The sequence below is a fragment of the Streptomyces sp. NPDC005878 genome (assembly GCF_040629815.1).
In the GTDB taxonomy this organism is placed as follows: Bacteria; Actinomycetota; Actinomycetes; order Streptomycetales; family Streptomycetaceae; genus Streptomyces.
Genome location: NZ_JBEXWK010000002.1, coordinates 270,266 through 327,052 on the forward strand (window position 1 = coordinate 270,266; position 56,787 = coordinate 327,052).

Genomic DNA, 56,787 nt, shown 5'->3' on the forward strand with positions numbered 1-56,787 from the left:
CTCCGCCCTGGCGCTGGTCCTCGGCTTCCTGATGGCCTCCTTCCGGGTCTCGCCGGTCGGCTCGTTCCGGGCGCTGGGCACCGTGTGGGTGAACGTGCTGCGCAACACCCCGCTCACGCTGCTCTTCTTCGCCGTGCTGCTCGGGCTGCCGCGCTTCGGCCTGGTGCTGCCCTTCAAGGTGTTCGCGGTGATCGCGCTCGGCTGCTACACCTCCGCATTCATCTGCGAGGCACTGCGCTCGGGCATCAACACCGTCCCCACCGGCCAGGGCGAGGCGGCCCGGAGCCTGGGGATGACGTTCGGCCAGACGCTGTCCGCGGTGGTGCTGCCGCAGGCGTTCCGCTCGGTCATCCCGCCGGTCGGCTCCACCCTCATCGCGCTGGCCAAGAACTCCGCCATCGCGGGCGCGTTCAGCGTCACCGAGCTGCTCGGCACGTACAAGACGCTCAGCGAGCTGGGCTACGACATCGTCTGGACCTTCATCTGGATCGCCGTCGGCTATCTGATCGTCACGCTCACCATCAGCGCCGTCTTCAACCTGATGGAGAAGTACTGGGGAGTCGCCCGATGACCGCTCAGCCGTCCGGACAAGCCACCGCCCTCTACGACATCCCCGGCCCGAACACCCGGCAGCGGCACCTGCTCTACGGGATCGCCTCCACCGTCCTGATCCTCGCCCTGCTCGGCTGGATCGTCTACCTGCTGTTCGACACCGACCAGTTCACCTCCACCAAGTGGTCGCCCTTCGCCTACGAGGGGATCCAGCGGCTGCTGCTGCGCGGGCTCGGCAACACGCTCAAGGCGTTCGGGTTCGCGGCACTGTTCTCGCTGCTCCTCGGCGCTGTCCTGGCCACCGGGCGGCTCTCCGACCACCGGGTGCTGCGCTGGCTGGCCACGCTGCTGGTGGAGTTCTTCCGCGCCATGCCCGTCCTCGTCATGATCTTCTTCATCTTCGTGGCGCTGAAGGTGCAGCCGTTGCCGGCGCTGGTGGCCGGACTGACGCTCTACAACGGCTCGGTGCTCGCCGAGGTGTTCCGTTCCGGCGTCAACTCCGTGGAACGCGGTCAGAAGGAGGCGGCATTCTCGCTCGGGATGCGCAAGACGCAGGTCATGACGTACGTGCTGGTCCCCCAGGGCGTCCGCGCGATGCTGCCGACCATCATCAGCCAGCTGGTGGTAGCCCTGAAGGACACCTCGCTCGGTTTTCTGATCACCTATGAGGAGTTCCTGCACGCGGGGAAGCTCATCGCCTCGAATCTCGACTACGATTTGCCGTTCATCCCCGTGGTGATGGTGATCTCACCGATCTACATCGGGATGTGCATGCTGCTCTCCTGGTTCGCCACCTGGATGGCCAGGAGACAGAAGCGCGATCCCAAGACGGAGGCCGTGGATGTCGCCCCGGCCGAACCAGGGACGCTGCTGCCAGGTGCGCAGTAGCTAGGGGGCAAGGCCCACCCGGCAGCAGCCGGTGATCACTCCTCGCGGAGAGGGACCGTCAGATACGACGGGTCTGACGCGGGCGGGGAGAAGGTCAGCTGCGCGCCGGTCGGGTTGTGCTCGTTGTAGAGCGGGTCGACGGTGTCCATCACCTGTGCCGGGCGTCTTGCCGTGCGAGGTGCGGGGCGTCGCCGACCGGCTTGCCGAGGCCGAGCGGGCCCACGTCGTACAGACGCGACGGGGGTGCCGCTCTCCTTGGTGGGGGTGCGGGGTGTGCGGCGCGGCCGTGCCCCGGACCCGGCGCGGCTCTAGCCGGCCGTGGTGGAGGCGCCGTTCAGAGCGCTCTTGGCCTGCCACTGCTCCCAGCCGAGGTTCCACTCGCCGTAGCCGTTGTTGACCGCCTGGGTGCCCTTGGCGTCGTCGCCGACGATCTCGAACGGGTCGCCGGGCTGCACCATGCCGTACAGCTCCTTGGCGTGGGCGTCGCTCATGCCGATGCAGCCGGAGCTGTGGTTGGTGTTGCCGAAGTACGGGCTGTTCCAGGGGGCGGCGTGGGCGTACATCCCGGACCAGGTCAGACGCATCGAGTAGTCGACCATCTTGTCGTAGGCCTTGCCGAGCCCGACCGTCTCGGAGTTCATGTTGATCGTGCCCTCCTTCGCCATCAGGACGGCCTTCCCGCGCCAGGACGCCTTGTCGCCGCCGGGCGTACCACCCGATATCGGGATGTCCTTCACCACGGCGCCGTCGCGGTACAGCTTCAGGTGGTGGTTGTCGAGGCTGACCTTGACGACCTGGTTCCTGCCGACCGTGAAGCCTGTTCTGTAGTCCTTGACGAACCAGCCGCTGCCCGAGTCGACGCCGTTGAGGTCCGCCTGGAGCGTGACCTTCGTCCCCGCCTTCCAGTACTCCTTGGGCCGCCAGTCCACCCGCGACTTGCCCGAGTAGTCCTCCATCCAGCCCCAGGAGCCCACGGTGTTGTCCGAGGTGGTCACCTTGAGCTGCTTCTCCACCGCCGCCTTGTTCTTCACGGGGTGGTCGAAGACGATCGACAGCGGCTGGGCGACCCCGACCGTGGTGTCCTTGCCGGGCGCCAGCGACAGCTTGTTCACCTTGTCCGCGGCGGCGGTCGCGAAACCGGCCTTGGCGGACGAGCCCTTGTCGTCCTTCGCCTCGACCGCGTACGTGGTGCCGGGCGCCGCGTTGCGGTCCGACGTCCAGGTCCTGCCGTCGGCGGCTATCTTCCCCGCCAGCGTCCCGCCCTTGCCGTCGGTGACCGCGACCTGCTGGAGTCTGCCCTGGGCCAGGGTGACCTTCACCGGAGCGCCCGCCTTCGCCTGCTGCCCCGTCAGGTTGACCGAGATCTCCGCCTTCTTGGCGCCCGAGATGTCGGCGCCGCCCTTGGCGTCGCCCGATCCGCCCGAGCCGCCGGAACAGGCGGTCAGGGCGGCGGCGAGGACCGCGGTTCCGGTGATGACGGCGTTACGGACGCGACGGCGGCCGAGCGGGGTGTGGCGGCGTATGCGGCTCAACTGGAAAACCTCCGTAGCAATGCTTCTCCGTAGGAGAGAGTCGGTCACCCGACTCTAGGTTGCGCAAAGGGCCGGAAATCCACGGAATTCCTTTGTGACAAGGACCGCAGAGGAACGGTCACCGTCCGGTCACATGCGCCGCGCGGACCGGTCATGGACCGCTGTGAGCATCCTGTGCATCCCCGTGGAACCGATGGCGGGGCGTACTTGGGAGGTCACTCACGTGTCCGCACTGCTCGTGACCGGCGACCGTGACCAGGACCTGCGGGTGCGCGGTCTCTCCGTCGCCGAGTACCGGTCCTTTCTGGCGGCCCGCTCCGGCGTGAGCTTTCTCCAGCACCCCTCCTGGGCCGAGGTGAAGGACCAGTGGTCCGCGGAGAGGGTCGGCTGGCACTCCGACAGCGGTGAGCTGAAGGGCGCGGCCCTCGTGCTCTACCGGCAGTTCCCGGGCACCCGGAAACACTTCGCCTACCTCCCCGAGGGGCCGGTCGCGGACTGGGCCGACCCCGAGATCGACCGCTGGCTCCAGCCGTTGCTGCGCCATCTGCGCCGGGCGGGCGCCTTCGCCGTCCGTATCGGGCCCTCGCCCGCGTACCGGCGCTGGGACGCCGCCCTGCTGAAGTCCGCGACCGGCACCGGCCGCCGGGTCGGCGACGTGCTCGCCACCGAGGTCGACTCCCTGGGCAGCGCCGTCGCCGAACGGTTGCGGGCGCGGGGCTGGCGGCGGTGCGGGGACGGCGGAGGCGACGGGGACGCGGACGCCCAGCCCCGCTACGTCTTCCAGGTGCCGCTGGCCGGGCGCACCCCGGAGCAGCTGTGGTCCGGGCTCAACCAGGAGTGGCGGCGCAACGTGCGCACGGCCAAGAAGGCGGGCGTCCAGGTCGTCACCGGAAGCGCGGCCGACCTGCCCGAGTTCTACCGGCTGCTGCGCGTCACCGAGGAGCGCGACGGCTTCCGGCTCGGCCGCTCCCTGGCGTACTACGAGCGCCAGTACGCGGCGCTCAACGCCGAACACCCCGGCCGGATGCGCCTCTACCTCGCCGTGCACGGGGGCGAGGTGCTGGCCGCGCACACCATGATCTCCGCCGGCGGGCGGGTCTGGTACCAGACCGGTGCCTCCGCCGACCACCGCCGCGAGGTCCGGCCCAGCAACGCCCTCCAGTGGCAGATGATGCTCGACGCCCACGCGCTGGGCGCCGAGGTGTACGACATGCGCGGGGTACCCTCCACTCTCGACCCACAGGACCGCCCGTTCGGTCTGCTGCGCTGGAAACTGGGCACCGGCGGGCAGGTGGTCGAGACACTGGGGGAGTGGGAGACACCGATGAGCGGCACCGCCAACCACGCGCTGTACCGCGCGTTCCAGGCCTATCTGGCCCGCCGATGACGGCCCCCGTCAGAACGGCGCCGCGGCACGCCGCCAAGCCGTCCCTGGCCCGCAGCGGCGCGGTGATGGCCGCGGGTTCCGTCGTCTCGCGCGCCACCGGTTTCGCCCGCTCGGCGGTGGTGTCCGCGGCGCTCGGCGTCCAGCTCGTCGGCGACGGCTTCACGGTCGCCAACAACATCCCCACCATCCTCTACACCCTGCTCATCGGCGGCACGCTCAACGCGGTCTTCGTGCCCGAGCTGGTCCGCGCCGCCAAGGAGCACGACGACGGCGGCGCCGCCTACACCGACCGGCTGCTCACCGCGTGCACCGCCGCCCTGCTCGCCCTCACCGCCGTCGCGGTGCTCGCCGCACCCCGCATCGTCGACGTCTACACCGACTACACCGGAGCCCAGCGCGACCTCACCATCGCCTTCGCCCGCTACTGCCTGCCGCAGATCCTCTTCTACGGCCTGTTCACGCTCTTCGGGCAGGTCCTCAACGCGCGCGGCCGGTTCGGCGCGATGATGTGGACGCCCGTCCTCAACAACCTCGTCGTGATCGCGGTGTTCGGCCTGTACCTGGCGACCGCCGGCACCTCCGGCGACACCCTGAGCGCCACCGACACCCGGATCCTGGGCTGGGGCACCACCGCCGGGATAGCCGTCCAGGCGCTCGCGCTGGTCCCGGCGCTGAGCGCGGCCCGGTTCCGCTGGCGGCCGCGGTTCGACTGGCGCGGCAGCGGCATCACCCGCCCGCTGCGCTCGGCGGGCTGGCTGGTGCTCCTGGTCCTGACCAACCAGCTGGCGTACTGGGTGGTGACCCGGCTCTCCACCACCGCCGCCCAGCACGCCAAGGGCGCGGGCTACACCGCGTACACCAACGCGTACATGCTCTGGGTGGTGCCGCACGGCATCGTCACCGTCTCGCTGCTCACCGCGCTGATGCCCCGGATGAGCCGCGCGGCGGCCGACGGGGACCCGGCGGAGGTGCGGCGCGACCTCTCCTACGGGCTGTGCACCAGCGCCGCGCTGATCGTCCCGGCCGCCTGTGCCCTGTTCGCGCTGGCGCCCTGGCTGATGGGCGTGGTCTTCGGGCACGGCAGGACCAGCCCCGCCGAGGTCGACATCATGGCGGGGATGCTGATGGCGTTCGCGCCCGGGCTCATCGCCTTCTCCGGGCAGTACGTGCTCTCGCGCGGCTTCTACGCCCTCGGCGACACCCGCACCCCGTTCCTGCTCAACCTGGTGATCGCCGGGTGCAACGCCGGCCTGTCCGTGCTCGCCTTTGTGCTGCTGCCCGCGCGCTGGGCGGTCACCGGGATGGCCGGGGCGTACTCGCTGGCGCTCTTCGCCGGCTGGGCCCTCACCGCGTACACCCTGCGCCGCAGGCTCGGCGGCGGCGCCGGAGCACTGCGCTCGCCCTCGCTCGCCACCCACGCCCGGCTGCTCCTGGGCTGCGCCCCGGCGGCGCTGCTCGGCTGGGCGGCCGCCCGCGCCGTCGACGGCCTCGGCTACTTCGCCGGAGCCGGGGCCGGAGCCGCCGTGCTGCTCGTGACCGTCGCCCTGCTCGCCCGGCCGCTGCGGCTCGACGGCATCAACGACGTGCTCGGCAGGCTCCGCGGCGGCCGCAAGCGCTGAAAGACCTCATCCGCCCGGGACACACGAGACTGCTGGGATACTGACGCTCATGCCACGCGTGCTGCTCATCGAGGACGACCCCTCCGTACGGGAAGGGGTCGAGCTCGGGCTGCGCAGGCGCGGCCACGAGGTGCGCGCGGCCGAGACCGGGGAGGCGGGCCTCGCGGCGCTCAGCGCCTTCCAGCCCGAGCTGGTCCTGCTGGACCTGATGCTGCCCGGCATCAACGGCGTCCAGGTCTGCCGCCGCATCCGCGAGACCAGCCAGCTGCCGATCATCATGCTCACCGCGCGCGGCGACGACTTCGACGTGGTGGTGGGCCTGGAGGCGGGCGCCGACGACTACATCGTCAAACCCGCCCGTACCGAGGTCATCGAGGCCCGCATCCGGGCCGTGCTGCGCCGCCTCACCGAACCGGGGCGCCCGGGGCTCGAGTTCCACGGCGACCTCACCCTCGACCGGGCCGGACTCACCGCCGCCAAGGCGGGCGAGCGCCTGGCCCTGGCCCCCTCCGAGCTGAAGCTGCTGCTGCACCTGTCGGCCCACCCCGAGCAGGTCTTCAGCCGCCAGCAGCTCCTGGAGTCGGTGTGGGAGCACAGCTACCACGGCGACGCCCGGCTGGTCGACGCCTGCGTCCGGCGGCTGCGGCACAAGATCGAGGACACCGCCGGCAGCCCCCGCTACATCCAGACCGTCCGCGGTTTCGGCTACCGCTTCGGCCCGCTGCGGTGATACGCGCGCGTCTGCGGGCCGGGCGCCTCGGGCTGCGCGCCCGGCTGATCGCCGCCTTCCTCCTGGTCGCCGCCATCGCCGCCGGCACCACCGCCACCCTGATCTACCAGGAGGCGCGCTCGGTCATCCTCCAGCAGGCCCAGGACACCGCCGTCGCCCAGCTCCGCGACCAGATCGGCGCCCAGCCGGTCAAGCTGCCGATGACCCGCGCCTCGCTGCGCGAACTCAGCCTCGCCGTGGGCCGCCAGGGCAAGCCGCACCCCTGGTACGTCTTCGCCGAGTACGGCACGCTGCGCGCCTCCAACGTCAGCCAGACCACCTCCGGCGTCCTCACCGAGGACCTGCGGCGCCGGACCCGCGCCAACCCCCACGGCACCTTCCAGCGGGTGGTGAAGGACGGCCGGCCGTGGCTGACCGTCGGCATGCCCGTGGTGCTCGGCGAGGAAGGGGTGCACCCGGGGCAGCCCTCCGGGCTCACGGTGTTCGCGGTGATGCCGCTGTCCGCCGAGGAGGACAACGTCCAGGCGATGGTCACCGCCGCACGGGACGGCGCGCTGCCCGCGCTCGCCGTCGCCCTGGTGCCCGCGCTGCTCGCCGCCCGCAGCGTGCTGCGCCCCGTCCGCGATCTGCGGCGGGCCGCCAGCAGCATGGGCAAGGGGCGCCTCGACACCCGTATCGAGGTCAAGGGCTCGGACGAACTCGCCGATCTGGCCTGGACGTTCAACGAGTCGGCCGAGGCGCTGGAGCGGTCCGTGGAGGAGCTTCAGAAGGCCGAGGCCCGGGCCCGCAGGTTCGCCTCCGACGTCTCGCACGAGCTGCGCACCCCGCTCGCCGGGATGCTCGCCGTCACCGAGGTCCTCGACGAGGACGCCGGCCGGCTCGACCCCGACACGGCGGCCGCGGTCCGGCTGATCTCCACCGAGACCGACAAGCTCGCCACCCTCGTGGACGACCTGATGGAGATCTCCCGCTTCGACGCCAAAGCCGCCGAGCTCCACCTCGACGAGGTCGACGTGGCCGAGACCATCGCCAAGACCCTCCAGCGCAGGCGCTGGGAGGAGGAGGTGGCCGTCGAGCTGCCCGGGGGGATCCGGGCGATGCTGGACCCCCGGCGCTTCGACGTCGTCGTCGCCAACCTCGTCGGCAACGCGCTGCGCCACGGCACCGCCCCGGTCCGGGTGGTGCTGCGCGCCGACGGCGACCGGCTGATGACCGAGGTGAGCGACGGCGGCCCCGGCATCGACCCGGCCGTCCTGCCGCACATCTTCGACCGGTTCTACAAGGCCGACGCCGCCCGTACCCGCTCGGCGGGCAGCGGTCTCGGGCTCGCCATCACCCTGGAGAACGTCCGGCTGCACGGCGGCACCGTCCGGGCCGCCAACGCGCCCTCGGGCGGCGCGGTGTTCACCGTCGAGCTCCCGCTGCGCCCGCCGGGCGAGGGGAGTCCCTCGTGAAGGCGGTCCGGCTCGCCGCCCTGGGCGCCGTCCTGCTCCTCGCGACCGGCTGCGGCGTCCGCTCCACCGACGTCGTCGAGGTCGGCGACCCGGCGTACGTGCGGCCGACACCCACCGGCCCGGGCAGCGTCACCCTGTACTTCACGGGCCCGGGCGGGCTGCTGCCGGTGGTCCGGTCCGGCGGGCAGGAGGAGCAGTCACCGGGCGGCGCCGTCCTGCTGCTCCTGAGCGGCCCCACCGACGCCGAGAAGGAAGCCGGGCTCAGCAGTGAACTGCCCAACTACTACGGGGTGATCGCCGTGGGCAGGGAGGGCCGGAGCGTGAACATCCGGCTGGAGCGCGCCGTGCGCGACTTCCCGGCGCTCGCCCGGCAGCAGCTGGTGTGCACGGCGGCGCACGCGGTGAGCGGGGAAGTGAGCACCACCCTGACGGTGCGGGTGACCGGGAGCGACGGGGCGCTGGCCCCCGCGTCCTGCCCGTTCTGACGCCCGGAGCCGCCCGCGCCGGGCGCCCTTGCCCACGGCGCCATGCGGCGCCACCGTGGTGCGATGAGTGATCTGCCGGACGTCTTCGACCCGCGCCGGTACGCCGCCGGGCCACCCCACGACGACTACCGGGAGCTGCGCGAGAGGCACCCGGTGGCCTGGCAGGAGGAGTACGAGGTCCTCGGCTGGCCCGCCGGCCCCGGCTTCTGGGCGGTCACCCGCCACGCCGACGTGGTGCGCGTCCTGAAGGACCCGGCCGGCTACTCCTCCGCGCTCGGCGCCACCCAGATCCGCGACCCCGACCCCGAGGACCTGCCGTTCATCCGGCGCATGATGCTCAACCAGGACCCCGCGCCCGGCTCCCCACCGGCGCCCGGCCGCGGCGACCACCACGACCACGGCAGGCTGCGCCGCCTGGTGAGCCGCGCCTTCACCCCGGGCCGCGTCGACCGGTTCGCGGCGGTGGTACGGGACCGGGCGCGCACCCTGCTCGGCGCGGCCCGCGACGGCGCCGAGGGCGGCGTGGTCGACCTGGTCACCGAGGTCACCGACGACTACGCGCTGCTCAACCTCGCGGACCTGCTCGGGGTGCCCGGAAGCGACCGCGGGCTGCTGCTGGAATGGACCGAGCGCGTCATCGGCTACCAGGACCCCGACGAACCCCCGGTGCCCGGCCCCGACGGACGGCCGGTCAATCCCCGCTCGCCCGCGATGCTGCGCGAGATGTTCGCTTACGCCCAGGAGCTCGCCGCGTACAAGCGGCGCGTGCCGGCCGACGACGTGATGACCGCGCTCGCCCACGGCGAACTGACCGACGCCGAACTGGAGATGTTCTTCTTCCTGCTGACGGTCGCGGGCAACGACACCGTACGGGCGGCAGCCCCCGGCGGCTTCCTGGCGCTGGCCGAGCACCCGGCGGCCCAACGCGCCCTGCGCACGGGCGCTGCGGCCGTGGACGAAGCCGTCGAGGAGCTGCTGCGGTGGCATCCGCCGGTGCTCACCTTCCGCCGTACCGCTGTACGGGACACGGTGCTGGCGGGGCAGCGGGTGCGGGCTGGCGAGAAGGTGGTGGTCTTCCACGCCTCGGCCAACCACGACGAGCGCGTCTTCGCCGACCCCCACCGCCTGGACCTCACCCGCGCCCCCAACCCGCACGTCTCCTTCGGTGACGGCCCGCACGTCTGCCTCGGCGCGCACTTCGCCCGCCTCCAGCTGCGGGTGCTGCACGAGGAGGTGCTGCGGCTGCTGCCCGTCCACACGCTCGCCGGGCCGCCGCGCAGGCTGGTGTCGAACTTCGTCAACGGGATCAAGTCGCTGCCGCTGGAGCTGTCGGGGCCGTGAGGGCGGCGCGCGTGACGTCCGCGACGACCTCCACCACGTCCGGGCCGTAGGCGAGGGAGTTGACGACCTTCAGGAGCAGGCAGAACGTGCCGGTGCCGTGCTTGCGGGCCAGTTTCTCGTGGTTGCGGGCGAGATAGCGGGTGGCCGCCTGGTTGGTGATGGCGCGCTGCCCGCAGAAGAGGAAGACGGGCCGCTGCCCCTGGCCGGCGGTGACCCGCGCGAGTATGACGTACTCGGTCACCCCGCCCTCCACCCGGTACTGCTCGCCGCCGATGGTGAACGCGCCCCGCTCCGGGACGGGTTCGCTGTCCACGTTCATCGTGACGCCCGGCAGCAGAGCGGACAGGTGCGCGGCCATCCGGCGGTTGGAGTAGGGGCCGCCCACGCAGAACTCGGTGCGTACGCCGAAGCCCTGCTGGGTCGCGTCGTGCTGGACGATCCGGGCGTGCGCTCCGCAGTCCTTGATGAGCGAGGCGAGTTCGAGGAGCGCGAACACGTCGAACCGGTGCACCGCACCCTCCGCGCCCGCGTCCCGGTTGACGACGAGCAGGCACTCGGAGTGCGTCGGCAGCCCGAAGAAGTCCTGCTGGCGACGGAGCCGCCGCTTCCAGAGATAGGTCCGGGTGAGCCAGCCCAGGGCGGCGCTGATGCCCGCGGCCACCACACCCAGCACGATGTTGCGTACGTCGTCGTTCATGGGCGCGCATGCTAGCGGCCACGCGGCGCGGTGTTCGAGAGGGTCCTGACGCGACGGCGGGAGCGGCGTTACGCTGCGCGGACATTCGCACCCAGGAGGTACGCATGCGTCGCTCCGCCGTCCGCAGTCTCTCGTTACTGGCCGTCGCCGCGGCCGTGGCGACCTCGGTCGCGGCCGCCCCACCGGCAACCGCCCACCCGCCCGTCAAGACACCCGAGGCGGTGGGGTACGGCGGCGCCGTCGCCAGCGTCGACGTGGACGCCTCCGCCGCCGGCATCGACGTGCTCAGACACGGCGGGAACGCGGTGGACGCCGCCGTCGCCACGGCCGCCGCCCTCGGCGTCACCGAGCCGTACTCCTCGGGCATCGGCGGCGGCGGGTACTTCGTCTACTACGACGCCCGGTCCCGCACCGTGCACACCATCGACGGCCGCGAGACCGCGCCCCGCTCGGCCACCCCGTCCCTGTTCCTGGAGAACGGCAAACCCCTGCCGTTCCCGGACGCGGTGACCAGCGGGCTCAGCGTCGGCACCCCCGGCACCCCGGCCACCTGGGACGCGGCCCTGGACGCCTGGGGCTCCAAGCCGCTGAGCAAGCTCCTGCGGCCCGCCGAGCGGCTCGCCCGCGAGGGCTTCACCGTCGACGAGACCTTCCGCCAGCAGACCGCCGACAACCAGGCGCGGTTCGCCGACTTCCCCGACACCGCGAAGCTGTTCCTGCCCGGCGGCCGGCTCCCGGTGGTCGGCTCGACGCTGAAGAACCCCGACCTCGCCCGCACCTACGAGGAGCTGGGGCGCGCGGGCGCGGACGCCGTCTACCGCGGCGACCTGGGCCGCGACATCGTCCGGACGGTCCGCAAGCCCCCCGTGGCGCCCGGCTCCGGCCGCAACGCGCGCCCCGGCGACCTCACCGCGAAGGACCTGCGGTCGTACGCCGTCAAGCACCAGGCCCCGACGAAGGTGGGCTACCGGGGCCTGGACGTCTACGGCATGGCGCCCTCGTCCTCGGGCGGCACCACGGTCGGGGAGGCGCTCAACATCCTGGAGCGCACCGACCTGTCGAAGGCGTCCGAGGCGCAGTATCTGCACCGCTACATCGAGGCGAGCCGGGTGGCGTTCGCGGACCGGGGCCGCTGGGTGGGCGACCCGGCCTTCGAGGACGTCCCCACCAAGGGGCTGCTCTCGCAGCGGTTCGCGGATGCGCGGGCCTGTCTGATCAGTGACACCAAGGCGCTGACCAGCCCGCTCGCGCCCGGCGACCCGCGCCACCCGGCGCCGTGCGCCACCTCCGGCCAGGCCTCGCCCACCACGTACGAGGGGGAGAACACCACGCATCTGACGGTGGCCGACAAGTGGGGCAACATCGTCTCGTACACGCTCACCATCGAGCAGACCGGCGGCAGCGGCATCACGGTGCCGGGCCGGGGCTTCCTGCTCAACAACGAGCTGACGGACTTCTCGTTCGCCCCGGCGAGCCCGGCCGTCCACGACCCGAACCTGCCGGGACCCGGCAAGCGGCCGCGCTCCTCGATGTCCCCGACGATCGTGCTCGACGGGCACGGCCGCCCGGTGATGGCGCTCGGCTCGCCGGGCGGCGCGACCATCATCACCACGGTGCTCCAGTCGCTCGTCGGACACCTGGACCGGGGTCTGCCGCTGGTCGACGCCATCGCCGCACCGCGCGCCAGCCAGCGCAACGCGGCGAAGACGGAGCTGGAGCCCGAGCTCTACAACAGCCCGCTGCGGGCCCGGCTGGAGGCGCTGGGGCAGGCGTTCTCGCTCAACCCGATGATCGGCGCGGCCACCGGTGTGGAACGGCTCGACGACGGCCGCTGGGTGGCGGCGGCCGAGAAGGTCCGGCGCGGCGGCGGCTCCGCGATGGTGGTGCGCCCGGCCGGGTGACACCGCGTCAGAACCCGTCCGCCGGGCGGGTGAAGCGGGCGCGGCCCTCGTCCTCCACGGGACGGGGGCCGCGTTTCATTTTATGTGACCGGCGTTGACGCGCCCATGTAAACGGCTCGCTGTGTTCGCGTCAGGCAAGGAAGCTCTCCTACAGAAGGGTCCCCACGTGCGTACGCGAACGCTCGCCCTCGCCGCCGCCTCCGGCGCGGCCCTGCTCGCCACCGCGGCCCTGCCCGCCACCGCCTCGACCGCGACCCGCCCGGCCGGCGCGCCCACCCGTACCGACGAGGACCCGGTGAGCGCGGCCGACCTGCTCGCCAAGGTGACGTCCTGCTCGCAGATCTCCCGCGGCAAGTACCGGACCGACCGCGAGACCTCCGCGACGGTCCCGGTCTGCGGCAAGAACGGCGCGGTCTTCTGGAAGGCCGATCTCGACATCGACTGCGACGGCCAGACCACCGCCGCCTGCAACCCCGGCACCGACCCCTGGTTCCGGGGCGAGACCGCCTACCGCCAGTCCGACGGCAGACCGCTGAACGCGGAGAAACTGCCGTACGTCGTCGTGCCGGCCTCCAGCTCGATCTGGAACCACGCCTCCGCGGGGACGGGGGGCGGGGGTCTGGCCGCCGTCATCTACCGCGACAGGGTCGAGTACGCGGTGGTCGGCGACACCGGCCCCTCCAGGATCATCGGCGAGGCGTCCTACGCCACCGCCAAGGCGCTCGGGATGAACCCCGACCCCGTCTCCGGGGGCGCCGAGTCCGGCGTGACGTACATCCTCTTCAGGAACTCGCGGGTCGAGCCGATCGAGAGCCACAGTGCGGCGGTCTCGCTCGGCGACGAGCTGGCCCGGCGGTTCATCGCAGCCAACTGACGCGGTGGGCCGTCCGCCCCGCGGCGGGCGGCCCCGTGCGTACCGCTTCGCCGGGCGCTACTTCGGCGGGCACACCTTCCACGAGAAGTGGTAGGTGGTCGTGATGCTCGCGTCGGTGGAGTCCATCGTGATGAAGCTGGTGGTGTTGACCGTGTCGGAGGTGCCGGCCCCGGCCCGCAGCTCGGTGTTGATGTTCAGATAGCGCTCCTCCCCGCAGGGCTTGTAGACGAGGGCGGCGACGTCGGTGGTGTCGTTGGTCTGCCAGTCGTCGGCGAACGGCCCCTTGAACGGGTGCGTGATATAGGCCGTCTGCGACATGCCCTGGAAGTAGTAGTTGGCCCGCTCCTGCGCGGTGGCGCCCTTCTCCAGGTGGGCGAAGCCCCGGTAGTCGGCCGAGGCGACCGCGTAGGTGAAGCCCTGCGGGACGTGGACGTTCAGCGCGAGCTGGCAGTTCTTTCTGAGGTCGGTCGGCTGGGCACCCTTGCCGACCTGGGCCAGGTAGGCGCTGTACGTGACGGTGAACGCGGTGTTGTCGGGGGAGACCGCGACGGCCGCGGTGCCCGCGGGGCAGCCCGAACCGTTGACGGTCACCAGGTCGATCACGATCTTGTCGGGCGGCGGGGTGCCCCAGCCGGGGGTGTGGCCGGAGGTGCTGAGCGGGGCGGCCAGCAGGACGGCCGATGCGCCGCCGATGGCCAGTGCGTTGAACATGACGCTCCCTTCGGTCATGTCGCCAGCCCGGACTCCTGTGGGGGGGTTGGCGGGTCCATGACAGCAGAACGTGACGTTCCGGGACAGGTACGGACCAGCCACGGTGCGCCGTGGGCGGGGCGGATTCCGTGGCCTGTTCCGGGCGTCCGCTTCCGGCCGCCGACGGGCGGGGCGGGGGTGACCCGTGGTCCGCTCCGTGGTCCGCTCAGAGGCGCGTGAGGACGCGGGGGCCCTTCTCCGTCACCGCCACCGTGTGCTCCGCGTGGGCCGCCCGGGTGCCGGTCACCGTCCGCAGGGTCCAGCCGTCGGGCGCCGGAAAATAGTCGTCCGTGCCGTCCGCGATCAGCATCGGCTCGATCGCGAGCACCATGCCGTGCCGCAGGGTCATGCCCCGGCCCGGGCGCCCCTCGTTGGGCACGCCCGGGTCCTCGTGCATGTGGCGGCCGATGCCGTGGCCGCCGAAGCCGTCCGGGATGCCGTAGCCGGCGCTCCGGCACACCGTGCCGATCGCGTGCGCGATGTCCCCGATGCGGTTGCCGACGACCGCCGCGGCGATCCCCGCCTCCAGTGCCTCGTACGCCGTGGAGATCAGCCGGACGTCCTCGGTCCGCGACCGGCCGACCGTGAAGCTGATCGCCGAGTCCCCGGCCCAGCCGTCCAGGACCGCCCCGAAGTCGACGCTGACCAGGTCGCCGTCGCGCAGCCGGTAGCCGTCCGGGATGCCGTGCACGATCGCGTCGTTGACGGACACGCAGGCGACCGCGGGGAACGGGACCGGCGCGAACTCGGGGTGGTAGCCGAGGAAGGGCGAGGAGGCGCCCTCCGCCCGCAGTACCTCGTGGGCCGCCGTGTCGAGGTCCCGCAGGCTGACGCCCACCTCCGCCGCGTCCCGGGCGGCGGCGAGCGCCCGGGCCACCACCCGCCCGGCCTCGCGCATCGCGTCCATCTGTGCGTCCGTCTTGATCGTCACCATTCCAATTACTATACCGGTCGGGGGGAGCGCGTCACCGGTCCCTCCGCACGCTCGGCGGGGGCTGGGTCGGCGTCAGAGCGCTTCCAGGACCGTGGCGTTGGCGAGTCCTCCCGCCTCGCACATGGTCTGGAGGGCGTAGCGCGCTCCGCGCCGGCGCATCGCGTGCACCAGCGTCGTCATCAGCCGGGTGCCGCTGGCGCCCAGCGGGTGGCCGAGCGCGATCGCGCCGCCGTGCACGTTGACCTTCGCGAGATCGGCGCCGGTCTCCTGCTGCCAGGCGAGCACCACGCTGGCGAAGGCCTCGTTGACCTCGAAGAGGTCGATGTCGGCGAGGCCGAGGCCCGCCCTGCGCAGCACCTTCTCGGTGGCCGGGATGACACCCGTGAGCATCAGCACGGGGTCCGAGCCGGTCACCGCGAAGCTGTGCAGCCGGGCGAGCGGGCGCAGCCCGAGCCGCGCGGCGGTCTCGCTGGAGGTGATCAGTACGGCCGAGGCGCCGTCGTTGGTGGGGCTGCTGTTGCCCGCCGTCACCGACCAGTCGATCTGCGGGAAGCGCTCGGCGAAGTGCGGGTCCGCGAACGACGGCTTCAGCCCGGCCAGGATCTCCGGGGTCGTCGCGGGGCGCACCGACTCGTCCCGGGTCAGCCCGGCGATCGGCGCGGTCTCGGCGTCGAACAGCCCGGCGTCCCAGGCCGCGGCCGCCTTCCGGTGCGAGGCGGTGGCGAACTCGTCCATCGCCTGCCGCCCGATCGACCACTTCGCGGCGATCAGCTCGGCGCTGATGCCCTGCGGGACGAGGCCCTCGGGGAAGCGGGCGGCGACCCCGGGTCCGAACGGGTCCGCGCCCGCGGGCACGTTGGACCACATCGGCACCCGGCTCATCGATTCCACCCCGCACGCCACGACCAGGTCGTACGCCCCCGACAGCACCCCCTGGGCGGCGAAGTGGACCGCCTGCTGCGAGGAGCCGCACTGACGGTCCACGGTGGTGGCGGGGACGCTGTCCGGGAACCCGGCGGAGAGCCAGGCGTACCGGGTGGTGTTCATGACCTGCTCGCCGACCTGGTCGACGGTGCCGCCGATCACATCGTCGACCAGCGCCGGGTCGACTCCGCTGCGCTCGACGAGGGCGCGCAGGGTGTGGGCGAGCAGTTCGACGGGGTGCGTCTGCGAGAGCGCCCCGCCCGGCTTCCCCTTTCCTATCGGGGTACGGACAGCTTCCACGATCACGGCGTCACGCATCGCGTGCTCCTCGGTGTGTTCGGTGTGTTCGGTGTGCTCGGTTTGCTGGTTTGCTCGGGTGCTGCTCGGGTGCTGCTCGGGCCACTCGCTACCCACGAGTAGGTTGGAAAACTGGATTCACTGTAGCTCTGTGGGTTGGAAAATCCAATGCACTGCTGTTCCTGGCTTACCGTGGAGCCATGACGACATCGCAGAAGAACTCCCGGCCCTGCTCGATCGCCGACGCGCTCGGGGTCGTGGGGGAGAAGTACGCGCTGCTCGTCCTGCGCGAGGTCTTCTTCGGCGTGCACCGCTTCGACGCGATCGCCCGCAACGTGGGTGCCCCGCGCGACATCCTCACCGCCCGGCTGCGCAGGCTCGTGGACGCGGGGGTCCTGGAGAAGGTGCTCTACAACGAGCGGCCCGCGCGGTACGAGTACCGGGCCACCGAGGCCGGGCAGGAGCTGCGGCCGGTGCTGCTGACGCTGATGCGGTGGGGCGACCGGCACCTCGCGGACGTACCGCCCACGGTGTGGCAGCACACCTGCGGGGCCGACCTGGACCCGATGATCGCGTGCCGGTCCTGCGGCGAGGAGGTCCGTCGGCGCGATGTGACGCCGCGGTTCCAGGTGGAGGGGTGGGGGGCGGAGGGGGTTGTGGGGGGTTGAGTCCGGGGTGGCCGGTCGGGGCCGGTGGTTCCGGGGTGCCCGTGCCTGGTCCGTCCCCGGTCCGTGCCCGGCCCGTCCCGCGTCCGCTCCCGGTCCGTCCCCGGTCTGTTTCGGTCGGTGTCGGACTAGACTCGGGCCCATGGTTCGCACCCCTCTCACCCCCGAAGAGCGCGAGCGCGGCGAACGGCTGGGCAAGTTGCTGCGGGCCGCGCGGGGCGGGCGCAGCATGAGCGAGGTCGCCGCGGCGGCCGGGCTCTCCGCGGAGACCCTCCGGAAGATCGAGACCGGCCGGGCGCCGACGCCGGCGTTCTTCACCGTGGCCGCGCTGGCGGGCGTGCTGGGGCTTTCGCTCGACGAGGTCGCGGGGAGTTGCAGTCTGCTGCCTGCGTGAGGGCTGTGCGGGGCGTGGTGGGCCGCGCGGGGCGGCCTTGTTTTCGGGTGCGGGTCGGTGGGTGGTTGCTCGCGCAGTTCCCCGCGCCCCTGGTGGGGCCGGCCTTGTTGTTTGACCGCGGGTGGTCTTGGGTTGCTCGCGCAGTTCCCCGCGCCCCTGGTGGGGCTGGGCTGGTGGTGTGAGTGCGGGTGGTCTTTGGGCTGCTCGCGTAGTTCCTCGCGCCCCTGGGGTCCGCGTCCGGCCGGGGCGGCTGACCTGGTCGTCGCCCGGGGGAGCGGGGCTTGCGGGGGCGCGCTGTGGGGGCGTGCGTCTTTTGGGATCACCTCGCTGTTCGGCGCGCGGCCATACCCCGGTAGCGCGGCGAAGACCTCCGCGTAACACCGGCGCAATACGGCGGGTATCGAATGCCCGAGGGCCGTGGGGGTTCAGTCGGCGGTTGGGGGGCGGCGCGATGACGGGCAATCAACTCCCTGTTGATGTAGGGGCGTTCGTACGGTACATGGGTCGGGTGGCGGCCCTTCTCGACCGGTCCGGGGGCTGGTACGCCGTCTTCCGGCAGCGCGACCCCGACTCGCTGGCAGCCTGCTTCGACGGCAGCGCGATCCCGCCGTGGGACGTGGTCGCCTCGCTGCTCCAGGACCTCGTGCCGACCCACGGCCCGGAAGCGGTGGCTCGCGAGACGGTACGGGCACGGGCCCTGCACACCGCGGCCGCGACGGCGTACGACACCCGCCCGGGCGGGCGCGAGGCCCTGCGCGAACAGCTGGCCGTGGTGCTGCGCGCCCAGGCGCACGCGGCGGAGCGCCTGCCGGGCGCCGCCCGGGACGAGTCGGCCTGGATCCAGGACGACCTGGCCCGGGCCACTGCCCGCTGTGCCGAACTGCGGGCCCGTATCGCCGCGTTGGGGCCGGAGGTGCCGAGGGGTTGGTTCGGCGAGCGGGCGGTGGCCCGGCCCAGGGGCGGGGCGTCCCCGGCGGCCGCCGACGCGCCCCACACCCCGCTGGCGCCAGCGGCCCCGGTGACCGCCCGCGCGCCTCAAGCCCCGGTAGCCCCCCGGGCCGCGGCGGTCCCGAGCGTTCCCGACCCGGACGTTCACGCGCCCCCGCCCCGGCCCGTCGCTCGGCGCGTCTCGCGCGGGGCCCGGTTCGCCGGGCTGGAGACCGGTGAGGCGGAGGCCGAGGGCGGTGGGCCGTTACTGCCGTCCGTCGCCGCCGCGCCCACCGGCGCCCGGTTCGGCGGCGGTCGGCAGCCCCGCAGACAGCCCGAGCACGCGCGCGGCCAGGACGAGCCGCGGCAGGAGCGGGCGGACGAGCGCGACCGGCGGCGCACGGTCCGCGAGGCCGTCGTCAAGCTCGTACGGCTGCGGGCCCGGGGCCGTACCGGCGAGGCGCACGCCGTGCTGTGCGACGCGGCGTCCGGCGCTGCCGACCTGCTGCCGCTGTTCGCGGGCGAGCTCCACCGCGCGGGCCTCGGCGCCGACTGGGCCACCCTGCTCTGGGAGGCGGCCTCGCTGCCGCCCGACCGGCTCGCCGCCGCGGCCGCCGCCCTCGCCGCGGCCGGGCAGGACGAGGACTGCCACCGGCTGCTGCGCCAGGGCGTGAGCCGGCCCGCCGAGCAGCTCGCGCACGCGGTGCTCGCGCTGGACGACGCCGGGCGCGAGCGCGAGGCGGACGCGCTGCTGGACGCCTTCGTCCGGGTCCGTACGCCTCAGGACGCGGCGCACTTGGCCGCGCACGCCCCGGCGCGCCTCGGCCCCCGGCTGCTGGCCGCCGCCCGCGCGGTCTCCGAGGGCCGCAGACGGGACCTCGTGCACGCGTTCCGCGTGGCCAAAATGGCAACAGAACGTTGAAATCCATGGATTGGGAGCAGGGTGCGGGTGGGCAGGTTCCCGGGCAATGGACAACGACGCCCAGGTATCCCCGTTCCGCTCCCGCGCGCCCCGGCCGCACGACCGGCGCGCCGCCGCGTTCTTCGACGTCGAGGGCACGCTCCTGGCCCTGCCCGAGCTGCCCCCGGGCGGCCCCGGACCGCCGCTCGGCCGCCTCTGGCACGCGCCGGTCCTCGCCGCCCTGCACGACCACACCGCCCGGGGCCACCTGGTGGTCCTGGTGACGCCGTCGCCCGCCGGGGCCGTCGCGCCCGTCGCCCGCGAACTGGGCGCGGACGCGGTGCTCTGCGCCCGGCCGCACGCCCCGATGTCCGGCCAGGGCAAGGGGTACGCGGCCCGCGCCCTGCTGCGCGCACGCGCCCTGCTCGCCGCCGACTGCTACGCCTACGCCGACGAGGCGGCCGATCTGCCGCTGCTCGCCGAGGTGGGCCACCCGGTGGTCGTCGGGGACGACCCGGTGCTGCTGAGGCACGCCCGGCGGGGCGGCTGGGGGCGGCTGCCCGGCCCCGTACCGAGGGAAATGTGATCGACTTCGTGGCGTGACGGCGATGGTCTTGCCACGGTGCGTGACGGGCTTTACGGTCTCTCCACACGCAATCTACGCGTGTCGACGCCTGGCTGACGGCTCGTCTAAGGAGCAGCTCATGGCCACTGTTGTCCGCGCCGCCCTGGTCCAGGCCAGTTGGACCGGCGATACCGAATCCATGATCGCCAAACACGAGGAACACGCCCGCGAGGCCGCCCGGCGGGGCGCGAAGATCATCGGATTCCAGGAGGTCTTCAACGCCCCGTACTTCTGCCAGGTGCAGGAACCCGAGCACTACCAGTGGGCCGAGCCGGTGCCCGACGGGCCGACCGTCCAGCGGATGCGCGAGCTCGCCCGGGAGACCGGGATGGTGATCGTCGTCCCGGTCTTCGAGATCGAGGACTCGGGCTTCTACTACAACACCGCGGCCGTGATCGACGCCGACGGCAGCTACCTCGGCAAGTACCGCAAGCACCACATCCCCCAGGTGAAGGGGTTCTGGGAGAAGTACTACTTCAAACCGGGCAACCTGGGATGGCCGGTCTTCGACACCGCCGTGGGCAAGGTCGGCGTCTACATCTGCTACGACCGCCACTTCCCCGAGGGCTGGCGCCAGTTGGGCCTCAACGGCGCCCAGCTCGTCTACAACCCCTCCGCCACCTCGCGCGGACTCTCGGCCCATCTCTGGCAGCTGGAACAGCCCGCGTCGGCGGTCGCCAACGAGTACTTCGTCGCCGCGATCAACCGCGTCGGCCGCGAGGAGTACGGCGACAACGACTTCTACGGCACCAGCTACTTCGTGGACCCGCGCGGCCAGTTCGTCGGGGAGACCGCGAGCGACAAGGAGGAGGAACTCCTCGTCAGGGACCTCGACTTCGGCCTCATCGACGAGGTGCGCCGGCAGTGGGCGTTCTACCGCGACCGGCGGCCCGACGCCTACGACGGGCTGGTGAAGCCGTGACCTCGCTCTTCGACCGCCACCGCGCGGTGCTGCCCGAATGGCTCGCCCTCTACTACCGGCACCCGATCGAGCTCACCCACGGCGAGGGCCGGTACGTCTGGGACTCCGCGGGCAACCGCTACCTCGACTTCTTCGGCGGCATCCTCACCACGATGACCGCGCACGCCCTGCCCGAGGTCACCAAGGCCGTCTCCGAGCAGGCCGGCCGGATCATCCACTCCTCGACGCTCTACCTCAACCGCCCGATGGTCGAGCTCGCCGAGCGGATCGCCCAGCTCTCCGGTATCCCGGACGCCCGGGTCTTCTTCACCACCTCCGGCACCGAGGCCAACGACACCGCGCTGCTGCTCGCCACCGCCCACCGCGGCTCCAACCAGATCCTGGCGATGCGCAACAGCTACCACGGCCGCTCCTTCAGCGCGGTCGGCATCACCGGCAACCACTCCTGGTCACCGACGAGCCTGTCCCCCCTGCAGACGCTGTACGTCCACGGCGGAGTGCGCACCCGCGGCCCCTACGCGGAGTTGAGCGACCGCCAGTTCATCAACGCCTGTGTGGCCGACCTCGAAGACCTCCTCGGCCACACGCGCGAGGTCGCCGCGCTCATCGCCGAGCCGATCCAGGGCGTCGGCGGCTTCACCTCGCCCCCCGACGGGCTGTACGCCGCCTTCCGGGAGGTCCTCGACCGGCACGGCATCCTGTGGATCAGCGACGAGGTGCAGACCGGCTGGGGCCGGACCGGTGAGCACTTCTGGGGCTGGCAGGCGCACGCCCAGAACGGCCCGCCCGACATCCTCACCTTCGCCAAGGGCATCGGCAACGGCATGTCGATCGGCGGGGTGGTCGCGAGCGCCCGGATCATGAACTGCCTGGACGCCAACTCCATCTCGACCTTCGGCGGCTCCCCGGTCACCATGGCGGCCGGCCTCGCCAACCTGTCGTACCTGCTCGAACACGATCTCCAGGGCAACGCCCGCCGCGTCGGCGGACTGCTCATCGAGCGGCTGCGGGCCGTCGCCGCCCAGCTCCCCCTCGTACGCGAGGTGCGCGGCCGGGGTCTGATGGCGGGCATCGAGCTGGTGAAGCCGGGCACCGACGAGGCCCACCCGGAGGCCGCGGCGGCGGTCCTGGAGGCGGCCCGCGAGGGCGGTCTGCTCATCGGCAAGGGCGGCGGCCACAACACGAGCGTGCTGCGGGTCGCCCCGCCGCTGTCCCTGACGGTCGCGGAGGCGGAGGAGGGCGCGGCGATCCTGGAACAGGCGCTGCGCGGCGTGTAGCCGCCGCGCCCCACCGGGGGCACGCGGCCGTGACATCAGCGGCTCCGCCGCGCGCGACCGGCCACGGACGCCCCACGGCCGAGCAACCGCGCCCCGCGAGCGGAGCGCGTCGTACGTGTACGAAAGGGAGCACCACCCATGAGTACCCGCACACTCATCCGCGGCGGCCTGGTGATCACCGCCGCCGACGAGATCCACGCCGACGTCCTCATCGAGGACGGCCGCATCGCCGCCCTGGCCGCCCACGGGTCCAGCGCGGCACAGAGCTGGAGCGCCGAGCGGACGATCGACGCGACGGACAGGTACGTCATCCCGGGCGGCGTCGACGCCCACACCCACATGGAGCTCCCCTTCGGCGGGACCTTCGCCTCCGACACCTTCGAGACCGGGACCCGGGCCGCCGCCTGGGGCGGCACCACCACCATCGTGGACTTCGCCGTGCAGTCGCCGGGCCACGCCCTGCGCGAGGGCCTGGACGCCTGGTACGCCAAGGCCGACGGGCAGTGCGCCATCGACTACGCCTTCCACATGATCCTCTCCGATGTGAACGAGCACTCGCTCAAGGAGATGGACCTCCTGGTGGAGGAGGGCATCACCTCCTTCAAGCTGTTCATGGCCTACCCGGGCGTCTTCTACAGCGACGACGGCCAGATCCTGCGCGCGATGCAGCGCTCCGCCTCCAACGGCGGGCTGATCATGATGCACGCCGAGAACGGCATCGCCATCGACGTCCTCGTCGAGCAGGCGCTCGCCGCAGGCCGCACCGACCCGCGCTACCACGGCGAGGTGCGCCGCGCCCTGCTCGAAGCCGAGGCCACGCACCGCGCCATCCAGCTGGCCCGGGTCGCGGGGGCGCCGCTGTACGTGGTGCACGTGTCGGCCGAGGAGGCGGTGGCGGAGCTGGCCGCCGCCCGGGACAAGGGGCTGCCGGTCTTCGGCGAGACCTGTCCGCAGTACCTGTTCCTGTCCACCGACAACCTGGCCGAGCCCGGCTTCGAGGGCGCCAAGTACGTCTGCTCGACGCCGCTGCGGCCCAGGGAGCACCAGGCCGCGCTCTGGCGGGGGCTGCGCACCAACGACCTCCAGGTGGTCTCCACCGACCACTGCCCGTTCTGCTTCGTGGGGCAGAAGGAGCTCGGCCGGGGCGACTTCTCCAAGATCCCCAACGGGCTGCCGGGCGTGGAGAACCGGATGGACCTGCTCCACCAGGCCGTACTCGACGGCAACCTCTCCCGGCGGCGCTGGATCGAGATCGCCTGCGCCAGTCCCGCGCGGATGTTCGGGCTCTACCCGAAGAAGGGCACCATCGCGCCGGGCGCCGACGCCGACGTCGTCATCTACGACCCGCACGCCGAGCAGACCCTCTCCGCCGAGACCCACCACATGAACGTGGACTACTCGGCGTACGAGGGCCGGCGGATCACCGGCCGCGTCGAGACGGTCCTCTCGCGCGGCGAACTCGTCCTGCACGAACGCCGGTTCACCGGACGGGCCGGACACGGCGTCTACACCCCGCGGGCCACCACCCAGTACCTCGGCTAGCCACCTGGAGCAGCACCCCATGGACTTCGGACTCGTCCTGCAGACCGACCCGCCCGCCTCGACCGTCGTCGGCCTGATGCGCCGCGCCGAACGCAACGGCTTCCGCTACGGCTGGACCTTCGACTCGGCGGTGCTCTGGCAGGAGCCGTTCGTCATCTACAGCCGCATCCTGGAGCACACACGGCAGCTGCGCGTCGGCCCGATGGTGACCAACCCCGGCACCAGGACCTGGGAGGTCACCGCCTCCACCTTCGCCACCCTCAACGAGATGTACGGAAACCGCACCGTCTGCGGCATCGGCCGCGGCGACTCCGCGATGCGCGTCGCCGGCCGCAAGCCCAACACCCTGGCGCGCCTGGGCGAGGCCATCGACGTCATCCGCGACCTCGCCGAGGGCCGGGAGGCCGAGGTCGACGGCCAGTCGCTGAAGCTGCCCTGGGTGAGGGACGGCCGGCTGCCCGTCTGGATGGCGGCGTACGGTCCGAAGGCGCTGGCGCTGGCCGGACAGAAGGCCGACGGCTTCATCCTCCAGCTCGCGGACCCGTTCCTGACGGAGTGGATGGTCAAGGCGGTCCGCACGGCCGCCGTGGAGGCCGGACGCGACCCCGCCGCCGTGACCATCTGCGTGGCCGCCCCCGCGTACGTCGGCGACGACCTCGCCCACGCCCGCGAGCAGTGCCGCTGGTTCGGCGGCATGGTCGGCAACCACGTGGCGGACCTGGTGTCGCGCTACGGCGAACACTCCGGCCTGGTGCCGGACGCGCTCACCGACTACATCAAGGCCCGTCAGGGCTACGATTACAGCCACCACGGCCGCACCGACAACCCGGACACGGCGTTCGTCCCCGACGAGATCGTCGACCGCTTCTGCCTGCTGGGCCCCGTGGAGGCCCACATCGAGAAACTGAAGGCGCTACGGGCCCTGGGCGTCGACCAGTTCGCGGTGTACGCGATGCACGACGCGCGGGAGGCGGTCATCGACGCGTATGGGGAGCGGGTGATTCCGGCGCTGAGCTGAGGGGCCCGGGCCCCCGTCCGTCGCGGGGGCCGGGACGCCACCGGCCCGTGCGGGGCCGGGACAGCTGACCGGGGTTGACGCGGGGAGCCTAGGGCACCCGTGTCGTCCACTCCTCGCTGGAGAACTTCGTCCGCGCCAGCTCGTGGGCGCGGGACAGCTCCTCGTCCGTCACCCGGCCCTCGGCCAGGCCGTACCGCCCCCGGAACGAGGCGATCATCCGCTCGATGACCGCCTCGCGGGGCAGGCCCGTCTGGCGGCGCAGCGGGTCGACGCGCTTCTTCGCGCTCTTGGTGCCCTTGTCCGAGAGCTTCTCGCGGCCGATGCGCAGCACGTCGAGCATCTTGTCGGCGTCGATGTCGTACGCCATCGTCACGTGGTGCAGCACCGCGCCGCCGTCCGCGACCACCCGCTTCTGCGCGGCGCCCGCGATCTTTCCGGCGTCCGTGGCGATGTCGTTCAGGGGCTGGTACCAGGCCTTCACCCCCAGGTCGCCGAGCGCCTCCAGGACCCAGTCGTCCAGGTAGGCGTACGAGTCCGCGAAGGAGAGCCCGGAGACCAGGGCGTCGGGGACCGAGAGCGAGTACGTGATCGTGTTGCCCGGTTCGATGAACATCGCGCCCCCGCCCGAGACCCGGCGCACCACCGTGATGCCGTGCCGCTCGGCCCCTTCGGGGTCGACCTCGTTGCGCAGGGACTGGAAGCTGCCGATGACGACCGCCGGAGCGCCCCACTCCCACACCCGCAGCGTCGGCGGGCGGCGGCCGGCCGCGACCTCGGCGGTGATCACCTCGTCGAGCGCCATGTGCAGGGCGGGGGACTGCGGGCCGTCGTGGATCAGCTGCCAGTCGTAGTCCGTCCAGTCCGTCGCGTGCGCCAGCGCCCGGCGGACCGCGACCCCGACGCCCTCCGACGTCAGGCCGTACATCGTCGTGTCCGGGGGCAGCGCCGCGTCGATCCGGGTCGCGAGGCCCGCCGCGTCCGTGTCCGCCGGGGCGCCCTCCAGCGCGCCGTTGATCGCCTCGATCGCCTCGTCGGGCTCCAGGAAGAAGTCGCCCGCGACCCGCACGCCGCGCAGGACCCCGTCCTCCACGTCCAGGTCCACCACCACGAGCTTGCCGCCGGGGACCTTGTACTCACCGTGCACCGCTGCTCCTCCATCCGTTCCGAGCCAGATCAACGTTACGGGCGGCCTCTGACATTCCGGCACGGGCCCGTCTAGCCTGCGAGGGTGTTCACCACCCGGCCCACCCTCCAGGGCACCTTCGGCATGGTGTCCTCCACCCACTGGCTCGCCTCGCAGAGCGCCATGGCCGTCCTGGAGGACGGCGGGAACGCCTTCGACGCCGCCGTCGCCGCGGGCTTCGTCCTCCAGGTCGTCGAGCCGCACCTCAACGGCCCGGCGGGCGAGGTGCCGATCCTGCTCGCTCCCGCCGGCAGCCCGGTACGCGTGCTCTGCGGCCAGGGCACCGCGCCCGCCGGGGCCACCGCCGCGCACTACCGCGCGCTCGGCCTGGACCTGGTGCCCGGCACCGGACCGCTGGCCGCCGCCGTCCCCGGGGCCTTCGACGCCTGGATGCTCCTGCTGCGCGACCACGGCACCAAGCCGCTCGCCGACGTACTGAAGTACGCCATCGAATACGCGGAGCACGGCCATCCGCCCGTGGAGCGGATTGGGCAGAGCGTGGAGAGCGTGCGCGCGCTCTTCGAGAACGAGTGGCCGTCCTCGGCCGAGGTGTATCTGCCGGGCGGCCGTTCCCCGCGCCCCGGAAGGCTGCTGCGCAACCCGGCCCTCGCGCGCACCTGGCGCCGTCTCCTGGCGGAGTCGGCCCCCACGCGCGCGTCCGCGACCGGGGACGCGCGCGTGCGCCGGATAGAGGCGGCCCGGCGGATCTGGCGCGAGGGGTTCGTCGCCCGGGCACTCGTCGCCCAGGCCCGCCGCCCCACCCTGGACACCAGCGGCGAACGCCACACCGCCACGCTGACGGAGGCCGACCTCGCCGGATGGTCCGCGACGTACGAGGACCCGGTGACGTACGACTGGAACGGCTGGACCCTCTGCAAGCCCGGCGCCTGGAGCCAGGGCCCGGCCCTCCTCCAGCAACTGGCGCTGCTGCCCGGGGAATTGCCGCCGTACGGCACCGCCGAGTACGTCCACCTGCTCGTCGAGGGGTGCAAGCTCGCCATGGCCGACCGGGAGGCCTGGTACGGGGACGCGCGCCGGGTGCCCACGGACGAGCTGCTCTCGGACGGCTACAACGCGGCCCGCCGCGCGCTCGTCGGCGAGACCGCCTCGTACGAGCTGCGGCCCGGCAGCCCCGGCGGACGCCCGCCCCGGATCGCCCGCGACGCCCTGCGCGCGCGGGAGCCCGCGCCCCGCGCGGCGGGCTCGGGCGAGCCCACCGTGGGCCCGGACGGCGCCACCCGGGGCGACACCTGCCACCTGGACGTGGTCGACCGCTGGGGGAACATGGTCGCCGCGACCCCCAGCGGCGGCTGGCTCCAGTCCAACCCGGTCGTCCCCGAACTCGGCTTCCCGCTCGGCACCCGGTTGCAGATGGCCTGGCTGGAGGAGGGGCTGCCGAACACCCTGACACCGGGCCGCCGCCCCCGTACGACGCTGTCACCCACCCTGGCGCTGCGCGACGGCGTACCCGTGCTGGCGTTCGGCACCCCCGGCGGGGACCAGCAGGACCAGTGGCAGCTCCACTTCTTCCTCGCCCTCGCCCTCGGCGCCGGCGAGCGCGGCGGCCCCGGCCTCCAGGGCGCGATCGACGCGCCGAACTGGCACAACGACTCCTTTCCGAGCTCCTTCCACCCCCGGGACACCCGGCACGGCAGCGTCACCGTCGAGGCGCGCTTCCCCGAGGACGTGGTGGCGGGGCTGCGGCGGCGCGGGCACCGGGTCACGGTCGGCGGCGCCTGGTCCGAGGGGCGGCTGTGCGCGGTCGCCCGCGACCCGGAGAGCACGGTCCTGTCCGCCGCCGCGAACCCGCGCGGGATGCAGGGGTACGCGGTCGGACGGTGACCCGGCGGTGATCCGGCGCGGGGGCGGCCGGGACCCCCGCGGCGCCCGGCGACGTCACCTCGATGACGCCCGGGGGCGGGGCCGTGTTCGCCGGTTGTCAGTGGGGCGTGTTTTGCTGGACGCATGATCGAAGGGTTGCTCGCAGAGTTTCTGGAAGACCGGTCGTCCGACGTCGAAGAGGCGGTCCGCAAGGCGGCGGCCGTCGAGATCATGCCGCGCTTCCGCCAGCTCGCCGCGCACGAGGTGCTGGAGAAGAGCGGTCCGCACGACCTGGTGACGGTCGCCGACCGGCGCGCCGAGGAGTTCCTCACCGAGGCCCTGCCCGCACTGCTGCCCGGATCGGTCGTCGTCGGCGAGGAGGCCGTCGCGGCCGACCCGTCGTCGTACGACGCGCTGGGCGGTGACGCACCGGTGTGGATCGTCGACCCCGTCGACGGGACCCGGCAGTTCGTGCGCGGCGAGGAGGGTTTCTGCACCCTGGTGGCGCTCGCGCACCGGGGCGAGGTGCTGGCCTCGTGGACGTACGGGGCGGCGCTCGACCTCATGGCGGTCGCGGTCCGCGGCCGGGGCGCCACCGTCAACGGCGAGGCGATACGGTCCGGGGCGCCCGCGCCCGGCGCGGTGATCGACATCGCCACCTCCCACCCCGACTACACGACAAAGGACCAGAAGCGCGCGCTGCTCGGCCTGCGCACCGAAGGCGTCCGCCCGCGCCCCTGCGGCTCGGCCGGGCTCGAATACCTGGCGGTCGCGCGCGGCGAGCTGGACGCGGTCGCGTTCTCCTGGGAGCTCGCCTGGGACCACGCGGCGGGCCTGCTCCTGGTGGCCGAGGCCGGCGGCGCGCACACCACGCTGACGGGACAGCCGTACCGGATAACCGGGGGCAACGCGCTGCCGTTCACGGCCGCCCGGGACGCGGCGACGGCCGAGCGGGTGCGGAGACTGCTGGCGGGGGAGTGAGCGGGCGCCGGGTCCTCCCGGACACCGCCGTCGCCCGGCCCGCGTCCCGGCCGGGACCGCACCCACCCCGGACCGGGGCGCCGCCGGACCGGAATATGCTGGGTGCCTTGGCCACAAGGGCGTGAGGAGTCCAAGGTGCCGTCGATGCTCGATGCCGTCGTCGTGGGGGCGGGGCCCAATGGACTGACCGCCGCGGTCGAACTGGCCAGGCGCGGCCTGTCCGTCGAGGTCTTCGAGGCCAAGGACACCATCGGGGGCGGTGCCAGGACCGAGGAGCTCACCCTTCCCGGCTTCCGCCACGACCCGTGCTCCGCCGTGCACCCGCTGGGCATCGGCTCCCCGGCCTTCCGCGGGATGCCGCTCGACCGGTACGGGCTGGAGTGGCTGCACCCTGAACTGCCCATGGCGCACCCGTTCGACGACGGCACCGCGGCTGTGCTCGCCCGCTCGGTCTCCGAGACCGCCGCGTCGTTCGGACCGCGCGACGCGGGCACGTACCGCCGCCTCGTCGCGCCCTATCTCGGGAAATGGGACGTCCTGGTCCGCGACTTCATGTCGCTGCCGCTGACCGCGCTGCCCCGCGATCCGGTCGGCCTCGCCCGCTTCGGCCTCGACGGACTCCCGCCCTACTCCTGGACGATGCGCCGCTTCCGGGACGACCGGGCGCGCGCGCTGCTGGCCGGGCTCGTCGGCCATGTCATCGCCCCGCTGAACGGGCTGGCGACCTCGGCGGTCGGCCTGGTCTTCGCGCTCGCCGCGCACGAGAACGGCTGGCCGCTGCCGCGCGGCGGCTCGCAGTCGATCGCGGACGCGCTCGCGGCGTACCTGCGCGACCTCGGCGGCTCGGTCCACACCGGCTTCGAGGTCAAGCGCCTCGACGACCTGCCGCCCGCGCGCGCGTACGTCTTCGACACCTCGCCCACCGCGCTCGCCCGGATCGCGGGGCTGGGACGGGCGTACGAGGGATACCGGTACGGCGCCGGGGTCTTCAAGATCGATTACGCGCTGGACGGACCCGTGCCGTGGACCGCGGCGGAGCCGCGCCGGGCCGGGACCGTGCAGATCGGACCGTCCAGCCGGGAGATCGGCGCCGCGCTGAGCGAGGCGTCCGGGGGCACCGCGCCCCGGACGCCGTTCCTCATCACCGCCCAGCCCAGCCTCGTCGACCCCTCGCGGGCGCCCGAGGGCAAGCACGTGTTCTGGGCGTACGGACATGTGCCGAACGGGTGGGACGGCGACCTCACGGACGCCGTCGAGCGGCAGATCGAGCGGTTCGCGCCGGGCTTCCGCGACCGCGTGCTCGCCCGGGCCACGGCGGGGCCGCCGCAGCTCGCCGCGCACAACGCGAACTACGTGGGCGGGGACATCGCGTGCGGGGCCGCGCGGGGGCTGCAACTGCTGCTGCGGCCCACGCTGTCGCTGTTCCCGTACGCGACGCGGCACCCGTCGGTGTTCCTGTGCTCCTCCGCCACGCCGCCCGGGCCGGGAGTCCACGGCATGTCCGGGCACAACGCGGCGAAGGCCGTGTGGCGGTCGCTGCGGAAGGCGGACAGGAAGTGACGGGCCCGGGCGCGGTGTCCCTCGTGCTGGTCCGGGGGGACATCACCGCACAGAGCGTCGACGCGATCGTGAACGCGGCGAACTCGTCGTTGCTGGGCGGGGGAGGGGTGGACGGGGCCATCCACCGGCGGGGCGGCCCCGAGATCCTCGCCGACTGCCGGCGGCTGCGGGCCTCCCACTACGGCAAGGGCCTCCCGACCGGCCGGGCCGTGGCCACGACGGCGGGGCGGCTGGACGCGCGGTGGGTGATCCACACGGTGGGGCCGGTGTGGCAGCGGGACGAGGACCGGTCCGAGCTGCTCGCCTCCTGCTACCGGGAATCGCTGAGGCTGGCCGGGGAGTTGGGAGCCAGGACCGTGGCGTTCCCGGCGATCTCCACGGGGGTGTACGGGTGGCCGCTGGAGGACGGGGCACGGGTGGCGGTGCGGGCCGTTCGGGAGGCGGTGGGGGCTGGCGGGGCCGGGGGTGTGGAGGAGGTGCGGTTCGTGCTGTTCGACGACGAGGCGTACCGGGTGTTCGAGGGGGCGCTGGGGTAGCGGTCCGGGGGCGGTCGCTCGTCTGCGACCCGGTGGTGGCGGTTCTGCCCGGGGTTCGTCTGCGGGCCGGTGGTGGGCCGGTCGCGCAGTTCCCCGCGCCCCTTTTTCGGCCGGGGTTCGTCTGCGGGTTGGGGTGGGTTGCTCGCGCAGTTCCCCGCGCCCCTGGGGGGTGGGGCGGGGTTGCGTTGGGGTTCGTCTGCGGGTCGGTGGGGGCTGGTCGCGCAGTTCCCCGCGCCCCTCAAGGCCCGGGCACCGGTCCCGGTTGCCCCCGGCCACACCGCCCAGGGGTGCGAAGACGACGACCCCGGCACCGGCCTCGGCTGCCCCCGCCCCCACCCCCCAGGGGCGCGGGGAACTGCGCGCTCAGCCCACCACTCACCCGCACATGAGCAACGAGGCTCACCCCCCACCCCCTAGGGGCGCGGGGAACTGCGCGCTCAGCCCACCACCCACCCGCACACGAGCAACCAGGCTCATCCCCACCCCCTAGGGGCGCGGGGAACTGCGCGAGCAACCCACCACCCACCCGCACACGAACAACCACCCCACCCCACCGCCCCCCCAACCTCCATGTCGGATTCCTGCCAGCAGCACCCCCACCCCGTAACCGATGCTGGACCCATGAATCCCGCTTCCGCCGCCGCCCAGGCGGCCCCGGCGGCCCCGGCGGCCCCCGCGGCCATGTACACCGATGCCGAGCGCTGCGTGCGGGCCGTCCAGTCCAAGGACGCCCGTTTCGACGGCTGGTTCTTCACCGCCGTTCTCACCACCCGTATCTACTGCCGCCCCAGCTGCCCCGTCGTGCCGCCGAAGGTCGAGAACATGACCTTCTATCCGAGCGCCGCCGCCTGCCAGCAGGCCGGGTTCCGGGCCTGCAAGCGATGCCGGCCGGACACCACGCCCGGCTCCCCGGAGTGGAACGCCCGGGCCGACTCCGTCGCCCGTGCCATGCGGCTGATCCGGGACGGCGTCGTCGACCGGGAGGGCGTGTCGGGGCTCGCCGCGCGGCTCGGGTACAGCGCCCGCCAGATCGAGCGCCAGCTGCGCGCCGAGCTCGGCGCCGGGCCGCTCGCCCTGGCCCGCGCCCAGCGCGCCCCAACCGCCCGGATCCTCATCGAGACGACCGCGCTCCCGATGGCCGACGTCGCCTTCGCGGCGGGCTTCGCCTCGGTGCGCACCTTCAACGACACCGTCCGCGAGGTCTTCGCGCTCGCCCCCACCGAGCTGCGCGCCCGCGCCGCGCGCGGCATCGCCAGCCGGGCGCCGGGCTCGATCGCGCTGCGGCTTCCGTACCGCGCCCCGCTCAACCCGGACAACCTCTTCGGCCACCTGGCGGCGACGGCGGTGCCCGGGGTGGAGGAGTGGCGGGGCGGCGCGTACCGCCGCACGCTGTCCCTCCCGTACGGGCACGGCATCGTCGAGCTCACCCCCGGCCCCGACCACATCGGCTGTCTGCTCTCGCTCACCGATCTGCGCGACCTCACCATCGCCATCAGCCGCTGCCGCTGGATGCTGGACCTCGACGCCGACCCGGTCGCCGTCGACGACCGGCTGCGCGCCGACCCGCTGCTCGCCCCGCTGGTCGACAAGGCCCCCGGACGCCGGGTGCCGCGTACGGTCGACGTGGCGGAGTTCGCCGTACGGGCGGTGCTCGGCCAGCAGGTCTCCACCGCCGCCGCCCGCACCCACGCGGCCCGGCTGGTGGCCGCGCACGGCGAGCCGGTCGAGGACCCGGGCGGCGGGCTGACCCATCTGTTCCCCACTCCGCGGGCGCTGGCCGGTCTCGACCCGGAGTCCCTCGCCCTGCCGCGCAGCCGCCGTACCACCCTGACCACGCTGGTGGCGGGCCTGGCCGACGGCAGCCTCGCGCTGGGCGTCGACACCGACTGGGACCGGGCCCGGGCCCAGCTCCTGGAGCTGCCGGGATTCGGCCCCTGGACCGTCGAGGTGATCGCGATGCGGGCGCTCGGCGACCCGGACGCCTTCCTCCCGTCCGACCTCGGGGTGCGCCGCGCGGCCCGCTCGCTCGGCCTGCCGTCCTCGCCCGCCGCGCTCACCGCGAGCGCCGCGGCCTGGCGCCCCTGGCGGGCCTACGCCGTCCAGTACCTCTGGGCGACCGACGACCACCCCATCAACCACCTCCCCGTATATGGACGTTCACGATGACCACCACCCACACCGTCACCGACAGCCCGTACGGGCCGCTCACCCTCGTCGCCGAGGACGGCGTCCTCAGCCGCCTGTACATGGAGAACCAGCGCCACCGCCCGCCCCAGGAGACCTTCGGCGAGCCCGACGGCGGCGGGCCGTTCCCCGAGGTGATCCGCCAGCTCGACGCGTACTTCGCGGGCGAGCTCACCGCCTTCGACCTGGAACTCGATCTGCGCGGCACCGACTTCCAGCGCGCGGTGTGGGACCAGCTGCGCCGCATCCCGTACGGCGAGACGCGCAGTTACGGCCAACTCGCCCTGGCGCTCGGCAAACCCGGCGCCTGTCGCGCCGTGGGCCTGGCCAACGGCAAGAACCCGGTGGGCATCATCGTCCCCTGCCACCGCGTGATCGGCTCCGGCGGCGGTCTGACGGGGTACGGCGGCGGCCTCGACCGCAAGCAGCGGCTGCTCGCCTTCGAGAAGGGGGCGCCGGAGGACGCCCTCTTCTGAGGGCTCGTCCTGGCTCGCTCAGTCGCTCAGTCGGCCACCAGCAGGGCCCCCAGGCGCAGGAACGCCTTGTACGTCTCCGGCGCCAGCCAGGACAGCTCCACCGTGCTGCCCGTCGTCAGATGGCCGTCCCGGGGCACCATGACCACGCCCCGGCAGCGCGAGCCGAGTCCCCGCAGGGTGGCCGCGTCCAGGGCCCAGCCCGCCGCCGGACGGCTGTGGTTGAGGACGAGGACCGACTCCGACACCAGGTCGGGGCGGCCCATCGCCACCAGCCGGTCCACGGCCCGCTGGGCCTGGGTCACCCCGGCCGGGTCGGCGCGGGAGACGATCACCACCCGGTTGGCGAGCTCCAGTACGCCCTGCGGGAACTTGTCGGTGTCGGCGAGCGTCACCTGGAAGTACGGCCCGGTCACCTCCGTCACCTCGCGGTACTGGGAGTCGGAGAACTGGTCGGCGGTCGGCGGATGCGTCACCGAGTCGTTGGCCAGCACCATCAGACCCGACCGGTGCTGCGAGAGGAACACCCGCAGATCGTCGAAGTGCCGCACCTCCGCCCCCGACCCGGCGAGTTCGGTCAGCCGGGCCTCCGTGGAGCGGTACACCCGCCGGGCGATGTGGATGTGGGTGCCCGCGTGCCGGTCGGTGTCGACGGCCAGCACCGGCTCCTGGCGCTGCTCGGCCAGCACCGCGCCCAGCACCGTGGCGGTCGTCGTGCACCCGGCCCGGTCCTTCACCCCGACCACGGCGATCCGCAGGGGGTGCCGCAGCGGCGCCCGGATCGTACGGATCCACTCCTCGTGGTCGTCCGACTCCTGCTCCCCCGGCTCGTCCGCGAACTCCTCCTCGCTCTCGTCCTCCCACTCCACCGGCACCGGCAGCAGCGCGCCGAACGCCTCCGCCAGCTCGCGCGCGGTGGGCCGGGCCTCCGGCTCCTCGGCCACCGCGCGCATCAGCAGCTCGCGCAGACCGTCGTCGAGCCGGCGGAACTCGGGATCGTGCCGCAGCAGGTCGAACTGGTACCGCCGCCACTGCCTCCCGGTCACCGCGTGCAGCAGGATGGCCCCCACGGAGTACACGTCACCGGCCGCGATCCGCGACTCGCCCCACGAGGTGACCTCCGGGGCGCGGTAGGGCGAGCTGGGGGGCACGGTCAGCAGGGACGCGCTGGAGGCGCCGTCGATGCGCACCGAGGTCCAGCTGATGATGTGCAGCGTCCGCTCGGTGACGAGGACGGTGCCGGGCGTCAGGGCGCCGTGCACCAGCCCCTTGGCGTGGCAGCGGGCCACCGCGCGGGCCAGGCTCCAGCCCAGCCACGCCAGCAGCGGCGAGTCGTGCAGGGGACCGGCCGCGTGCATCACCGCGCTCAGGGTGGGGGCGGGCAGACCGGTGCTGAGGGGCGTGAACCGCAGCGCGATCCAGGGCGTCGCGGTCATCTCGTCCAGGTCGGAGGAGATCACGGCCGGCGCGTACACCCCGTCCATCCGGCGCAGCGCCCGCCGCTCGGTGGCCAGGCTCTCGCGCGCGGTGGGCGAGTCGGGGGAGCGGGCGACCCGCAGCAGCACCTGCTCGCCGTCGATGTCCTCGCCGATGTAGGCGACCGCCTTGCCGCCGGACTCGTCGCGCATCCGCAGGGTGTACGGACCGAGGGTGCGCAGGTCCAGCATCTGGAGCGGCTGCCAGGAGGGGGCCGCCTCCAGCACGGAGGGCAGCCGCGCGTCCTCGTACGGCGACGCGTCCGGCGGCGCCGCCCGCACCGGCGTCATCGGCCGGGCCCCCAGATGGGTCAGCAGCCGGTCCTCCAGCCAGGCGAACGGCCGTGTCCCCGGCAGGAGTTCACCCGTCCCCGACGGGTGGGCGAGCCAGGCGGGGAAGTCGGGGGAGCGGCCCACCAGCGTGGCGAGGCGGTCGGTGACCGCCCGGGTGGTGCGCAGCAGGTCGATGGGGGACGCGGTGTCGAGGAGGATGTCCTGGACACCGTCGAGGAAGCCGAACCGGCGGTGCTGGGCGGGCAGGGCGGCCCCCGGCGGGTCGGCCCGGCGCATCAGCCCGCCCAGGAACACCTCGGCCAGGTGCGCGGTGTCGGAGCGCCACGGCACGGCCGCCTGGACGAGGCGCATCACCGGCACCGTCAGCGGCGAGATCGCGGCGAGGTGGGCGGCGAGCCGGTAGGCCTGCGGGGACGCCGCGTCCCGGAACCGCAGCACCGCGTCGGCCGGGTCCGCGCCCCGGGTCGCCGCCTCGCCCCGCAGACCGCGCGCGCCGGGCGGCGCCAGCAGCGGCAGCTCCGCACCGGCCCCCGGCGAGGCCACCAGCCGCGCCCAGGCGGCGACGGCCGGGGGAGAGGGCTCCAGTACGGGGACCGGCACTCCGGGGAAGCGGTCGCCGAGGCCCGGCGGCAGCAGCGGGTCGGTCACCTCCCAGGTGTGGTTGGCCGCGCCGCGCCGCCGCGTGGTCACCGACCACTGCTCCGAGCGGATGCCCGAGGCGTCCCACATGTGGGACGGCAGCGCGTGCACCACGGCCGTCGGCCCCTGGCGGGCCCAGCGCTCCAGCGCGCCGTGCATCCGCCCGTCCCGCCAGCAGGCCCCCACCCCGTCGCTGATCACCAGGACCAGGGTCCGGCCCGAGGGGTCGGCGGCGGAGGCCGGGGAGAGCAGCGGGCCGCCGGGGTCGAAGGGGCGCACCCGCAGGCCCGGCGCGTCGGGCGAGCGCGCGTCCAGGCCGTGCACCCGGATGTCCCGGAAGGCGCCCAGCCGCTCGAAGACGGACCGCAGTTCGGTGGCGAGCCGGCGCCACAGGAGCATCGACAGGCCGTCGTCGATGAGGAGGGTGAGGTCCAGCCAGCGCCTTCGCGCGGGCCGCAGCACCACGTCGGGCAGGCCGCTCTCGGCCATCGCGGTGGCCGTCGCCTCCTCGTCGAACTCCCAGAAGTGCGAGCCCGGACGGGGCTGTTTCAGCAGCCGCAGGGACCGGCTCAGCCGCAGTTCGCCGTCGCCGAGCGCCTTCTCCTCGGGCACCCGCACCGGCAGCGCCCCGGTGCCGCGGGCCGGCGGCGGGGCGGCGGCTGCCTCGGTGAACTCGGGGGCGCTGCGGGAGGCGGCCGCCGCGTGCAGGGCGCCCAGCAGCTGGGTGGGGAGCGGCGGCTGGGAGCCCTCGCCCTCGCCGGCCCCTGTTCCTTCGTCGGACCGCCCGTCCGGCGGCACCACCGTGCCCTCGGGCGGTGTCCGCGTCTCCTCCCACGACGCCGGCCCGGGCACGCGCGCCGGGTCCGGGGCCAGGGCGCTCGCCAGCGGGGCGGCGGAGCCGCGCGGCAGCCGGGCGGCCAGCCACAGGGTGTCCAGGAGCTCGTGCGTGGACAGCTCGTGGCCCACCAGGGCGGCGAGCCGGGCCAGGGCGTCCGAGGGCTCCGCGCGCGGCACGGCTAGACCGATCCGCCCAGCCGGTGGAGCACGGCGTCCAGCAGGCCCTCGGCGTTCAGGTTCACCCCGCCCTTGCGCAGGAACACCGCGTTGAGCAGCTGGTCGGTGGCGAGCTCGCCCGGCGCCCGGCGGTTCAGGAAGGCGTGCAGCAGGTCGTCCACGCCGTCGAGCGCCCCGTCGCCCAGGTGCGCGGCCACGATGTCCCGCAGCCGCTCCTCGTCCGGGTCCGGCAGGTCCAGGCGGACGCAGCGCCGCAGGAACGCGGGCGGGAAGTCCCGTTCGCCGTTGCTGGTGATCACCACCACCGGGAACTCGCGGCAGCGCACCACCCCCCGGCGGACCGTCACCCGGCCGCCGTCGGGGTCATGGGTGAGCACCGGCACCTCCGACTGCGCCTCCGGCAGCCGGGACAGCTCGGGGATCTCGAACTCGCCCTCCTCGAACACCGTCAGCAGGTCATTGGGAAGATCCACGTCCCCCTTGTCGAGCTCGTCCACCAGCAGGACCCGGGGCCGTTCGCGCGGCACGAGCGCGGTGCCCAGCGGGCCCAGCCGGACGAAGGTGCCGATGTCGGGCTCCGGGGAGCCGTGCTCCTGGCGCAGATGCGTCTCGCGCAGCCGCCCGATGGCGTCGTAGCCGTACAGCGCGTCCTTGAGCACCGACCGGCTGTTGACCGGCCACTGGAGCACCGGCCCCAGCGACAGTTCGTGCGCGACGGCGTGCGCCAGGGAGGACTTGCCGGTGCCGGGGTGACCGGTGACCAGGAGCGGGCGGCGCAGATGCAGCGCGGCGCTCACCACGTCGGCCTCGGTGCGGCCGATCAGATACGGGCGGTGGCGCACCCGGGTGCCGGGCGCGCCGCCCGCGAACTGGCGCCACGGCGGCGCCTCGGGGAAGTCCACCTCCCGGGGGGTGCGGTCGCCGCGGAAGAGCCGCCACCCGTCGTTCTCCGTCATGTCGCCTGATCCGTTCCGTCCGAGGGGCGGGCGTTTGCTTCCGGCGCGTCCGGCCCCTGTGAGGGGTCGGCGAGCTGCAGCTCGTCGGGGAGCGGCAGCTCGGCGTCCTCCCACACCAGCGCCGGCCGTGCGGGCACCTCGGGGTCCGTGTAGGCGCGGACCCGGAAGTGCCGGACCCTTTCGGGGAGTCCGTCGACGGGACCGTACGGCGTGGCCCCGTCGAGGCGGGACGTGTCGGCCGGCTCCACGGCCGCCCGGTCCCACAGGACGATCGGGACCCCCATGGCCAGACAGAAGTGCAGCAGCCGCGTCCGGCCGGCGGGAGGCCCGTGCACTATGACGCGCGCGGCGTCGTAGTGGGTTGTCTTGAGCAGCCGGATCAGCTCCATCTCGTCGGAGATCCGGTGGTCCGCCACGAGCGGCTCGCTCTGGTGGCGGGCGCCCCAGCGGCGCTTCAGGTCGCCCGCGCCGGTGCGCGAACGGCGCCGGATCTGCGGGCAGCGCAGCACCAGGTGGAAGTCCTCGCCCAGCCGCGCCGGGAAGAACTCGTCGGCGCCGGCCCCGTCCCACTCGTCCACCGGCAGGTGCAGCGCGTCCGGGGCGACGGACACCGCGACCAGCGCCACGTTCTGCCCGGCGCCCTCCGCGCCCCCGGCCACCTCGCGCACCAGCCGGGCGATCTCCCGCCCGGTGCGCGGGCGTTCGGTGCCGGTGGCGGTACGGGCGGCCGTGCCGTCCGCGCGCATCCGCCACACCGCGCACCGGTAGTGGCCGTCCGGGTCCTGGGGGTGGCGGCCCAGCTCCACCAGGACGCGCACCCCGGTGCCGGCCGAGCGGTCCGACCAGCGCGCCGCGTCCGCCCGGCGCTCGCCCAGGGCCGAGGGGTGGATGCCGAGCCGGGCCGCGACCCGCCCGCTCCACTCCTGGAGCGCCTGGCAGGCCATGCCGCCGGTCTCCGCGGCCGCGTACTCCACCACCCGCAGCAGGGCGGGCAGCCGGGGTGTCTCGTGCGGCACCGGCGAGCCGTCGCCCGGCCACTCCTCCAGCTCGCGGACCGCGCCGGGCACGTCCTCGGGGGCGAGCCGCGCGGCCGTCAGCGAACGGGGCAGCTCCACATAGGGCAGCGCGGCCGTCGCCGCCCGGGGCAGCAGCCCCGGATCCCGGCGGGTGAGGTGGTCCCACTTCACCAGCAGCGCCCGGTGTTCGGCGACGGAGAGCAGCCCGGCCGCGTCGGTGAGCCGGCCGAGCGCCAGCAGCCGGTCGAGACCCGCGCGGTCCCGCACCCCCTCCAGGGAGGGCGCGAGCGACTCGGCGAGCGTGGGCAGCGCGCGCTCGACCGTGCACAGCACCACCGCCAGCTCCTCCACCGACGGCGCCGTCCCGTCCGTGCGGGTGCGCAGCCCGAGGGCCGCGCCGAGCGCGGTGGAGTGCGCCGCCCGTACGGCCGGATCGCCCAGCAGGGCGTGCAGCGGGCCGACCATCATGTCCCGCACCGCGTCGTCGCCGGCCGCCCCCGCGCCCTCGCGCGCCCCGAGCACCGGGTCCGGCGCCGCGCCCACCCGCGCCAGCTCCTGCCGGACCGACTGCCAGGTCAGGCCCCAGCTGCGGCGCACGGTGTGCTGGGTGTCGAACGTGCCCTCCGGCGGGGTGATCCTGCCCATCACCAGGCCCACGGCCGCGCCGTCGGCGGGCGACCACAGGGGCCCGCCGCTGTACCCGTCGTCGACGGCCGCGCCGGAGAGCCGCCCGTCGAGATAGCCGATCCGCCCGTCGCACGAGCCGACCTGGACGTCCGCGTACGAGAACGGCTGGCCGCCGCCGTACCAGGCCCGCACCTGCTGTCCGGCCCGCATGTCCTGCCAGCGCACCGGGCCCACCGGGGGCGGCGGCTCCTCGTCCAGTTCCAGTACGGCCAGGTCGCCGCCCCACTCCAGGGAGCCGTCGGCCACCGGGCCCTGGTGGTGCGCGGCACGCGGCGGCACCCAGGCCACCAGCCGGGCCTGCCGGTCGCCCGCGGCGCCCGCGGCCACCGCGGGGAAGGAGACGTCGAGGGTGACGGAGCCCGGGTCGCGCGGGCTCAGCATCCGTACGCCGAGCGCCGCGTTGACGACGTGCGCGCAGGTCAGCAGTCTGCGGCCGGCGAGGTAGACGCCCGCGCCCGCGGTGCGTCCTCGGTCGGCCGAGAGCACCCGCACCAGCGCGCCGCGCGCGTCGGCCGACGGGTCCGTGTCCGGCGCCTTGAACCAGCCCACGGCTCAGTTGCCGCCCGGGTCCGTGCCGGTGGCGGAGGTGTCGGGGCGCAGCTGCCAGGTGGCCTGGACGGTCATGCTGGCCTGGCCGTTGGCGCCGACGATGCCGAGCTTGAGGTCGTGGCCGATCTGGAGGCCGAAGGCGACCGCGAGCGAGTCGGGCGGGTCCGCGATGCCCCGTACGGCGTCGTGCACCTGCTGGAGGACGGGCCCCAGGGGTCTCAGCACGGCCGCGAGGGTGTCCGTGGCGAGCGCGGCGACCCGCTCGCCGCGCCCGACGGGCGTCCCCCCGCCGACCCCGCCCGGCAGATCGTCGTCCGGGGCCGTCCGGGGCACGCCCACGGGCGACAGCCCGACTCTGACCCGGGCGCCGTCGTCGAGGATGAGTTCCACGTAGTCGTCATGCGGCACGGGGACATTGTGCGGCCAACGGGCCGCGAGAGCAGCAGAGTTGACGGAACCGGCGGCGGGCGGCCGTCAGCCCACCCGTCGGCCGTTCTCCAGCTCCGCCGTCCCCGTCCCGGCCGCCAGCACGTCGAGCGCGGCGAGCACCCGGTTGCCGAGCCGGTCCAGCAGATGCGCGGTGATCTCCTCGCGCGGCACCAGCCGCCAGGCGAGCAGCTCCTCCTCCTGGAGGCGGACCGCCCGCAACTGCTCCTCGGTGAGGACGCCGCCGTCGTACAGGTACGCGGCGATCGGCGGCCTGTCCGCACCGGGCACCCAGTCGACGGCGAGCAGCTGTCCGGGGCTCACGTCCAGACCGATCTCCTCCAGCGTCTCGCGGCGGGCGGCCTGGCGGGGGGTCTCGCCCCGGTCCGACTCGATCGTGCCGCCGGGCAGCGCCCAGCCGTCCCGGTAGTTCGGCTCGACGAGCAGGACGTGCCCGCGCCCGTCGCGCAGGAGGAGGGCGGCACCGGCGAGGACGCGGGGGAGCCCGGCGATGTACGTGGCGTAGTCAACGGTCGTCACGGGTGCCAGGGTAGGGGCGCCCGGCCGGGCCCTGCCGCGGTATGGAGGTTTTGTCGGGTGACACGCCGTCCCGCCGTGCATGACGCCTATGGGCACGGGTGCGCCCGGCGGATAGGGTCGGCAGCGGCGCGACTGCTTGTTCGACAGCAAGGGATTAGCAAGGTGACGGACGGAGCAGTGTTGGAGACCGCGCGCGTGCTGGTGGCGGCGGACAAGTTCAAGGGCTCGCTCACGGCCGTACAGGTCGCGGAGCGGGTGACGGCCGGGCTGCGGCGGGTCGTCCCCGATCTGGCGGTGGAGACGCTGCCGGTCGCCGACGGCGGCGACGGCACGGTCGCCGCGGCGGTCGCGGCCGGGTTCACCCGCCGCGAGGCCCGGGTCACCGGCCCGCTCGGCACCCCGGTCACCGCGGCCTACGCGGTACGGGACGGGGTGGCCGTGGTGGAGATGGCGGAGGCGTCCGGCCTTCAGCACCTCCCCGAGGGCGTCTTCGCCCCGCTGACCGCCACCACGTACGGCTCGGGCGAGCTGCTGCTGGCCGCGCTCGACGCGGGGGCGCGCACCATCGTCTTCGGGGTGGGAGGCAGCGCCACCACGGACGGCGGGGCCGGCATGCTCGCGGCGCTCGGCGCCCGGTTCCTGGACGCGGCGGGCGAGCCCGTGGCGCCCGGCGGCGGCCCGCTGGCGACGCTGGCCACGGCGGACCTCTCGGGCCTCGACCCCCGTTTCGCCTCGGTCGACCTGGTCCTGGCCAGCGACGTGGACAACCCGCTGACCGGGCCCAAGGGCGCGCCCGCGGTGTACGGCCCGCAGAAGGGCGCCACGCCCGAGGACGTGGCGGCCCTGGACGCGGCGCTCGGCCACTTCGCCGAGGTCCTGGAGGCGTCCCTGGGGGGCCGTGCGGCCGAGGCCGCGCTCGCCCCGGGCGCCGGGGCCGCGGGCGGCATCGGCTACGGCGCGCTCGTGGCCCTCGGGGCGACCTTCCGGCCGGGTATCGAGGTCATGCTCGACGTCCTGGGCTTCGCCCCGGCCCTCGACCGGGCCACGCTGGTGATCACGGGCGAGGGGTCGCTGGACGAGCAGACCCTGCACGGCAAGGCGCCGGCGGGGGTGGCGGCGGCGGCCCGGGCGGCGGGCGTGGAGGTCGTCGCGGTCTGCGGCCGCCTGGCGCTGCCCCCGGAGGCGCTCGGCCGGGCCGGAATCCGCCGCGCGTACGCCCTGACGGACCTGGAGCCGGACCCGGCCCGCTGCATGGCGGAAGCGGGACCGCTGCTTGAGCGCAGCGCGGAGCGACTGGCCAGGGACTTTTTGACCTGACCTGACCTGACCGTCTGCGGGCCGGTGGTCGGTTGCTCGCGCCTTTCCCCGCGCCCCTGACTACCCAGGGGCGCGGGGAACCGCGCGCTCAGCCACAGACGGCCCGCGGACAAGGACCGGGCACGAACAAAGGGCCCCGGACCGAAACGGTCCAGGGCCCCACACCGCGCCGCCGGCCCCTACGGCTGCGCCGCCCGCGCCTCGCGGCGGTTGTCGCGGATCGTGTTCACCCGGCGGGCCGTGGCGAACAGGGGAATCACCGCGCCCAGCACGACCTGCAGCACACAGCCCGTCTGGAGCAGCAGCTGACCGCCCGGCGCGTCGAACGCCCACGCCGCCAGCAGCCCCATCGCCCCCACGATCCAGCTGAGCATGGCCACCGCGAGGATCCCGCGCGGCTTCGGGTACTCCACCCGGCTGACCATCAGCCACGCCACCCCTATGACGGCGAGCAGCGTCGGCACGAACGGCAGCTCCAGCAGCACGATCGAGACGACGGTCAGCGCGCCGAACGGGCTCGGCATGCCCTGGAACATGCCGTCCTTCATCGTCACGCACGAGAAGCGCGCGAGTCTGAGCACCACCGCGAGCAGCACGGTGATCGCCGCCACGGCCGCGACGCGCTGGTGGGCGTCGTCGGCGACCATGCCGTACACCAGGACGAAGTACGCCGGGGCGAGCCCGAAGCTGATGAGGTCCGAGAGGTTGTCCAGCTCGGCGCCCATCGGCGAGCTCCGCAGCTTCCGCGCGACCAGGCCGTCGCAGAGGTCGAAGATCGCCGCGAGCAGCATCAGGATCACGGCGGTCGCGGCGGAGTGCCGCGCCATGCCGGTCTCGGCGCTGCCCGACAGGTGCGGGATGAGGATTCCGGTGGTGGTGAAGTACACCGCCATGAACCCGCAGGTCGCGTTGCCGAGCGTGAGGGTGTCCGCTATCGACAGCCGCAGGGAGAGAGGCATCTCCTCCGCGTCGTCGCCGGCGTCCGTGCCCGGCACCCAGTCGGTCTGGGTGTCAGGATCAATCACGGTCAATTCGAGTCACCCCCGCAGTGGTCTTCTGGCCGACCTCGACCGCGACCTCGACCCCCTCCGGAAGGTAGATGTCGACGCGGGAGCCGAACCGGATGAGACCGATGCGCTCGCCCTGCTCCACCTTGGTGCCCTGGGGGATGTACGGGACGATCCGCCGCGCCACAGCACCCGCGATCTGCACCATCTCGATGTCACCGAGCTCGGTGTCGAAGTGCCAGACAACGCGCTCGTTGTTCTCGCTCTCCTTGTTGAACGCCGGAACGAACCCGCCGGGCACGTGCTCGACGGACGTCACCGTGCCCGTCAGGGGCGCGCGGTTGACGTGGACGTTCAGCGGGCTCATGAAGATCGCGACGCGGGTGCGTCCGTCCTTCCACGGCATGATGCTCTGCACCACACCGTCGGCGGGGGAGATGACCCGCCCGGATGCGATCTCGCGCTCGGGGTCGCGGAAGAACCACAGCATGCCCGCCGCGAGCGCGGTGGCGGGTACGGCCACGGCCTTGGCGGCGCCGGAGCGGCGCGCGCGGGCGAGGCTGAGGGCTGCGGTGGCGACGGTCGGCAGAAGCCACGGCGATGCTCCGCGAGCAAGACGTCCCTGGAGGAAACCGTCGCGAGATGCAGAGGTTTGGCTGTGGGGCATGGATGACCTTCGTAGCGGATGATGCCGCGCTGGCAAGTGGGGGACGGCGGCTGGTTTACCAGCGATGCTATCGGTTGCGAGCCGCAACTGGGAAAGCCAGAAGCCCAGTCGGTCGGCCGGAAGCCCTCGGGCAGCGCCTACAGGGTGTGATCTTCTTCGCGGCCGAACCGACCTAAAAGCGACAATCAACCCTGGAATCGGTACTCTTCGAGAAGCCGACGTCCAATGATCATTTTTTGGATCTCGGCGGTACCTTCACCGATGAGCAGCATCGGCGCCTCGCGGTACAGGCGCTCGATCTCGTACTCCTTCGAGAAGCCGTAGCCACCGTGGATACGGAAGGCGTCCTCCACGACCTCCTTGCAGTATTCGGAGGCGAGGTACTTCGCCATCCCTGCTTCCAGGTCGTTTCGTTCCCCGGAGTCCTTTTTGCGTGCTGCGTTGACCATCATGGCATGAGCGGCCTCCACCTTGGTAGCCATCTCCGCCAGCTTGAACTGAATCGCCTGGTGCTGGGCGATCGCCTTGCCGAAAGTGTGACGTTGCTGGGCATACGAGACACCCAGCTCAAAGGCACGCTGAGCGACACCGCAGCCACGCGCCGCGACGTTCACGCGGCCGACCTCGACGCCGTCCATCATTTGGTAAAACCCTCGGCCGGTGACCCCGCCGAGGACCCGATTGGCCGGAATGCGCAGTCCGTCCATGATGAGTTCGGTCGTGTCGACGCCCTTGTACCCCATCTTGTCGATCTTGCCGGGGATGGTCAGGCCCGGACGGACCTCGCCGAAGCCGGGCTCCTTCTCCACCAGGAAGGTCGTCATCGACTTGTGGGGCGCGGTGCCCTCGGGGTGTCCTTCGTCACTTCGGCACAGAACGGCCACCAGCGACGAGGTTCCGCCGTTCGTGAGCCACATCTTCTGACCGTTCAGGACGTACTCGTCGCCGTCCCTGACGCCCTTGGACGTGATCGCCGACACATCCGAGCCGAGCGCGGGCTCGGACATCGAGAACGCGCCGCGCACCTCGCCGAGCGCCATCCGGGGCAGGAAGGTGTCCTTCTGCTCCTGGGTGCCGTGCTGCTTGAGCATGTACGCCACGATGAAGTGCGTGTTGATGATGCCGGAGACCGACATCCAGCCACGCGCTATCTCCTCGACGCACAGGGCGTACGTCAGGAGCGACTCGCCCAGGCCGCCGTACTCCTCGGGGATCATCAGCCCGAACAGGCCGAGCTCCTTGAGGCCCTCGACGATCTGCGTCGGGTACTCGTCCTTGTGCTCCAGCTGGGTCGCGACCGGAATGATCTCCTTGTCGACGAAGTCCCGGACGGTGGCCAGGATTTCCTGCTGGACGTCGGTCAGACCGGCGGTCTGCGCGAGACGGGCCATGGCTACTTCTCCTGCGACTTGAGCTGGGGGCGGCCGGGCTGCTCGCCGCCGCGCTCCTTGATGTACGTCTCGGTGGGGACCATCACCTTGCGGCGGAAGACGCAGACGAGGGTGCCGTCCTGCTTGTAGCCCTTGGTCTCGACGTAGACGATGCCCCGGTCGTTCTTGGACTTCGAGGGCGTCTTGTCGAGGACCGTCGTCTCGCCGTAGATCGTGTCGCCGTGGAAGGTCGGCGCCACGTGCCGCAGCGACTCGATCTCCAGGTTGGCGATGGCCTTCCCCGACACGTCCGGGACGCTCATGCCGAGCAGCAGCGAGTAGATGTAGTTGCCCACCACCACGTTCCTGCCGAAGTCGGTGGTGTTCTCGGCGTAGTTGGCGTCCATGTGGAGCGGGTGGTGGTTCATGGTGAGCAGACAGAACAGATGGTCGTCGTACTCGGTCACCGTCTTGCCGGGCCAGTGCTTGTACACGTCCCCGACGGTGAACTCTTCGTAGGTGCGGCCGAACTGCATGGTGTTACGCCTCCGGGATCTCGAACTTCGACGTGCGCTGCATACCGGCCGCCCGGCCCTTGCCCGAGATGACCAGCGCCATCTTGCGGCTGGCCTCGTCGATCATCTCGTCGCCGAGCATCGCCGAGCCCTTCTTGCCGCCGGCCTCGGAGGTGAAGTACTCGTACGCGTCGAGGATGAGCTCGGCGTGGTCGTAGTCCTCCTGGGAGGGCGAGAAGACCTCGTTGGCCGCCTCGACCTGGCCGGGGTGCAGCACCCACTTGCCGTCGAAGCCGAGGGCGGCGGCGCGCTGGGCGACCGCCTTGTAGCCGTCGATGTTCTTGATCTGGAGGTAGGGGCCGTCGATCGCCTGGAGGTTGTTGGCCCGCGCCGCCATCAGGATCTTCATCAGGATGAAGTGGTACGCGTCCGCCGGGTACCCGGGCGGCTGCTCGCCCACGACCAGCGACTTCATGTTGATGGACGCCATGAAGTCGGCCGGCCCGAAGATGATCGTCTCGACCCGCTGGGACGCCTGCGCGATGGCGTTCACGTTGTTGAGGCCCTGGGCGTTCTCGATCTGCGCCTCGATGCCGATCTTGCCGACCTCGAAGCCCATGGTCTTCTCGATCTGCGTGAGCAGCAGGTCGAGCGCCACGATCTGCTGGGCGTCCTGGACCTTCGGCAGCATGATGCAGTCGAGGTTGTGCCCCGCGCCCTCGACGACGGTGACGACGTCGCGGTACGTCCACTCGGTCGTCCAGTCGTTGACCCGGACCACCCGGGTCTTGCCGGTCCAGTCGCCCTCGTTCAGGAACTTCACGATGGTGTGCCGGGCCTCCGGCTTGGCGAGCGGCGCGCAGGCGTCCTCCAGGTCCAGGAAGACCTGGTCGGCGGGGAGGCCCTGCGCCTTCTCCAGGAAGCGCGGATTCGAGCCCGGGACGGCCAGGCACGAACGGCGCGGCCGGAGACGGTTGACAGAGCTGGTCATGCGGGGACCTCCAGAGGGTCGAGCTTGTTCGCTTTACGGATCTCGTCGACGATACGGCCGATGATCTCCGTGATGCCGAAGTCCTTCGGGGTGAACACGGCGGCGACACCCGCCGAGCACAGCTCCTCGGCGTCCGCCGGCGGGATGATCCCACCGACGATCACCGGGATGTCGGGCGCGCCGGCCTCGCGCAGCCGGGTCAGCACGTCCGGGACCAGCTCGGAGTGCGAGCCGGAGAGGATCGACAGGCCCACGCAGTGCACATCCTCCGCCAGCGCGGCGTCGACGATCTGCTCGGGGGTGAGCCGGATCCCCTGGTAGACCACCTCGAAGCCGGCGTCACGCGCGCGTACGGCGATCTGCTCGGCGCCGTTGGAGTGACCGTCCAGGCCCGGCTTGCCCACCAGCAGGCGCAGCCGGCCCGAGCCGAGCTCATCGGCCGTACGGGTCACCTTCTCGCGCACCAGCGCCAGCGGCGTGCCCGCCTCGGCGGTGACGGCGACGGGCGCCGAGGAGACGCCGGTCGGCGCGCGGAACTCGCCGAAGACGTCCCGCAGCGCCCAGGACCACTCGCCCGTGGTGACGCCCGCGCGGACGCACTCCAGGGTCGCGGTCATCAGGTTCTCCGACCCGGCGGCGGCCTTCTTCAGGGCCGCCAGCGCCTCCGAGGCCCGCGCCTCGTCCCGGTTGTCGCGCCACTCGTGGAGCCCCGCGACCACCCGGGCCTCGTTCGCCGGGTCCACCGTCATGATCGCGGTGTCCAGGTCGGAGGTGAGCGGGCTGGGCTCGGTGGACTCGTAGCAGTTGACGCCGATGATCTTCTCGTCGCCGCTCTCGATCCGGGCCCGGCGCTCGGCGTGCGAGGAGACGAGCTGCGACTTGAGGTAGCCGGACTCGACGGCCGCCATCGCGCCACCCATCCGCTGGATGCGCTCGATCTCCGCCAGGCACTCCTCGACGAGCGAGCCGACCTTGGCCTCGATGACGTGCGACCCGGCGAAGATGTCCTCGTACTCCAGCAGGTCGCTCTCGTGGGCGAGGACCTGCTGGATGCGCAGGGACCACTGCTGGTCCCAGGGGCGCGGCAGACCGAGCGCCTCGTTCCAGGCAGGGAGCTGGACGGCCCGCGCGCGGGCGTCCTTCGACAGCGTCACGGCCAGCATCTCCAGGACGATGCGCTGGACGTTGTTCTCCGGCTGCGCCTCGGTCAGCCCGAGGGAGTTGACCTGGACGCCGTAGCGGAAGCGGCGCTGCTTGGCGTCCTCGATGCCGTACCGCTCCCGCGTGACCTTGTCCCAGATGCGGCCGAACGCCCGCATCTTGCACATCTCCTCGACGAACCGGACGCCCGCGTTCACGAAGAACGAGATCCGGGCCACCACATCGCCCTTGCGGTCCTCGGGCACCTGGCCGGACGCGAACACCGCGTCGAGCACGGCGATCGCGGTCGACATCGCGTAGCTGATCTCCTGGACCGGGGTGGCCCCTGCCTCCTGGAGGTGGTAGCTGCAGATGTTGATCGGGTTCCACTTGGGGATGTGGTTGACCGTGTAGGTGATCATGTCGGTGGTCAGCCGCAGCGACGGACCGGGCGGGAAGACGTGCGTCCCGCGCGACAGGTACTCCTTCACGATGTCGTTCTGCGTCGTGCCCTGGAGCCGGGTGACATCGGCGCCCTGCTCCTCGGCGACCACCTGGTACATGGCCAGCAGCCACATCGCCGTGGCGTTGATGGTCATCGAGGTGTTCATCTGCTCCAGGGGGATGTCCTGGAACAGCCGCCGCATGTCACCCAGATGGGACACCGGGACCCCGACCCGGCCCACCTCGCCGCGGGCGAGGATGTGGTCCGGGTCGTAGCCGGTCTGCGTCGGCAGGTCGAAGGCGACCGACAGACCGGTCTGACCCTTGGCGAGGTTGCGCCGGTAGAGCTCGTTGGACGCCTCGGCGGTCGAGTGACCGGCGTACGTCCGCATGAGCCAGGGCCGGTCCTTGTGACGCTCAGTCATGTGTCGCTCCGGGCTCAGATGTTGCGGAAGCGGTTGATGGCGTCGAGGTGCTTGGCGCGGAGTTCGTGGTCGCGGACCCCCAGGCCCTCACGCGGGGCGAGGGCGAGGACGCCGACCTTGCCCTGGTGGAGGTTGCGGTGCACGTCGTAGGCGGCCTGACCGGTCTCCTCCAGGCTGTAGACCTTGGAGAGGGTGGGGTGGATCTTGCCCTTGGCGATGAGGCGGTTGGCCTCCCACGCTTCGCGGTAGTTGGCGAAGTGCGAGCCGATGATGCGCTTCAGCGACATCCACAGGTAGCGGTTGTCGTACTCGTGCATGTAGCCCGAGGTCGAGGCGCAGGTGGTGATCGTGCCGCCCTTGCGGGTGACGTAGACGCTCGCGCCGAAGGTCTCGCGGCCGGGGTGCTCGAAGACGATGTCGATGTCCTCGCCGCCGGTGAACTCGCGGATGCGCTTGCCGAAGCGCTTCCACTCCTTGGGGTCCTGGGTGCGCTCGTCCTTCCAGAACTTGTACCCCTCGGCGTTGCGGTCGATGACCGCCTCGGCGCCCATGGACCGGCAGATCTCCGCCTTCTCCGGGCTGGAGACGACACAGATGGGGTTGGCGCCGCCCGCGAGGGCGAACTGCGTGGCGTAGGAGCCGAGGCCGCCGCTGGCGCCCCAGATCAGGACGTTGTCGCCCTGCTTCATGCCGGCGCCGTTGCGGGAGACGAGCTGGCGGTAGGCGGTGGAGTTCACCAGGCCCGGCGCCGCGGCCTCCTCCCAGCTCAGGTGGTCCGGCTTGGGCATCAGCTGGTTCGACTTGACCAGGGCGATCTCGGCGAGGCCGCCGAAGTTGGTCTCGAAGCCCCAGATGCGCTGCTCGGGGTCGAGCATCGTGTCGTTGTGGCCGTCGCTGGACTCCAGCTCGACGGAGAGGCAGTGCGCGACGACCTCGTCACCGGGCTGCCAGGCGTTGACGCCGGGGCCGGTGCGCAGGACGACGCCCGCCAGGTCCGAGCCGATGACGTGGTACGGCAGGTCGTGGCGCTTGGTCAGCTCGCTGAGCCTGCCGTAGCGCTCCAGGAAGCTGAACGTCGACACCGGCTCGAAGATCGAGGTCCACACCGAGTTGTAGTTGACCGAGGAGGCCATGACGGCCACCAGGGCCTCGCCGGGGCCCAGTTCGGGGACCGGCACCTCGTCGAGGTGGATCGACTTGCGCGGGTCCTTGTCCCGGGTGGCGAGCCCGGCGAACATCTCCGTCTCGTCCTTGTGCACGGTGATCGCGCGGTACGACTCGGGGATGGGCAGAGCCGCGATGTCTGCGGCGGTGCTTTCCTGCGACTGAATCGCGTCCAGGATTTCCTTCACGGTGTTGCCTCCGGCGAAGCGCGTTGGGAACGCTGAGGGGACTGCTGCTGTGGAGGTGTGCCGTCGGTTCGGCGGTACTACGGGATCGGCTGCGCCTGGTGGGCGCGGAGGGTGCCTGTGACGCAGGCGTCCGGGCGCGCTCGCTGGGGAAGCTTGCGGGGACAGCCGGCGTACGAGAGGTCTCTGCACGCCGGCCGCCCGGACAACATCAACGTATGGCACGCGGTGCCAGTCGGCAAGACACTGCGTGCCAACAATTTCTCTCAATTGCGTAATGACCTGCACCGATGAGCGATGATCGATCGGATAGCCCGCCCGGAAACGCGGAAGGCCCGCCCCCGAACAGGGACGGGCCTTCACTTTCCGGACAGGTCAGCGCTGCCGGAGCGCCTTCTTGATCGAGTGCATGATCTCGTCCAGCGACGCGTCCGTACGCGCCACCGCGACCAGCACCTCGTCGCTGGTGGAGACCGAGGCCGCGGGGGCCTTCGGCCGGGCGGTGCGCCCCGCGCCGATCCCGGAGCCGAAGGTGTCCCGGACGATCGCGAAGGCGTGGTCGAGCTGGGCCTCCACATCGCCCTGGCCACCGGCCCGCAGCCAGCGCCGCAGCACGTGGTTGTGGGCGGTGACGACCGCGGAGGCGGCCACCTCCGCGAGCAGCGGGTCGTCGTTGCCGGGCTGGTGGTCGTGCTCGTCGAAGTGGCCCAGCAGATAGCGCGTGAAGAGCCGCTCGTAGCGGGCCACCGAGGCGATCTCGGCCTCCCGCAGGGTCGGCACCTCGCGGGTCAGCTTGTAGCGGGCCACCGAGACGGAGGGGGAGGAGGCGTACATCTTCATGACCTCCTTGATCCCCCGGCACACCGTGTCCAGCGGATGCTCGTGCGGGGGAGCGGCGTTGAGGACCGCCTCCGCCCGCACCAGCGTGTCGTCGTGGTCGGGGAAGATCGCCTCTTCCTTGGAGCGGAAGTGGCGGAAGAAGGTGCGCCGGGCCACCCCGGCGCGGGCCGCGATCTCGTCGACCGTCGTGGCCTCGTACCCCTTGGCCGAGAAGAGCTCCATCGCCGCCGCCGCCAGCTCACGGCGCATTTTGAGCCGCTGGGCGGCCGCGCGGCTGCCGGCGGCACTTTCCGGGGCGTCGGGCGCGGCGGACGCTCGGGTCGTCCGTTTCGAGGAGGCAGCGGGCTGGGACATGGACCGAACGTACTGCATATGCGCGGGAAGTCGCGCTCGCGGGGGCGGACCGCCCGAGGGATCGAGCAGGCCGCCCCAGCCCTCCCCCGGCGGGTGGCCGGGAGAGCCCCACGGCTCAGCGCCGGGCATACTCGCGGAATCCACGGCCCGTCTTGCGGCCCAGGCAGCCGGCCGCGACCAGGTGCTCCAGGAGCGGGGCGGGAGCGAGGCCCGGGTCGCGGAACTCGGCGTGCAGGACCTTCTCGATGGCCAGGGACACATCGAGGCCGACCACGTCGAGGAGTTCGAACGGGCCCATCGGGTAGCCGCCGCCGAGCCGCATCGCCGCGTCGATGTCGTCCAGCGAGGCGTAGTGCTCCTGGACCATCTTGATCGCATTGTTGAGGTACGGGAAGAGCAGCGCGTTCACGATGAACCCGGCCCGGTCCCCGCAGTCCACCGGGTGCTTGCGGATCTTCGCGGTGACCTCGCGGACCGTGGCGTGCACCTCGTCCGAGGTCAGGACCGTACGCACCACCTCGACCAGCTTCATGGCCGGGGCCGGGTTGAAGAAGTGCATCCCGATGACGTCCTGCGGGCGCGTGGTGGCGCGGGCGCAGGCGACGACCGGCAGCGAGGAGGTGGTGGTGGCGAGCACCGCGCCCGGCTTGCAGATCTTGTCCAGGGACGCGAACAGCTGCTGCTTGACCCCCAGGTCCTCGGCGACCGCCTCCACCGCCAGGTCCACGTCCGCGAACGCCTCCAGGGCGCCGGCCGGGGTGATGCGTGAAAGCGTCTCGTCGCGGGCCTCGGCCGTCATCCGCCCCTTGTCGACAGAGCGCGAAAGCGACTTGGCGATACGGGACTTGGCGGTCTCGGCCTTCTCCAGGCCGCGCGCGGCGAGCACCACGGCGTACCCGGCCTTGGCGAAGACCTCGGCGATGCCGGAGGCCATGGTGCCGGACCCGGCCACGCCCACCGAGCGGATCTCGCGGCCGCCGCCGGTACCCGCCGCGATCGTGGCGGGCGTCTGCGCGTCCGCCACCACCGCGGCGCTGCCGGGGGCCTCGTAGGTGTAGAAGCCGCGGCCCGCCTTGCGGCCCGTCAGACCGGCCTCGGTGAGCTGGCCGAGGATGGGCGCGGGGGCGTGCAGCCGGTCGTGCGAGTCGCTGTACATCGCCTCCAGGACCGTGCGGGCGGTGTCGATACCGATCAGGTCGAGCAGTTCGAGCGGGCCCATCGGCAGTCCGCAGCCCAGCTTCATCGCGGCGTCGATGTCCTCGCGGGAGGCGTACTTCGACTCGTACATCGCGGCGGCCTGGTTGAGGTAGCCGAAGAGCAGCCCGTCGGCGACGAAGCCCGGGCGGTCGCCGACCGCGACCGGCTCCTTGCCGAGGTCGAGCGCGAGCCGGGTGACCGCCTCCACGGCCGGCGGCGCGGTCAGGACCGAGGAGACCACCTCGACCAGCTTCATCGCGGGCGCCGGGTTGAAGAAGTGGAGCCCGAGGACGCGCTCGGGGTGCGCGGACTCGGCGGCGAGCCGGGTCACCGAGAGGGCGTTGGTGCCGGTCGCCAGGATCGCGGTGGGGGCGACGATCGTGTCGAGCGCGGCGAACACCTGCTGCTTGAGCTCGTACGACTCCGGCACGACCTCGATGACCAGCTCGGCGTCGGCCGCCGCCTGGAGGTCGGTGAAGGTGCGGAACCGGGCGAGGACGTCGCGCCGCTCCTCCTCGGTGATGCGCTCGCGGGCGACCGCCCGGGCGGTGGACGCCTCCAGGGAGGCCACGGCCCTGCGGCCGGCCTGCTCGCTGATGTCGATGCCGATGACCTCGCGGCCCGCCCGGGCGAGCACGTCGGCGATGCCGGTGCCCATGGTGCCGAGACCGACCACGGCGACGGTGTTCAGGGGGGTGTCCATCACGGGACTCCAGGGTGAGTGACGACTGAGGAGAGGGCGCACGCGACCGGCGATCCGGCTGTCGCGACGGCGTCCGCGAGGACGCGGGTGCGCGGCATGGGCGCACGGCGTGCGGAGAGGTGTCGTGGTGGTGCTGGGGCCGGCGGACCCGGTCCCGGGGCCACGCCGTGAAACTGCCGAACCGACGAACACTCTCGGTGGCTGCGTCACCAGGCCACCGGAGTCTGCGGGGGGTGCCCGCTCACATGAGGTTAACCGGTGAGTAACGAGCGCGCCATAGGGCGGGGGTGGCGAGTGCGTGTGATCTGGCTCGCCCCGGCGCACACGGCCGGGCGCCCCCGGTGCCCGCCGCCGGACCCCTTCCGGTCGGGCGGGGGCCCACTACGCTTCCCGCATGGACGAGGAGCTGCGGTCGCTGGCGGACCGGCTGCGGGACGAGGCCAGGGCGTCGGAGGCGGTGCCGGCGTACGAGCGGCTGCTCTCGACCCGGGACCGCGACGAGCTCGCGGCCGTCCTCACCGAGCGCGAACGGCCCCTGTGGGCGCGGGAGATCGCGGCCTTCCGGCTCGGCTGCGCGGGCGACCGGCGCGCCTTCGAGTCGCTGGTGCTGCTGCTCAACCACCGCGACCCGGCGCGCTGCGTCTCCGCGGCGCACGCCCTGGCCCGGCTCGGGGACCCGCGCACGGCCCGGGCCGCCGCCGCGCTCGCCACCAACCAGCTGCGCACGGCGTACGCCCTGCACCCCGTGCGCCTGCTCACCGCGCTGCGCGCCCCCGAGGCCGTACCGGCGCTGATCACCACCCTGCGGCCGCTGCTCTCGCCCGACACCCCTTACTGGCGGGTGGCGCTGGCCTGTGTGGAGGGGCTGGGGGAGCTGGGCGACAAGCGGGCGGTGGAGGTCCTGGAGACGGCACTGGCCCGCCCCCGTCTCGCCTCGGCCGCGGCCATAGCGCTCAGGCGCATCGGCTGACGCCCTCCGGGGGCTTCATCGCGCACCGCCTTCCGCGAGCCGCCTGACGTACCGCACCTCCGGTACGGCGATCCCGTCCGCGACGAAGTCCTCCTCGCCACCGTCGGGGGCGAAGCCCGCGCGCTCGTATCCCGCACGCGCGGACCGGCGGTCATCGGTCGGCGATCACCGCGAACGCCTCGATCTCCATCAGCAGTTCGGGACGGAAGAGCGCCACCACCTGGACCGCCGAGGCCGCCGGGAGCCGGCCGCCGTCGAGGTGCTCGTCCCGCGCCTCGCGGACCGCGGGCAGATGCGCGATGTCGGTGACGAAGACCGTCAGCTTCACCACGTCCTCGAAGGTCGCCCCCGCCGCCTGGAGGCAGCGGCGCAGGTTCTCGAAGACCTGCCGCGCCTGGGCGACCGGGTCGCCCTCGCCGACCACGTCCCCCTTCTCGTCGAGGGCGCACTGGCCGGATATCGCGATGAACCGGCCGGTGCCCCACACCACATGGCTGTAGTTGACGCCGGGCGCGAGGCCGTCCGGGGTGGCGATGTGCGTGAGCGAAGTCATGCCTCCATCCTGAACCACACCTCTGACAGCGGGTCAACGGACCCATCGGAATTCGGGCCCAACGGATTCCGGGTCCACCGGATTCCGGTCAGAGGAGCGTGAGCTGCGTCGGGCCGGAGGGGTCCGGCTCCGGCTCCACGCGCCGCGGAATGCGCCGGGCCGCGCCCCGGTGCGCCGGGCCGATGCCGAATTCGTCGGCCAGCTCGTGTACGTGCCGGGTGATCCGGCGCTGGTACCACTTCGGCGCGTACGCCCCCTCCGCGTACAGCCGCTCGTAGCGCCGCACCAGATGGGGGTGGTGCTCGGCGAGCCACGCCATGTACCACTCGCGCGCCCCCGGCCGCAGGTGAAGCACCAGCGGGGTCACCGAGGTGGCGCCCGAGGCGGCGATCGCGCGGACCGTGGCGCGCAGCTGGTCGGGGTGGTCACCGAGGAAGGGGATCACCGGGGCCATCAGGACCCCGCAGCCGATGCCCGCGTCGGTGAGCGTCCGTACGACGTCGAGGCGGCGCTCGGGAGCGGGCGTGCCCGGCTCCACCGTGCGCCACAGGTCGTGGTCGACGAACCCCACGGAGACGGAGATGCCCACCTCGGTCACCTGCGCGGCCTGCTGGAGCAGCTCCAGGTCGCGCAGGATCAGCGTGCCCTTGGTGAGGATGGAGAACGGGTTGGCGTGGTCGCGCAGCGCCTCGATGATCCCCGGCATCAGCCGGTAGCGGCCCTCGGCGCGCTGGTAGCAGTCGACGTTGGTGCCCATGGCGATGTGCGCGCCCTGCCACCGGCCGGAGGAGAGGTGGCGGCGCAGCAGCTCGGGCGCGTTGACCTTGACGACGATCTGCGAGTCGAAGCCGAGGCCGGTGTCGAGGTCCAGATAGCTGTGCGTCTTGCGGGCGAAGCAGTACACGCACGCGTGGGTGCAGCCCCGGTAGGGGTTGACGGTCCACTCGAACGGCATCCGGGACGCCCCGGGCACCCGGTTGACGATCGAACGCGCGCGGACCTCGTGGAAGGTGATCCCGCGGAACTCGGGCGTGTCGAAGGTACGGGTGACCACCGCGTCCGCGTCGAACAGCGCGGCCGCGCGGCCCGTTCCGGGCGGCGCCGGATCGTTCTCGGCCAGATTGTCCCAGCGCATACACGCCTCCTCGGGCCTCGTCCGTAGCACTGACCCCAGAATAGAACATGCGTTCCCATGATCGCAGCAACCCCGATTTTGGGGGCCCGTCCCCGAGGTGATTGGCTTTGCCCACCCCGAATCCGGGCGCACCCCCCGGATGTCACGAGTGCTGGAGGAAGAGCCATGGCGCAGGTCGAGGCCACCACGGAGCGGATCATCGCGGCGAGCCCGGAGACGGTGTTCGACACCGTGGCCGACTACAAGGACGGCCGTCCGAAGCTCCTGTCCGAGCACTTCAGCGAGTACGAGGTGCGCGAGGGCGGCGACGGCGAGGGCACCCTGGTCCACTGGAAGCTCCAGGCGACCAGCAAGCGCGTGCGCGACTGCCTGCTGGAGGTCTCCGAGCCCACCGAGGGACAGCTCGTGGAGAAGGACCGCAACTCCTCCATGGTCACCACCTGGACCGTCACCCCGGCCGGTGAGGGCCGCTCGAAGGTCGTCGTCAGCAGCGTGTGGAACGGCGCGGGCGGCATCGGCGGCTTCTTCGAGAAGACCTTCGCCCCCAAGGGCCTCAACCGCATCCACGACACCGTGCTCGGCAAGCTCGCCGCCGAAGTCGAGAAGTAGGCCCCGGGCCCTCGGGCCGCCGCTGAGCACTCCCGGTCGCGGTCACCGGTTCGAGTGGTTTTCGCGGCGGCCCGGTGGTGCGCCCGCGCGCGCCGGGCCGATTGAAACACGCTGATGGGGCGGTGGACGCGCCCCCTTTCAGGGCCAGTTGTGCGCCCGCGCGCCGCCGCTCTTCCGCTTGCTCCCTATAAGCGCCCGATGCGCAGTATGTACGCCGCGCAGGCGAATCAG

The 56,787-nt window shown here is 72.8% G+C and carries 49 protein-coding genes and 2 pseudogenes (1 of these 51 running past the window's edge); 27 read left to right on the top strand and 24 right to left on the bottom strand.

Annotated features, from left to right (window positions below):
• Together ABZ404_RS05195 and ABZ404_RS05200 are read left to right on the top strand one after the other, a co-directional pair.
• Window positions 1-571, top strand: partial view of an amino acid ABC transporter permease gene (locus ABZ404_RS05195; RefSeq protein WP_358834694.1) — the 3' portion only. It extends 74 nt beyond the left edge of the window; 571 of the gene's 645 nt are visible here — the last part of the coding sequence; its start codon lies beyond the left edge, outside the window; the stop codon is at window positions 569-571.
• Window positions 568-1,440, top strand: coding sequence for an amino acid ABC transporter permease (locus tag ABZ404_RS05200; RefSeq protein WP_358834693.1), 873 nt, complete (start codon window positions 568-570; stop codon window positions 1,438-1,440). Before ABZ404_RS05195 ends, ABZ404_RS05200 begins: the two co-directional genes overlap by 4 nt.
• 35 nt (window positions 1,441-1,475) lie before the next feature.
• On the opposite strand, the pseudogene ABZ404_RS05205 reads toward ABZ404_RS05200, so the two are convergent.
• Both ABZ404_RS05205 and ABZ404_RS05210 read right to left on the bottom strand, forming a co-directional pair.
• Window positions 1,476-1,706, bottom strand: a pseudogene (locus tag ABZ404_RS05205) (acyl esterase); the annotation flags it as partial.
• 42 nt (window positions 1,707-1,748) lie between these two features.
• Window positions 1,749-2,963: an Ig-like domain-containing protein gene (locus tag ABZ404_RS05210; protein ID WP_358834711.1), complete on the bottom strand. Its 1,215-nt coding sequence runs from the start codon at window positions 2,961-2,963 to the stop codon at window positions 1,749-1,751.
• A gap of 232 nt (window positions 2,964-3,195) precedes the next feature.
• On the opposite strand from ABZ404_RS05210, the gene ABZ404_RS05215 reads away from it, so the two are divergent.
• The 6 genes from ABZ404_RS05215 (at window position 3,196) to ABZ404_RS05240 (ending at window position 9,988) form a co-directional block, all read left to right on the top strand.
• Window positions 3,196-4,359 carry a peptidoglycan bridge formation glycyltransferase FemA/FemB family protein gene (locus ABZ404_RS05215; RefSeq protein WP_358834692.1) on the top strand — a complete coding sequence of 388 codons (1,164 nt, stop codon included), beginning with the start codon at window positions 3,196-3,198 and terminating at the stop codon, window positions 4,357-4,359.
• The gene (murJ, locus tag ABZ404_RS05220) at window positions 4,356-5,978 is read left to right on the top strand and encodes a murein biosynthesis integral membrane protein MurJ (RefSeq protein ID WP_358990138.1); all 1,623 of its coding nucleotides are present in this window, start codon (window positions 4,356-4,358) and stop codon (window positions 5,976-5,978) included. Before ABZ404_RS05215 ends, murJ begins: the two co-directional genes overlap by 4 nt.
• Before the next feature lie 49 nt (window positions 5,979-6,027).
• Window positions 6,028-6,708, top strand: a complete 681-nt coding sequence (locus ABZ404_RS05225; RefSeq protein ID WP_358833415.1) for a response regulator transcription factor — start codon at window positions 6,028-6,030, stop codon at window positions 6,706-6,708.
• Window positions 6,705-8,162 (top strand): HAMP domain-containing sensor histidine kinase, encoded by a 1,458-nt coding sequence (locus ABZ404_RS05230; protein WP_358833414.1) that lies wholly within the window; start codon window positions 6,705-6,707, stop codon window positions 8,160-8,162. The genes ABZ404_RS05225 and ABZ404_RS05230 overlap by 4 nt, the downstream gene beginning before the upstream one ends.
• Window positions 8,159-8,647, top strand: a complete 489-nt coding sequence (locus tag ABZ404_RS05235; protein WP_358833413.1) for a hypothetical protein — start codon at window positions 8,159-8,161, stop codon at window positions 8,645-8,647. The genes ABZ404_RS05230 and ABZ404_RS05235 overlap by 4 nt, the downstream gene beginning before the upstream one ends.
• A gap of 63 nt (window positions 8,648-8,710) precedes the next feature.
• On the top strand, window positions 8,711-9,988 hold the full coding sequence (locus tag ABZ404_RS05240; RefSeq protein WP_358833412.1) for a cytochrome P450: 1,278 nt from the start codon (window positions 8,711-8,713) through the stop codon (window positions 9,986-9,988).
• Here ABZ404_RS05240 and ABZ404_RS05245 read toward each other — a convergent pair.
• Window positions 9,954-10,685, bottom strand: coding sequence for a hypothetical protein (locus ABZ404_RS05245; RefSeq protein WP_358833411.1), 732 nt, complete (start codon window positions 10,683-10,685; stop codon window positions 9,954-9,956). The genes ABZ404_RS05240 and ABZ404_RS05245 overlap by 35 nt on opposite strands.
• A gap of 104 nt (window positions 10,686-10,789) precedes the next feature.
• Here ABZ404_RS05245 and ggt point away from each other — a divergent pair, with 104 nt between their 5' ends.
• Both ggt and ABZ404_RS05255 read left to right on the top strand, forming a co-directional pair.
• Complete coding sequence (gene ggt, locus ABZ404_RS05250) at window positions 10,790-12,586, top strand: gamma-glutamyltransferase (RefSeq protein ID WP_358833410.1); 1,797 nt, start codon at window positions 10,790-10,792, stop codon at window positions 12,584-12,586.
• A gap of 166 nt (window positions 12,587-12,752) precedes the next feature.
• Window positions 12,753-13,460 (top strand): glycoside hydrolase family 75 protein, encoded by a 708-nt coding sequence (locus ABZ404_RS05255; RefSeq protein ID WP_358833409.1) that lies wholly within the window; start codon window positions 12,753-12,755, stop codon window positions 13,458-13,460.
• A gap of 57 nt (window positions 13,461-13,517) precedes the next feature.
• Here ABZ404_RS05255 and ABZ404_RS05260 read toward each other — a convergent pair whose 3' ends face one another.
• The 3 genes from ABZ404_RS05260 to ABZ404_RS05270 all read right to left on the bottom strand — a co-directional run bounded on the left by ABZ404_RS05260 (window position 13,518) and on the right by ABZ404_RS05270 (window position 16,386).
• Window positions 13,518-14,171: a DUF4360 domain-containing protein gene (locus tag ABZ404_RS05260; protein WP_358833417.1), complete on the bottom strand. Its 654-nt coding sequence runs from the start codon at window positions 14,169-14,171 to the stop codon at window positions 13,518-13,520.
• Between the two features lie 205 nt (window positions 14,172-14,376).
• On the bottom strand, window positions 14,377-15,144 hold the full coding sequence (map, locus tag ABZ404_RS05265) for a type I methionyl aminopeptidase (protein ID WP_358833408.1): 768 nt from the start codon (window positions 15,142-15,144) through the stop codon (window positions 14,377-14,379).
• A 72-nt stretch (window positions 15,145-15,216) separates the two neighbouring features.
• Window positions 15,217-16,386, bottom strand: a complete 1,170-nt coding sequence (locus ABZ404_RS05270) for a thiolase family protein (protein WP_358833407.1) — start codon at window positions 16,384-16,386, stop codon at window positions 15,217-15,219.
• 179 nt (window positions 16,387-16,565) lie between these two features.
• Here ABZ404_RS05270 and ABZ404_RS05275 point away from each other — a divergent pair, with 179 nt between their 5' ends.
• From ABZ404_RS05275 to ABZ404_RS05310, 8 genes are all read left to right on the top strand, one after another.
• Window positions 16,566-17,033, top strand: a complete 468-nt coding sequence (locus ABZ404_RS05275) for a helix-turn-helix domain-containing protein (protein WP_358833406.1) — start codon at window positions 16,566-16,568, stop codon at window positions 17,031-17,033.
• 139 nt (window positions 17,034-17,172) lie between these two features.
• Entirely contained in the window at window positions 17,173-17,424 is a 252-nt protein-coding gene (locus ABZ404_RS05280; RefSeq protein ID WP_358833405.1) for a helix-turn-helix transcriptional regulator, read from the top strand.
• 499 nt (window positions 17,425-17,923) lie between these two features.
• Entirely contained in the window at window positions 17,924-19,273 is a 1,350-nt protein-coding gene (locus ABZ404_RS05285) for a hypothetical protein (RefSeq protein ID WP_358833404.1), read from the top strand.
• Between the two features lie 46 nt (window positions 19,274-19,319).
• Window positions 19,320-19,838: a haloacid dehalogenase-like hydrolase gene (locus tag ABZ404_RS05290; protein WP_358833403.1), complete on the top strand. Its 519-nt coding sequence runs from the start codon at window positions 19,320-19,322 to the stop codon at window positions 19,836-19,838.
• A gap of 118 nt (window positions 19,839-19,956) precedes the next feature.
• Window positions 19,957-20,799, top strand: a complete 843-nt coding sequence (locus ABZ404_RS05295; RefSeq protein ID WP_358833402.1) for a nitrilase-related carbon-nitrogen hydrolase — start codon at window positions 19,957-19,959, stop codon at window positions 20,797-20,799.
• Window positions 20,796-22,076, top strand: a complete 1,281-nt coding sequence (locus ABZ404_RS05300; protein WP_358833401.1) for an aspartate aminotransferase family protein — start codon at window positions 20,796-20,798, stop codon at window positions 22,074-22,076. The genes ABZ404_RS05295 and ABZ404_RS05300 overlap by 4 nt, the downstream gene beginning before the upstream one ends.
• 138 nt (window positions 22,077-22,214) lie before the next feature.
• Window positions 22,215-23,618 (top strand): dihydropyrimidinase, encoded by a 1,404-nt coding sequence (hydA, locus tag ABZ404_RS05305; protein ID WP_358833400.1) that lies wholly within the window; start codon window positions 22,215-22,217, stop codon window positions 23,616-23,618.
• Window positions 23,619-23,637: 19 nt separating this feature from the next.
• Window positions 23,638-24,636 (top strand): TIGR03842 family LLM class F420-dependent oxidoreductase, encoded by a 999-nt coding sequence (locus ABZ404_RS05310; protein ID WP_358833399.1) that lies wholly within the window; start codon window positions 23,638-23,640, stop codon window positions 24,634-24,636.
• Window positions 24,637-24,724: 88 nt separating this feature from the next.
• Here ABZ404_RS05310 and ABZ404_RS05315 read toward each other — a convergent pair whose 3' ends face one another.
• Window positions 24,725-25,780, bottom strand: coding sequence for a lipoate--protein ligase family protein (locus ABZ404_RS05315; RefSeq protein ID WP_358833398.1), 1,056 nt, complete (start codon window positions 25,778-25,780; stop codon window positions 24,725-24,727).
• Window positions 25,781-25,864: 84 nt separating this feature from the next.
• Here ABZ404_RS05315 and ABZ404_RS05320 point away from each other — a divergent pair, with 84 nt between their 5' ends.
• From ABZ404_RS05320 to ABZ404_RS05345, 6 genes are all read left to right on the top strand, one after another.
• A complete protein-coding gene (locus ABZ404_RS05320; RefSeq protein WP_358833397.1) occupies window positions 25,865-27,661 on the top strand; it encodes a gamma-glutamyltransferase in 1,797 nt (598 codons plus the stop codon).
• Between the two features lie 123 nt (window positions 27,662-27,784).
• A complete protein-coding gene (locus tag ABZ404_RS05325) occupies window positions 27,785-28,621 on the top strand; it encodes an inositol monophosphatase family protein (protein WP_358833396.1) in 837 nt (278 codons plus the stop codon).
• 135 nt (window positions 28,622-28,756) lie between these two features.
• Window positions 28,757-30,181 carry an NAD(P)/FAD-dependent oxidoreductase gene (locus ABZ404_RS05330; RefSeq protein WP_358833395.1) on the top strand — a complete coding sequence of 475 codons (1,425 nt, stop codon included), beginning with the start codon at window positions 28,757-28,759 and terminating at the stop codon, window positions 30,179-30,181.
• A complete protein-coding gene (locus tag ABZ404_RS05335) occupies window positions 30,178-30,717 on the top strand; it encodes an O-acetyl-ADP-ribose deacetylase (protein WP_358833394.1) in 540 nt (179 codons plus the stop codon). The genes ABZ404_RS05330 and ABZ404_RS05335 overlap by 4 nt, the downstream gene beginning before the upstream one ends.
• Before the next feature lie 681 nt (window positions 30,718-31,398).
• Entirely contained in the window at window positions 31,399-32,883 is a 1,485-nt protein-coding gene (locus tag ABZ404_RS05340) for an AlkA N-terminal domain-containing protein (protein WP_358833416.1), read from the top strand.
• Window positions 32,880-33,377, top strand: a complete 498-nt coding sequence (locus ABZ404_RS05345; RefSeq protein WP_358833393.1) for a methylated-DNA--[protein]-cysteine S-methyltransferase — start codon at window positions 32,880-32,882, stop codon at window positions 33,375-33,377. Before ABZ404_RS05340 ends, ABZ404_RS05345 begins: the two co-directional genes overlap by 4 nt.
• A 26-nt stretch (window positions 33,378-33,403) precedes the next feature.
• Here the strand turns inward: ABZ404_RS05345 and ABZ404_RS05350 are convergent, their stop codons facing one another.
• The 5 genes from ABZ404_RS05350 to ABZ404_RS05370 form a co-directional block, all read right to left on the bottom strand.
• Window positions 33,404-36,796, bottom strand: a complete 3,393-nt coding sequence (locus ABZ404_RS05350) for an SAV_2336 N-terminal domain-related protein (protein WP_358990141.1) — start codon at window positions 36,794-36,796, stop codon at window positions 33,404-33,406.
• Between the two features lie 2 nt (window positions 36,797-36,798).
• Complete coding sequence (locus tag ABZ404_RS05355; RefSeq protein WP_358837363.1) at window positions 36,799-37,752, bottom strand: MoxR family ATPase; 954 nt, start codon at window positions 37,750-37,752, stop codon at window positions 36,799-36,801.
• Window positions 37,749-40,004 carry a trypsin-like peptidase domain-containing protein gene (locus ABZ404_RS05360; protein ID WP_358837362.1) on the bottom strand — a complete coding sequence of 752 codons (2,256 nt, stop codon included), beginning with the start codon at window positions 40,002-40,004 and terminating at the stop codon, window positions 37,749-37,751. The genes ABZ404_RS05355 and ABZ404_RS05360 overlap by 4 nt, the downstream gene beginning before the upstream one ends.
• A 3-nt stretch (window positions 40,005-40,007) precedes the next feature.
• On the bottom strand, window positions 40,008-40,412 hold the full coding sequence (locus tag ABZ404_RS05365) for a CU044_2847 family protein (RefSeq protein WP_358837361.1): 405 nt from the start codon (window positions 40,410-40,412) through the stop codon (window positions 40,008-40,010).
• A gap of 66 nt (window positions 40,413-40,478) precedes the next feature.
• Window positions 40,479-40,970: an NUDIX hydrolase gene (locus ABZ404_RS05370; protein ID WP_358837360.1), complete on the bottom strand. Its 492-nt coding sequence runs from the start codon at window positions 40,968-40,970 to the stop codon at window positions 40,479-40,481.
• A 162-nt stretch (window positions 40,971-41,132) separates the two neighbouring features.
• On the opposite strand from ABZ404_RS05370, the gene ABZ404_RS05375 reads away from it, so the two are divergent.
• Window positions 41,133-42,287, top strand: coding sequence for a glycerate kinase (locus tag ABZ404_RS05375; protein ID WP_358990144.1), 1,155 nt, complete (start codon window positions 41,133-41,135; stop codon window positions 42,285-42,287).
• A gap of 179 nt (window positions 42,288-42,466) precedes the next feature.
• Here ABZ404_RS05375 and pssA read toward each other — a convergent pair whose 3' ends face one another.
• From pssA to ABZ404_RS05420, 9 genes are all read right to left on the bottom strand, one after another.
• Complete coding sequence (gene pssA, locus ABZ404_RS05380) at window positions 42,467-43,318, bottom strand: CDP-diacylglycerol--serine O-phosphatidyltransferase (protein ID WP_358833650.1); 852 nt, start codon at window positions 43,316-43,318, stop codon at window positions 42,467-42,469.
• Complete coding sequence (locus tag ABZ404_RS05385; protein WP_358833649.1) at window positions 43,305-43,961, bottom strand: phosphatidylserine decarboxylase; 657 nt, start codon at window positions 43,959-43,961, stop codon at window positions 43,305-43,307. Before ABZ404_RS05385 ends, pssA begins: the two co-directional genes overlap by 14 nt.
• 185 nt (window positions 43,962-44,146) lie before the next feature.
• Window positions 44,147-45,352 carry an acyl-CoA dehydrogenase family protein gene (locus ABZ404_RS05390; RefSeq protein WP_188272373.1) on the bottom strand — a complete coding sequence of 402 codons (1,206 nt, stop codon included), beginning with the start codon at window positions 45,350-45,352 and terminating at the stop codon, window positions 44,147-44,149.
• A gap of 2 nt (window positions 45,353-45,354) precedes the next feature.
• Window positions 45,355-45,867 (bottom strand): MaoC family dehydratase, encoded by a 513-nt coding sequence (locus ABZ404_RS05395; protein WP_358833648.1) that lies wholly within the window; start codon window positions 45,865-45,867, stop codon window positions 45,355-45,357.
• A 4-nt stretch (window positions 45,868-45,871) separates the two neighbouring features.
• The gene (locus ABZ404_RS05400; protein ID WP_358833647.1) at window positions 45,872-46,837 is read right to left on the bottom strand and encodes a CoA ester lyase; all 966 of its coding nucleotides are present in this window, start codon (window positions 46,835-46,837) and stop codon (window positions 45,872-45,874) included.
• The gene (locus ABZ404_RS05405) at window positions 46,834-48,846 is read right to left on the bottom strand and encodes a protein meaA (RefSeq protein WP_358833646.1); all 2,013 of its coding nucleotides are present in this window, start codon (window positions 48,844-48,846) and stop codon (window positions 46,834-46,836) included. Before ABZ404_RS05405 ends, ABZ404_RS05400 begins: the two co-directional genes overlap by 4 nt.
• A gap of 14 nt (window positions 48,847-48,860) precedes the next feature.
• Window positions 48,861-50,198: a crotonyl-CoA carboxylase/reductase gene (ccrA, locus tag ABZ404_RS05410; RefSeq protein ID WP_358833645.1), complete on the bottom strand. Its 1,338-nt coding sequence runs from the start codon at window positions 50,196-50,198 to the stop codon at window positions 48,861-48,863.
• A 372-nt stretch (window positions 50,199-50,570) separates the two neighbouring features.
• Window positions 50,571-51,407, bottom strand: coding sequence for a TetR family transcriptional regulator (locus ABZ404_RS05415; protein WP_358833644.1), 837 nt, complete (start codon window positions 51,405-51,407; stop codon window positions 50,571-50,573).
• Window positions 51,408-51,504: 97 nt separating this feature from the next.
• Window positions 51,505-53,289, bottom strand: a complete 1,785-nt coding sequence (locus tag ABZ404_RS05420) for a 3-hydroxybutyryl-CoA dehydrogenase (protein ID WP_358833643.1) — start codon at window positions 53,287-53,289, stop codon at window positions 51,505-51,507.
• Window positions 53,290-53,683: 394 nt separating this feature from the next.
• Between ABZ404_RS05420 and ABZ404_RS05425 the strand changes: the two genes are divergently transcribed.
• Entirely contained in the window at window positions 53,684-54,259 is a 576-nt protein-coding gene (locus tag ABZ404_RS05425; RefSeq protein ID WP_358833642.1) for an adenylosuccinate lyase, read from the top strand.
• Between the two features lie 15 nt (window positions 54,260-54,274).
• Here the strand turns inward: ABZ404_RS05425 and ABZ404_RS05430 are convergent.
• The 3 genes and pseudogenes from ABZ404_RS05430 to ABZ404_RS05440 form a co-directional block, all read right to left on the bottom strand.
• A pseudogene (locus ABZ404_RS05430) lies at window positions 54,275-54,400 on the bottom strand (GNAT family N-acetyltransferase); the annotation flags it as partial.
• A 10-nt stretch (window positions 54,401-54,410) separates the two neighbouring features.
• Window positions 54,411-54,812, bottom strand: a complete 402-nt coding sequence (locus tag ABZ404_RS05435; RefSeq protein WP_358833641.1) for a RidA family protein — start codon at window positions 54,810-54,812, stop codon at window positions 54,411-54,413.
• Window positions 54,813-54,900: 88 nt separating this feature from the next.
• Complete coding sequence (locus ABZ404_RS05440) at window positions 54,901-55,947, bottom strand: Rv2578c family radical SAM protein (protein ID WP_358833640.1); 1,047 nt, start codon at window positions 55,945-55,947, stop codon at window positions 54,901-54,903.
• A 165-nt stretch (window positions 55,948-56,112) separates the two neighbouring features.
• On the opposite strand from ABZ404_RS05440, the gene ABZ404_RS05445 reads away from it, so the two are divergent.
• Window positions 56,113-56,556 (top strand): SRPBCC family protein, encoded by a 444-nt coding sequence (locus ABZ404_RS05445; RefSeq protein ID WP_358833639.1) that lies wholly within the window; start codon window positions 56,113-56,115, stop codon window positions 56,554-56,556.
• The last annotated feature ends 231 nt before the right edge of the window (window positions 56,557-56,787 follow it).

What these genes read in the sequence shown, in the direction of transcription:
- ABZ404_RS05285 (WP_358833404.1), top strand. Translation starts at nt 17,924, where the DNA reads ATGGGTCGGGTGGCGGCCCTTCTCGACCGGTCCGGGGGCTGGTACGCC.
- map (WP_358833408.1), bottom strand. Translation starts at nt 15,144, where the DNA reads ATGGTGACGATCAAGACGGACGCACAGATGGACGCGATGCGCGAGGCC.
- ABZ404_RS05310 (WP_358833399.1), top strand. Translation starts at nt 23,638, where the DNA reads ATGGACTTCGGACTCGTCCTGCAGACCGACCCGCCCGCCTCGACCGTC.
- ABZ404_RS05440 (WP_358833640.1), bottom strand. Translation starts at nt 55,947, where the DNA reads ATGCGCTGGGACAATCTGGCCGAGAACGATCCGGCGCCGCCCGGAACG.
- ABZ404_RS05355 (WP_358837363.1), bottom strand. Translation starts at nt 37,752, where the DNA reads ATGACGGAGAACGACGGGTGGCGGCTCTTCCGCGGCGACCGCACCCCC.
- ABZ404_RS05385 (WP_358833649.1), bottom strand. Translation starts at nt 43,961, where the DNA reads ATGCCCCACAGCCAAACCTCTGCATCTCGCGACGGTTTCCTCCAGGGA.
- ABZ404_RS05225 (WP_358833415.1), top strand. Translation starts at nt 6,028, where the DNA reads ATGCCACGCGTGCTGCTCATCGAGGACGACCCCTCCGTACGGGAAGGG.
- ABZ404_RS05280 (WP_358833405.1), top strand. Translation starts at nt 17,173, where the DNA reads ATGGTTCGCACCCCTCTCACCCCCGAAGAGCGCGAGCGCGGCGAACGG.
- ABZ404_RS05245 (WP_358833411.1), bottom strand. Translation starts at nt 10,685, where the DNA reads ATGAACGACGACGTACGCAACATCGTGCTGGGTGTGGTGGCCGCGGGC.
- ABZ404_RS05345 (WP_358833393.1), top strand. Translation starts at nt 32,880, where the DNA reads ATGACCACCACCCACACCGTCACCGACAGCCCGTACGGGCCGCTCACC.
- ABZ404_RS05325 (WP_358833396.1), top strand. Translation starts at nt 27,785, where the DNA reads ATGATCGAAGGGTTGCTCGCAGAGTTTCTGGAAGACCGGTCGTCCGAC.
- ggt (WP_358833410.1), top strand. Translation starts at nt 10,790, where the DNA reads ATGCGTCGCTCCGCCGTCCGCAGTCTCTCGTTACTGGCCGTCGCCGCG.
- ABZ404_RS05395 (WP_358833648.1), bottom strand. Translation starts at nt 45,867, where the DNA reads ATGCAGTTCGGCCGCACCTACGAAGAGTTCACCGTCGGGGACGTGTAC.
- ABZ404_RS05200 (WP_358834693.1), top strand. Translation starts at nt 568, where the DNA reads ATGACCGCTCAGCCGTCCGGACAAGCCACCGCCCTCTACGACATCCCC.
- ABZ404_RS05270 (WP_358833407.1), bottom strand. Translation starts at nt 16,386, where the DNA reads ATGCGTGACGCCGTGATCGTGGAAGCTGTCCGTACCCCGATAGGAAAG.
- ABZ404_RS05390 (WP_188272373.1), bottom strand. Translation starts at nt 45,352, where the DNA reads ATGGCCCGTCTCGCGCAGACCGCCGGTCTGACCGACGTCCAGCAGGAA.
- ABZ404_RS05340 (WP_358833416.1), top strand. Translation starts at nt 31,399, where the DNA reads ATGTACACCGATGCCGAGCGCTGCGTGCGGGCCGTCCAGTCCAAGGAC.
- ABZ404_RS05295 (WP_358833402.1), top strand. Translation starts at nt 19,957, where the DNA reads ATGGCCACTGTTGTCCGCGCCGCCCTGGTCCAGGCCAGTTGGACCGGC.
- ABZ404_RS05445 (WP_358833639.1), top strand. Translation starts at nt 56,113, where the DNA reads ATGGCGCAGGTCGAGGCCACCACGGAGCGGATCATCGCGGCGAGCCCG.
- ABZ404_RS05260 (WP_358833417.1), bottom strand. Translation starts at nt 14,171, where the DNA reads ATGTTCAACGCACTGGCCATCGGCGGCGCATCGGCCGTCCTGCTGGCC.
- murJ (WP_358990138.1), top strand. Translation starts at nt 4,356, where the DNA reads ATGACGGCCCCCGTCAGAACGGCGCCGCGGCACGCCGCCAAGCCGTCC.
- hydA (WP_358833400.1), top strand. Translation starts at nt 22,215, where the DNA reads ATGAGTACCCGCACACTCATCCGCGGCGGCCTGGTGATCACCGCCGCC.
- ABZ404_RS05275 (WP_358833406.1), top strand. Translation starts at nt 16,566, where the DNA reads ATGACGACATCGCAGAAGAACTCCCGGCCCTGCTCGATCGCCGACGCG.
- ABZ404_RS05415 (WP_358833644.1), bottom strand. Translation starts at nt 51,407, where the DNA reads ATGCAGTACGTTCGGTCCATGTCCCAGCCCGCTGCCTCCTCGAAACGG.
- ABZ404_RS05405 (WP_358833646.1), bottom strand. Translation starts at nt 48,846, where the DNA reads ATGACTGAGCGTCACAAGGACCGGCCCTGGCTCATGCGGACGTACGCC.
- ABZ404_RS05435 (WP_358833641.1), bottom strand. Translation starts at nt 54,812, where the DNA reads ATGACTTCGCTCACGCACATCGCCACCCCGGACGGCCTCGCGCCCGGC.
- ABZ404_RS05425 (WP_358833642.1), top strand. Translation starts at nt 53,684, where the DNA reads ATGGACGAGGAGCTGCGGTCGCTGGCGGACCGGCTGCGGGACGAGGCC.
- ABZ404_RS05400 (WP_358833647.1), bottom strand. Translation starts at nt 46,837, where the DNA reads ATGACCAGCTCTGTCAACCGTCTCCGGCCGCGCCGTTCGTGCCTGGCC.
- ABZ404_RS05420 (WP_358833643.1), bottom strand. Translation starts at nt 53,289, where the DNA reads ATGGACACCCCCCTGAACACCGTCGCCGTGGTCGGTCTCGGCACCATG.
- ABZ404_RS05240 (WP_358833412.1), top strand. Translation starts at nt 8,711, where the DNA reads ATGAGTGATCTGCCGGACGTCTTCGACCCGCGCCGGTACGCCGCCGGG.
- ABZ404_RS05290 (WP_358833403.1), top strand. Translation starts at nt 19,320, where the DNA reads ATGGACAACGACGCCCAGGTATCCCCGTTCCGCTCCCGCGCGCCCCGG.